The sequence below is a fragment of the Verticiella alkaliphila genome, assembly GCF_018904615.1.
GTDB classification, from domain to species: Bacteria; Pseudomonadota; Gammaproteobacteria; order Burkholderiales; family Burkholderiaceae_B; genus Verticiella; species Verticiella alkaliphila.
Map to the genome: position 1 here is coordinate 1 of NZ_JADCNH010000031.1, position 47,179 is coordinate 47,179.

Annotated in this window: 40 protein-coding genes and 2 pseudogenes; 21 read left to right on the forward strand and 21 right to left on the reverse strand. The window is 67.5% G+C overall.

The annotated features are described in order from the left end of the window. From IMZ29_RS16905 to IMZ29_RS16925, 5 genes are all read left to right on the forward strand, one after another. Positions 1 to 648 (forward strand): hypothetical protein (locus tag IMZ29_RS16905; protein ID WP_216186273.1); only part of this gene is annotated, 648 nt, incomplete at its 5' end. 3 nt (positions 649 to 651) lie between these two features. Continuing rightward, a complete protein-coding gene (locus IMZ29_RS16910; RefSeq protein ID WP_216186275.1) occupies positions 652 to 2,031 on the forward strand; it encodes a sigma 54-interacting transcriptional regulator in 1,380 nt (459 codons plus the stop codon). 64 nt (positions 2,032 to 2,095) lie between these two features. After that, entirely contained in the window at positions 2,096 to 2,839 is a 744-nt protein-coding gene (locus IMZ29_RS16915; RefSeq protein ID WP_216186277.1) for a DUF2968 domain-containing protein, read from the forward strand. Between the two features lie 136 nt (positions 2,840 to 2,975). Then, on the forward strand, positions 2,976 to 5,582 hold the full coding sequence (clpB, locus tag IMZ29_RS16920) for an ATP-dependent chaperone ClpB (protein WP_216186279.1): 2,607 nt from the start codon (positions 2,976 to 2,978) through the stop codon (positions 5,580 to 5,582). A 226-nt stretch (positions 5,583 to 5,808) separates the two neighbouring features. Continuing rightward, on the forward strand, positions 5,809 to 6,786 hold the full coding sequence (locus IMZ29_RS16925) for a formylglycine-generating enzyme family protein (RefSeq protein ID WP_216186281.1): 978 nt from the start codon (positions 5,809 to 5,811) through the stop codon (positions 6,784 to 6,786). A gap of 16 nt (positions 6,787 to 6,802) precedes the next feature. Here IMZ29_RS16925 and IMZ29_RS16930 read toward each other — a convergent pair whose 3' ends face one another. The 8 genes from IMZ29_RS16930 to IMZ29_RS16965 all read right to left on the reverse strand — a co-directional run bounded on the left by IMZ29_RS16930 (position 6,803) and on the right by IMZ29_RS16965 (position 16,390). Then, positions 6,803 to 7,486, reverse strand: a complete 684-nt coding sequence (locus tag IMZ29_RS16930; RefSeq protein WP_216186282.1) for a GNAT family N-acetyltransferase — start codon at positions 7,484 to 7,486, stop codon at positions 6,803 to 6,805. Between the two features lie 244 nt (positions 7,487 to 7,730). After that, on the reverse strand, positions 7,731 to 8,990 hold the full coding sequence (locus IMZ29_RS16935) for a hypothetical protein (protein ID WP_216186284.1): 1,260 nt from the start codon (positions 8,988 to 8,990) through the stop codon (positions 7,731 to 7,733). Beyond that, positions 8,987 to 11,785: a M16 family metallopeptidase gene (locus IMZ29_RS16940; protein WP_216186286.1), complete on the reverse strand. Its 2,799-nt coding sequence runs from the start codon at positions 11,783 to 11,785 to the stop codon at positions 8,987 to 8,989. The genes IMZ29_RS16935 and IMZ29_RS16940 overlap by 4 nt, the downstream gene beginning before the upstream one ends. Before the next feature lie 118 nt (positions 11,786 to 11,903). Continuing rightward, positions 11,904 to 13,073: a vWA domain-containing protein gene (locus IMZ29_RS16945; RefSeq protein WP_216186288.1), complete on the reverse strand. Its 1,170-nt coding sequence runs from the start codon at positions 13,071 to 13,073 to the stop codon at positions 11,904 to 11,906. 6 nt (positions 13,074 to 13,079) lie between these two features. Then, positions 13,080 to 13,949: an AAA family ATPase gene (locus IMZ29_RS16950; RefSeq protein WP_216186290.1), complete on the reverse strand. Its 870-nt coding sequence runs from the start codon at positions 13,947 to 13,949 to the stop codon at positions 13,080 to 13,082. 159 nt (positions 13,950 to 14,108) lie between these two features. Beyond that, positions 14,109 to 15,074, reverse strand: a complete 966-nt coding sequence (locus tag IMZ29_RS16955; RefSeq protein ID WP_216186292.1) for a Bug family tripartite tricarboxylate transporter substrate binding protein — start codon at positions 15,072 to 15,074, stop codon at positions 14,109 to 14,111. A gap of 15 nt (positions 15,075 to 15,089) precedes the next feature. Continuing rightward, positions 15,090 to 16,067 (reverse strand): alpha/beta hydrolase, encoded by a 978-nt coding sequence (locus IMZ29_RS16960; protein WP_216186294.1) that lies wholly within the window; start codon positions 16,065 to 16,067, stop codon positions 15,090 to 15,092. Then, positions 16,067 to 16,390 (reverse strand): hypothetical protein, encoded by a 324-nt coding sequence (locus IMZ29_RS16965; protein WP_216186296.1) that lies wholly within the window; start codon positions 16,388 to 16,390, stop codon positions 16,067 to 16,069. Before IMZ29_RS16965 ends, IMZ29_RS16960 begins: the two co-directional genes overlap by 1 nt. Before the next feature lie 86 nt (positions 16,391 to 16,476). Here IMZ29_RS16965 and IMZ29_RS16970 point away from each other — a divergent pair, with 86 nt between their 5' ends. Then, a complete protein-coding gene (locus tag IMZ29_RS16970) occupies positions 16,477 to 17,367 on the forward strand; it encodes a LysR family transcriptional regulator (protein ID WP_216186298.1) in 891 nt (296 codons plus the stop codon). 34 nt (positions 17,368 to 17,401) lie between these two features. Here IMZ29_RS16970 and IMZ29_RS16975 read toward each other — a convergent pair whose 3' ends face one another. Together IMZ29_RS16975 and IMZ29_RS16980 are read right to left on the reverse strand one after the other, a co-directional pair. Continuing rightward, positions 17,402 to 18,031, reverse strand: a complete 630-nt coding sequence (locus IMZ29_RS16975; RefSeq protein WP_371820327.1) for a GNAT family N-acetyltransferase — start codon at positions 18,029 to 18,031, stop codon at positions 17,402 to 17,404. Positions 18,032 to 18,230: 199 nt separating this feature from the next. After that, positions 18,231 to 19,253, reverse strand: coding sequence for a TerC family protein (locus IMZ29_RS16980; protein WP_216186300.1), 1,023 nt, complete (start codon positions 19,251 to 19,253; stop codon positions 18,231 to 18,233). A gap of 517 nt (positions 19,254 to 19,770) precedes the next feature. Here IMZ29_RS16980 and IMZ29_RS16985 point away from each other — a divergent pair. The 5 genes from IMZ29_RS16985 to rplI all read left to right on the forward strand — a co-directional run bounded on the left by IMZ29_RS16985 (position 19,771) and on the right by rplI (position 23,160). Continuing rightward, entirely contained in the window at positions 19,771 to 21,423 is a 1,653-nt protein-coding gene (locus IMZ29_RS16985; protein ID WP_216186302.1) for an isovaleryl-CoA dehydrogenase, read from the forward strand. Between the two features lie 237 nt (positions 21,424 to 21,660). Then, the gene (gene rpsF, locus IMZ29_RS16990; protein WP_216186304.1) at positions 21,661 to 22,050 is read left to right on the forward strand and encodes a 30S ribosomal protein S6; all 390 of its coding nucleotides are present in this window, start codon (positions 21,661 to 21,663) and stop codon (positions 22,048 to 22,050) included. Between the two features lie 35 nt (positions 22,051 to 22,085). After that, positions 22,086 to 22,379 (forward strand): primosomal replication protein N, encoded by a 294-nt coding sequence (gene priB, locus IMZ29_RS16995; RefSeq protein WP_216186306.1) that lies wholly within the window; start codon positions 22,086 to 22,088, stop codon positions 22,377 to 22,379. A gap of 24 nt (positions 22,380 to 22,403) precedes the next feature. Next, positions 22,404 to 22,688 (forward strand): 30S ribosomal protein S18, encoded by a 285-nt coding sequence (rpsR, locus tag IMZ29_RS17000; protein ID WP_216186308.1) that lies wholly within the window; start codon positions 22,404 to 22,406, stop codon positions 22,686 to 22,688. Between the two features lie 16 nt (positions 22,689 to 22,704). Beyond that, complete coding sequence (gene rplI / locus IMZ29_RS17005) at positions 22,705 to 23,160, forward strand: 50S ribosomal protein L9 (protein ID WP_216186310.1); 456 nt, start codon at positions 22,705 to 22,707, stop codon at positions 23,158 to 23,160. A 99-nt stretch (positions 23,161 to 23,259) separates the two neighbouring features. On the opposite strand, the gene IMZ29_RS17010 is transcribed toward rplI, so the two are convergent. From IMZ29_RS17010 to IMZ29_RS17020, 3 genes are read right to left on the reverse strand one after another with little or no spacing between them, the layout of a single operon-like run. Then, on the reverse strand, positions 23,260 to 24,237 hold the full coding sequence (locus tag IMZ29_RS17010) for a Bug family tripartite tricarboxylate transporter substrate binding protein (RefSeq protein WP_216186311.1): 978 nt from the start codon (positions 24,235 to 24,237) through the stop codon (positions 23,260 to 23,262). 58 nt (positions 24,238 to 24,295) lie between these two features. Then, a complete protein-coding gene (locus IMZ29_RS17015; protein ID WP_216186313.1) occupies positions 24,296 to 25,318 on the reverse strand; it encodes an NADPH:quinone oxidoreductase family protein in 1,023 nt (340 codons plus the stop codon). Then, positions 25,306 to 26,514: a CaiB/BaiF CoA transferase family protein gene (locus tag IMZ29_RS17020; RefSeq protein ID WP_216186315.1), complete on the reverse strand. Its 1,209-nt coding sequence runs from the start codon at positions 26,512 to 26,514 to the stop codon at positions 25,306 to 25,308. The genes IMZ29_RS17015 and IMZ29_RS17020 overlap by 13 nt, the downstream gene beginning before the upstream one ends. Before the next feature lie 87 nt (positions 26,515 to 26,601). Between IMZ29_RS17020 and IMZ29_RS17025 the strand changes: the two genes are divergently transcribed. The 3 genes from IMZ29_RS17025 (at position 26,602) to IMZ29_RS17035 (ending at position 30,291) form a co-directional block, all read left to right on the forward strand. Further along, entirely contained in the window at positions 26,602 to 27,549 is a 948-nt protein-coding gene (locus IMZ29_RS17025; RefSeq protein WP_216186317.1) for a LysR family transcriptional regulator, read from the forward strand. Positions 27,550 to 27,578: 29 nt separating this feature from the next. Then, entirely contained in the window at positions 27,579 to 28,952 is a 1,374-nt protein-coding gene (locus IMZ29_RS17030; protein WP_216186319.1) for a replicative DNA helicase, read from the forward strand. A gap of 193 nt (positions 28,953 to 29,145) precedes the next feature. Beyond that, entirely contained in the window at positions 29,146 to 30,291 is a 1,146-nt protein-coding gene (locus tag IMZ29_RS17035; protein WP_216186322.1) for an AI-2E family transporter, read from the forward strand. A gap of 62 nt (positions 30,292 to 30,353) precedes the next feature. Here the strand turns inward: IMZ29_RS17035 and IMZ29_RS17040 are convergent, their stop codons facing one another. From IMZ29_RS17040 to IMZ29_RS17060, 5 genes are all read right to left on the reverse strand, one after another. After that, entirely contained in the window at positions 30,354 to 31,280 is a 927-nt protein-coding gene (locus tag IMZ29_RS17040) for a GGDEF domain-containing protein (protein ID WP_216186324.1), read from the reverse strand. A 147-nt stretch (positions 31,281 to 31,427) separates the two neighbouring features. Then, positions 31,428 to 33,260 carry a PhoH family protein gene (locus IMZ29_RS17045; RefSeq protein ID WP_216186326.1) on the reverse strand — a complete coding sequence of 611 codons (1,833 nt, stop codon included), beginning with the start codon at positions 33,258 to 33,260 and terminating at the stop codon, positions 31,428 to 31,430. Between the two features lie 78 nt (positions 33,261 to 33,338). After that, complete coding sequence (locus tag IMZ29_RS17050; protein ID WP_216186328.1) at positions 33,339 to 33,803, reverse strand: peroxiredoxin; 465 nt, start codon at positions 33,801 to 33,803, stop codon at positions 33,339 to 33,341. 23 nt (positions 33,804 to 33,826) lie between these two features. Further along, positions 33,827 to 34,273, reverse strand: coding sequence for an Mth938-like domain-containing protein (locus IMZ29_RS17055; RefSeq protein WP_216186330.1), 447 nt, complete (start codon positions 34,271 to 34,273; stop codon positions 33,827 to 33,829). A gap of 60 nt (positions 34,274 to 34,333) precedes the next feature. After that, positions 34,334 to 34,867, reverse strand: coding sequence for a 2,4'-dihydroxyacetophenone dioxygenase family protein (locus tag IMZ29_RS17060; RefSeq protein ID WP_216186333.1), 534 nt, complete (start codon positions 34,865 to 34,867; stop codon positions 34,334 to 34,336). Between the two features lie 194 nt (positions 34,868 to 35,061). Here IMZ29_RS17060 and IMZ29_RS17065 point away from each other — a divergent pair, with 194 nt between their 5' ends. From IMZ29_RS17065 to IMZ29_RS17090, 6 genes are all read left to right on the forward strand, one after another. Then, positions 35,062 to 36,027, forward strand: coding sequence for an AraC family transcriptional regulator (locus tag IMZ29_RS17065; protein WP_216186335.1), 966 nt, complete (start codon positions 35,062 to 35,064; stop codon positions 36,025 to 36,027). Between the two features lie 214 nt (positions 36,028 to 36,241). Further along, positions 36,242 to 37,552, forward strand: coding sequence for a homoserine dehydrogenase (locus IMZ29_RS17070; RefSeq protein WP_216186353.1), 1,311 nt, complete (start codon positions 36,242 to 36,244; stop codon positions 37,550 to 37,552). Positions 37,553 to 37,554: 2 nt separating this feature from the next. Further along, complete coding sequence (thrC, locus tag IMZ29_RS17075; RefSeq protein WP_216186337.1) at positions 37,555 to 38,961, forward strand: threonine synthase; 1,407 nt, start codon at positions 37,555 to 37,557, stop codon at positions 38,959 to 38,961. A gap of 15 nt (positions 38,962 to 38,976) precedes the next feature. Continuing rightward, a complete protein-coding gene (gene crcB / locus IMZ29_RS17080) occupies positions 38,977 to 39,360 on the forward strand; it encodes a fluoride efflux transporter CrcB (RefSeq protein WP_216186339.1) in 384 nt (127 codons plus the stop codon). Between the two features lie 273 nt (positions 39,361 to 39,633). Then, complete coding sequence (mprF, locus tag IMZ29_RS17085; protein ID WP_253207209.1) at positions 39,634 to 42,159, forward strand: bifunctional lysylphosphatidylglycerol flippase/synthetase MprF; 2,526 nt, start codon at positions 39,634 to 39,636, stop codon at positions 42,157 to 42,159. After that, entirely contained in the window at positions 42,156 to 43,553 is a 1,398-nt protein-coding gene (locus tag IMZ29_RS17090) for a virulence factor family protein (protein WP_216186343.1), read from the forward strand. The genes mprF and IMZ29_RS17090 overlap by 4 nt, the downstream gene beginning before the upstream one ends. Here the strand turns inward: IMZ29_RS17090 and hpnE are convergent. The 3 genes and pseudogenes from hpnE to hpnC all read right to left on the reverse strand — a co-directional run. After that, positions 43,544 to 44,823, reverse strand: a pseudogene (hpnE, locus tag IMZ29_RS17095) (hydroxysqualene dehydroxylase HpnE); the annotation flags it as partial. The gene IMZ29_RS17090 and the pseudogene hpnE sit on opposite strands and share 10 nt — an antisense overlap. A 52-nt stretch (positions 44,824 to 44,875) precedes the next feature. Further along, positions 44,876 to 45,742: a presqualene diphosphate synthase HpnD gene (hpnD, locus tag IMZ29_RS17100; protein WP_216186345.1), complete on the reverse strand. Its 867-nt coding sequence runs from the start codon at positions 45,740 to 45,742 to the stop codon at positions 44,876 to 44,878. Beyond that, positions 45,739 to 46,593 carry a squalene synthase HpnC gene (hpnC, locus tag IMZ29_RS17105; RefSeq protein WP_216186347.1) on the reverse strand — a complete coding sequence of 285 codons (855 nt, stop codon included), beginning with the start codon at positions 46,591 to 46,593 and terminating at the stop codon, positions 45,739 to 45,741. Before hpnC ends, hpnD begins: the two co-directional genes overlap by 4 nt. Positions 46,594 to 46,703: 110 nt before the next feature. On the opposite strand from hpnC, the pseudogene IMZ29_RS17110 reads away from it, so the two are divergent. After that, positions 46,704 to 47,179, forward strand: a pseudogene (locus tag IMZ29_RS17110) (hypothetical protein); the annotation flags it as partial.

Consider the following 47,179-nt stretch of genomic DNA (forward strand, 5'->3'; position numbering starts at 1 on the left):
GATACGTCAGCCCCATCCAGTTCGAGGCGGCGGCTTGTTAGGTTAAACAACCTGTCCGGCGGGATGGGGCAAGCCCAAATTGATCTACCAGTACACCTAGATGTCACGACTGCCCGCGCACGTCTGGAGGCGCTATCTTGCGACGCGCCCGTCAAGGCGAGATTCAATGTCGTGACCTCGACAGCGCGACTCTGCGTCGGAAAGCTCGAGTCGCCATCTGGCGGATTTTCCACGGCAAGTTCCTGCGCGACCGATCTAAAGGACGAAACTTTGGTCAGCTTGCTAGCCATTCCACTCCTAAGAGGAAAGCTTCATCTGCCGATCAGTCAGTCTGAAGCTAAAGGCCCCGAATGGGTTCAAGCCGGGGAAACAGCGCGCTTCGAAGGCAAAGTCGAGCTTGAGCACACAACGGTTGCACTAGTCAGTGGAATCACAAGTCTGTTGCCAACGAAGGGTGGACTGTTGGAATGGCTCGTCATAGGTCCTGCCGTGGCAGCAGTCCAACCTGTCCTCGGGCCTCTGCTTCGTGGCGTCACCGACTTGCTAGTCAATGACGTTCTCCTCAAGACCCTCGGCATCACCTTGAACAGCGCTGACATTCATTTGTCCTCCATCGGCTGTCGCCACAACGCCCGTCTCGTCTACTGACCCATGACCCATCCTCTCGATTCCCTCGATATCTACGTCTGGGAGGCCAGCAGCGCGATTGCGCAGCGGGTGGAGAGCCTGCTGGCCGGGACGGAGGCCGTGGTGGTGCGGGCGGACGGCCTGACCGAAGCGCCGGCCACGGCGGTGTCGCGCTCGGCGGTGGCGGTGGTCTCGGTGACGGCGGTCAATGGTCAGCATGGCCGACCGCATGCGCACGAGTGGCTGACGGGGCGCGGGCTACCGCTGATCTGGGTGGCTGCGCACGCGCGCGAGACGGCGGCTGGCTACTTCCCACCGGAATATACCAACATTTTGCCGCCCGACTTCTCAGGGGCGGAGCTGCGCGCCTTGCTGAGCCGGGTGGCGGGTGCGGTGGAGGCGGATGAGCGGCGGCGGGCCAAGGCCACGCCCTTCATCGCCGAATCCGATTGCATGCGCGAGCTGCTGCGCGAGGCCACGGCCTTCGCCGATTGCCAGGCGAGCGTGATGGTCTACGGTGAGACGGGCGTGGGTAAGGAGCGCGTAGCCCGGCTGCTGCACGACGGCAACGCGCTCTACGGACGGGGCCCGTTCGTGGCGGTGAACTGCGGTGCGATTCCGGAAGGGCTCTTCGAATCGCACTTCTTCGGACACGCCAAGGGCGCCTTCACGGGCGCTGCGGGCCTGCACAAGGGCTACTTCGAGCAGGCGAACGGCGGCACGCTCTTCCTGGACGAGATCGGGGATCTCCCGCCGTACCAGCAGGTCAAGCTGCTGCGCGTGCTCGAGCAGAGCACCGTGACCCGCCTGGGCTCGACAGCGGAGGTGCGGGTGGATTTCCGCCTGGTGGCCGCCACCAACCGGGATCTGCGCTCGCTCGTGGATGCGGGCACCTTCCGCGCCGATCTCTATTACCGCCTGGCCGTGGTCGAGCTCACCGTGCCGAATCTGGAGGACCGCGGTGCTGCGGACAAGGTGGCGATCTTTCGGGCGCTGCTGGGCGAGCTTGCCGGGGCGGCCGCGGAGGACGTTCCGGGCTGGTTGCTGCAGCGGGTCGGGGCCGCGCGCTATCCGGGCAACGTGCGCGAACTGCGCAATGTGGCCGAGCGTCTGGCGATCGTGCGGCGCCAGTTCGACGGCTGGGACGAGACGCGCGTGTTGCGGGTGCTCTCGCGTCTGGACGGCGGCCCGTCGGCGGATGCGCCCCCCGCTCTGAGCGAGCGCGACACGCAGGAGCGCGAGCGCGTCATGGCGGCGCTGCAGGCCAATCAGTGGCGTCGGCAGGATACGGCGGCGCATCTGGGCATCAGCCGCAAAGTGCTCTGGGAGAAGATGCGCAAGCTGCGGATCGAATCCACGGACGCTGATGAAGAGCGCAACACGGATACCGGCGTTTTCTTTTAAACTCGTAACAGATGATGAACGGCCCTGGCATACCCGGCGGCCCCAGCATGGAGAAGGCAAGGACATGAGCGCGACGTACGGAAAGCTCGCCGCAGGGCGGATGGTGGCGGGTCTGGCCCTCGTGGTCGCAGCGGGTCACGCGGGGGCCCAGTCGTCGCAAGCCGTGCGACCCGTAGTGGCGAGCACGCCGGTCCAGGCAGGGCTGCAGGCTGAGTCGCCCCAGGCGGCCATCAATCCGCCGCAGGCCGTACCGCTGGAGCCTGCGGGCAACACGTTGCTGGCCGAACTGCGCCAACTCGTCGAGCAACGCGCCGTGCGCGAGCTGCGCACCACCTACAACGGTCAATACGGTGCGAGCCTGCTTTTCAAGGCCGACGATCTCACGTACTACGTGGCGCTCTTTCAGCAGCGGCAGTTCTGGCGCGCCATCAAGACGATGGATTACGCCCAGGCCGAGAAGCTCTACCGGGGTTTTGCCGAGCAGACAGAGTCGCTCGCGCGCGTGGACATCGACCGCATCCGCCTCGACGCCGAACGCACGTTCACGGAATCGCGCATCGCCACGCAGTCCGAAGAGCTCGCTTCCCTGCGCAACAATCTGGCGTACCAGCGCGAGCGCGAGCGTCAGGTGGTGGTGGCCCAGGAGCAGGCGCGTGAGCAGGCCCGCACCCTGGCGGCTCAGGAGCAGGCTGCACGTGAGCGCCTGCAAGCCTTGCAGCGCTCGATCGACGCGCTGGAAAAGCAGCAGTCGAGCATCCTGGAAGCGTCCATTGCTCCGTTGCCCGAGCAGCGCACCCGTCGCAACTGATCTGCGATCAAGCCCCTACGCATGTCGGGGTCTTGAAACACGAAGCGCCATCCCTATCTGTTCTGCATTCCCCGCCTCCCGGCACGCGGAATGCTGACTGCCGGGGCCGTGGCGGTAACACTTCGTGAGGGACCCCATGCGCTTCGACAAGCTCACTACCAAGTTCCAGCAGGCCCTGGCAGATGCCCAGAGCCTCGCTGCGCGTAACGATCATTCCTACATCGAGCCGCTGCACGTGCTGCTCGCCCTGCTGGGCGACGCCGAGAGCGGCACGGCCAGCCTGCTGTCTCGCGCCGGCGTGGCCGTCAACCGGCTCCAGCCCGCCTTGCAGCAGGCCCTGCAACGCCTGCCCCAGGTGCAGGGCGGCGACGGCAACGTCCAGGCGAGCCGCGATCTGCAGGCCGTGCTGCTGCGCACCGACAAGGAAGCCGGCAAGCGTGGCGACACCTACATTCCCACCGAACTCTTCCTGCTGGCGCTGGCCGATGACAAGGGCGAGGCTGGCCGTCTGCTGCGTGAATCCGGGCTGCAGAAGAAGGCGCTGGAAGCCGCCGTGGACGCCGTGCGCGGCAGCAACGCCGTCGATTCCCCCGAAGGCGAGGCCAATCGCGAGGCCCTGAAGAAGTACACCCTGGACCTCACCGAGCGCGCCCGCGAGGGCAAGCTCGATCCGGTCATCGGCCGCGACGACGAAATCCGCCGCACGATCCAGATCCTGCAACGCCGCACCAAGAACAACCCCGTGCTCATCGGCGAGCCGGGCGTGGGCAAGACGGCCATCATCGAGGGCCTGGCCCAGCGCATCGTCAATGGCGAAGTGCCCGAGACCCTGAAGGGCAAGCGCGTGCTCTCGCTGGACATGGCGGCGCTCCTTGCAGGGGCGAAGTTCCGCGGCGAGTTCGAGGAGCGCCTGAAGTCCGTGCTCAAGGAGATCGCGCTGGACGAGGGCAACACCATCGTCTTCATCGACGAGCTGCACACGATGGTGGGCGCGGGCAAGGCCGAAGGTGCGATGGACGCGGGCAATATGCTCAAGCCCGCGCTCGCCCGGGGCGAGCTGCACTGCGTGGGCGCCACCACGCTCGACGAGTATCGCAAGTACATCGAGAAGGATGCCGCGCTCGAGCGCCGGTTCCAAAAGGTGCTGGTGGACGAGCCCACGGTGGAGGCCACCATCGCGATCCTGCGCGGCCTGCAGGAGCGCTATGAGCTGCACCACGGCGTGGACATCACGGACCCGGCCATCGTCGCGGCGGCCGAACTCTCGCACCGCTACATCACCGACCGCTTCCTGCCGGACAAGGCCATCGACCTCATCGACGAGGCGGCCGCCCGCATCCGCATGGAGATCGATTCCAAGCCGGAAGTCATGGATCGGCTCGAGCGCCGCATCATCCAGTTGAAGATCGAGCGCGAGGCGATCAAGAAGGAGACCGACGAGGGCTCCAAGCGCCGCCTGCAGGCGCTGGAGACGGAACTGGAACAGCTGCAACGCGAGTACAACGACTACGAGGAAATCTGGAAGGCTGAGAAGGCCGCCGTGCAGGGCACTCAGTCGATCAAGGAAGAGATCGAGCAGGTGCGTGCCGAGATGGCCGAGCTCCAGCGTCGTGGACAGTTCGACAAGCTCGCCGAGCTCCAGTACGGCAAGCTGCCGCAGCTCGAGGCCCGCCTGAAGTCTGCGGAGACGCAGGCCGAAGACGCGGCCAAGGCCGAGACCGAGCCCCAACGTGCCCGCCTGCTGCGCACGCAAGTGGGCGCCGAGGAGATCGCCGAGGTGGTGTCGCGAGCCACAGGCATCCCGGTCTCCAAGATGATGCAGGGCGAACGCGCCAAGCTGCTCCAGATGGAGGATCGTCTGCACCAGCGCGTGATCGGCCAGGACGAGGCCGTGACGCTGGTGGCCGATGCCATTCGCCGCTCGCGTGCCGGGCTGGCGGATCCGTCGCGACCGTACGGCTCGTTCCTGTTCCTCGGGCCCACGGGCGTCGGCAAGACCGAGCTCACGCGCGCCCTGGCGGATTTCCTCTTCGACTCGGACGAGCACCTCATTCGCATCGACATGAGCGAATTCATGGAGAAGCACTCGGTGGCCCGCCTGATCGGGGCGCCCCCGGGGTATGTGGGCTACGAGGAGGGCGGCTACCTGACCGAAGCCGTGCGCCGCAAGCCCTACAGCGTGGTGCTGCTGGATGAGGTGGAGAAGGCGCACCCCGACGTCTTCAACGTGCTCCTGCAGGTGCTGGACGACGGCCGCCTGACGGACGGGCAAGGGCGCACCGTGGATTTCCGCAACACGGTCATCGTCATGACCTCCAACCTGGGCTCGCAGCACATCCAGGCCATGGTGGGCGAGCCGTACGACGCGATCAAGGCCGTGGTGTGGGACGACCTTCGCCAGCATTTCCGGCCCGAGTTCCTCAACCGGATCGACGAGGTGGTGGTGTTCCATGCGCTGGACAGCAAGCACATCGAGTCCATCGCCGGCATCCAGCTGAAGCGCCTGGCCTCGCGTCTGGCGCAGATGGACATGCAGCTTGACGTGTCCGAGACGGCACTGGCCCAGATCGCCCGGGTGGGCTTCGATCCGGTGTTCGGGGCGCGTCCGTTGAAGCGGGCGATCCAGCAGGAGATCGAGAATCCGGTCGCCAAGCTCATCCTCCAGGGCAAGTTTGGGCCGAAGGACGTGATTCCGGTGGACTACCGGGACGACGACTTCGTCTTCACGCGCACCTTGCAGTAACGCTCGGGGGCGCGACGCCCTCGCGGTGACAGGCCGGCCCTTCGGGGCCGGCTTTTTTGCGTGCGCTGCGCCGGCGCTGCTTCAACGGGGAGATTGCTCGCGGCCCGAGTTGGGGGCGTCGGCTGCCGGAAAAGCAGGATCTCAGGAACATTCCGCCTCGTCCGTGGCTCGTACACAGACCGCGCGTGGTCGCTGTGGCCGCGCCGTCCTGCTGGGAGTCTCGCGCATGCCCAAGATCCGTCCGAAGCGCACATCCCGATGGCCGTTCCTGTGGATGGTCGTGTCCGCATCCGCCGGTGCCGCTGTCCATGCCGCGCAGACCCCACCGCGCTTTGCCGAGTGGACAGCGCCGGCACCCACGGCCGCGCAGACGTCGATCTCGCACGCGGCCCAGGCTGGCATGATCGCCGTGCCCGCAGGGGACTATCCGATCGGGCGAGACGATGCGGCGGCGGATCAGCAGCCGGCGCATACCGTGCGGCTGGCCGCCTTTCGCATCGATCGCACCGAGGTCACCAATGGCGCATTCGCCGAGTATCTGAACGGTCTGGGGTTGCAGGTGAGGGGGCCGTTCGCTGCCGGCACGCTGGCCGCAGGGGCGGGAGCCGATGCCGAGTTGCTGCGCGAAGGCCCGTACGGCACGCACGTGCAGTACCCCATCATCGCGCTGAACGACGAGAACGCCCGGATAGGGCACGATGGCACACGCTTCGTCCCGACGGCCGGCTTTGCCGACCATCCCGTGGCAGAGACCACCTGGGCCGGTGCCCGGGCGTACTGCGCCTGGCGCGGTGCGCGTCTGCCCACCGAGGCTGAGTGGGAGGCTGCGGCGCGTGGGCCGGACGGCCGCCGCTACCCCTGGGGCGATGCCCCGCCCGACGCCACACGTGCCTACGTCAATCGGGATCCTGAGGCCACGGCAGCGGTCGGATCCCTGCCGGCCGGGGCCTCGCTCTTCGGCATCCTGGATATGTCGGGCTCGCTTGCCGAGTGGACATCGAGCCTGAAGCGGCCGTACCCGTACGACGCCACCGATGGTCGCGAGGACCCCGACACGCCCGGCGAGCGCGTCACGCGGGGCGGCGACTACCAGTGGGACAACCGACCCGGGACCCTGACGGCCTCCCATCGCAATGGCTTCTCGAACGAACCGTCGCAAGGTCATCGGCAGATTGGCATCCGCTGCGCGGCAGATGGGGGGTAGGCGCGCCGCCTGCCGCTCACCGATGCAGGCGCCACGCGGCCGGCGGCCGTGTCGGGGGCCGCTGTGAACAGGCATCCGTGGGCAGCAGTCCGCTGGCCTGGGCGAAATCGTCGACGTCCAAGCCCGCAGGCAGGAGCAAGAGCCGGGTCTGCAGGTCATCGAACGTGTCGCCATCCACCACCTGTCCCAGGTGGCGCCATTGCCGGCCACCCACCTGGACGTACGCCAGTGTGTGACGCCGCCCCAACGCCTGCCAGAGCGCATGCGCACCGGGGGATTGGCGGGCGCCGCTCACGAGTCCATAACCTCGCGCCAGTATCGCGCCGTAGAGGGCCGTGCCCAGTCCTTGCCGCTGATACGCCGGATGGAAGAGTGCGTGCGGGGAGCGCACGTGCTTTCGGGCACGCCGGCCAGCCTCCGGGATCTGCTGGAACGCCACGTATCCGACGAGGCGCTGTGTGTCCCGCGTGTAGACGTACATATAGACGTCGCCGCCCGCATGGCGCGCCTGCACCGTGAGCGTGGGTGGCAGGTCGGGGCCGCCGAGTTTCACCGGTTCGAGCGCGGCCGGCAGCACGCGTTGTGCGAGCTCGCGCAGCTCCCCGCGGACGTGATCCGGGGGGCGGCTGACATCGACGCGCAGATCCTGGACGGGAGAGAATAGACCCGGCCGTTGGCAGGCGGGCAGACAGAAGGACATGACGACACCAGACACAGATCGGCGCCGGCGGCACGGCACCGGCGCGAGCGGCCGGGCAACGGCGCGCGAACGGGGCGGGTGTGCGTGGGATGGGTGGTGTGGATCAGGCCGTGCGCCTGAATCCGCGTCCCCTCGCCAGCCTGTCACCCCCAGGCTGGCGGGGAATCACCGGGCGGCGACGATGCCGAGCCGGGCGTAGGACAGGCGCAGCGTGGCCGGCCGTCGGGATGCGCTCAGCTGCATGTCAGCGAGCCGTGGAGGGGGCGATCGCCGCCACGCCGGTGCTCTGGTTGGGGCCAGTGCCGATGCGCAGCAGCGGCAGATCCTGCTCTTGCAGACGCGCCAGCAAACCATCGAAGACCGGGTTGGTCACGCCATCCTGCGTGGCCGATCCCAGGCGGGCCAGCACCGCGCAGGCACCGGCGCTGCTCGGATGGGTGGTGACTTGCACGGTGGTCGTGGCCTGCGCTTGCGGCTGGCCGTCGGCACGTGGCGCGCTGCCTGCCGGATCGGCGGCTTGCCAGGCCCGGGCCAGCGTGTCGCCGGCTGCGGTGGCGGCAACGCAATCATCGTAGGTGAGCGCGATCCCGACGGCAGGCTGGCCGTTGGTCTGCACGTCCGCCACGATGGCGCCGGTATAGGCCGGCACTTGAACCTCGCTCACGGGTGCCGGCGCGTGTCCGCGCAGGGCCGCGCGTGCCGCCGGTGTCAGTGGTGCCGCGGCGGGCGGGGCCACCACCACGGCCTGAACGATCTGCGCCCCGTCCTGCACGGCCGATTGCAGCGCTTCGAGCGCCGGTCGGATGGCCTCGTGCTCAGCCAGGCTGCGCTCGGGCGCGATCTGCTGCAGCGTGGCCGCGGCCTGCGGCGCACCGGTCTGCACCACGGCCGTGGGCAGGGGCGCAGCGATCGAGGTCTGCCCGCGAGCGCCGAGCCACGGATTGGCGGCTTCGCGCCGGCTCAGGTCCAGCACCAGCGGCTGGCCGTTGGCCACGGCCCGCGACAGGCCGCTCGCCGCAATGGGCTCGAAGCCACGCGCGGGCAGATGCTGCATGAATTGCTCGACGCGATCCGACGAGCCCAGACCCCAGATCGTGGTCATCGTGGCCGGCTTGCCAAAGCCGGCGAGATATTGCACCGCGTTGGGCGGCAGGCCGGTGGCCTGCTGCCAGCGCGCGGCATCCCCGGCCTCCAGGGCAGCCACGGCGCGCAGGGGCAGTCCAGCCCGCATGCGGGTCGTGAGTGCCTTGGTCTGGCCCGACGCACGGCCGAGCGCCAGCGCCGCCTGCACGTTCACGAAGACGGCAAAGGGCGGGGTGGGGCTGTCGAGCATGCTCGCCGGCATGTAGGCCAGCGCCTCATGCAGCGTGAAGCCCTGACCGTCCTCGGCCTGGGCGGGCGCTGCGAACAGGCCCACCATGCCGAGGGCCAGCATAGTCGGGATCAACGCCCGGCGAAGCGGGCGCACGGCGCGGGGCGCAGCAAGGCGGGCAGGAGTCATCATCGTTTCTTCGCGAAGTCGCCCGCGAGCGAGGCGGTGAACTGGTCCGGCTTCAGGTACTTGCGTACGATCGCATTGACCTGGTCCGTCGTCAGCGCGGCGAGCTGCTCGTCGATCTTGGCCGACCACGCGAAGGTGCGGCCCGTGTCGAGATATCCCAGCCAGGCGTTGGCGAGTGCGCCATCCTGCGCGCGGGTGAGCCGGCGCTGATTGAGGAGGGCATCGACGCCCTCACGCACTTCTTCCTCGGTGAAACCCTCCTTCACGACACGGGCGAGCTCTTCGCGCAGCGCCGTCTCCAGACGTTCGCGGTTCTCGGGCGCATAGATGGCATACATCGTCCAGTCGCCGGATTTCTCGAACGACGAGGCGGTGAGCATGCTGCGCACGTCGTAGGAGAGACCTTCCTTCTCGCGGATGCGCGTCCACAGGCGCGAGGTCTCGGATTGGCCGAGCAGCGAATTGGCCAGGTAGAGCGCGACGAAGTCCGGATCGTCATCCTGCAGCGGCAGCGGCAGGCGGGCGATGTAGAAGGCATTGGCTTTGTCCGGCGTCTCGTTCACGAAGCGCGCGGGTTTGACGTCGCGATAGGGCGACGGAATGCGCTGCCAGGCGGGGGCCTGCTGCCAGCCCTCGACGCCCGCCACCAGCGCCTTCTGCACGGCGTCGGCATCGAAATCGCCCACTGCCGTGAAGTGGATGCGACCGGCGCCGTAGAACCAGCCATGGAACGCCACGAGCGGATCGCGCTGGATGCTCTCGACGTCCTTCAGCGATTCGTCGAACGAGGGCACGTAGCGCACGTCGTCCTTGGGCCACGGGTTGTCGTGGCGCGCCAGCGTGCGGGCGGCGATCTGGGTCGGGTCGGTCATGGCCGCGCGCAGGCCGGTCAGCAGGTTCCGGCGGTATTCCGTGACCTGCTCTTCCGGGAAATTGGCGTTGCGCAGGATCTGCAGCACGAGCGACACGACCTCGGGCAGGTTCTCGCGCGTGGTCGTGATCGCCACGCCCACGTTGGTGCCGCTGCCATCGAAGCCCACTTCGGCGTTCAGCTGATCGAAGCGGTCCTGGATCTGCTGACGGCTGAGCTCGGGCGTGCCGCGATCGAGCAGCTCGGCCACGGTATCGGCCACCAGACGCTGGCCCTTCAACGATTCCACGTCACCGAATGCCAGCTGCAGCCGCGCCTGCACGCGGGCGCCGCGCGTGGCCTTGGGCAGCAGCGCGAGCGAGATCTGCCCGTTGGACAGTTCGAGGGTGCGCAGATCCGTGCGGGCGTCGATGTTGGCAGGCGTGGGGTCGAAGGCCTCGACCTGCTGGAAGTCCGGATCGCCCTTGTAGTCCTTGAAGACGGCCTGCAAATCCACCGGCGTCGAGGCGGGGGCGCGCTGGGGCTGCTCGGTCGGAATGTAGCGGCCTTCGGTGCGGTTGCTGCGCACCAGCCACTGCTCGGCCACGCGCTGCACCTCAGGCAGCTTCAGGTCGCGGATGCGGTCGCGGCGCAGGAAGAAGAGGCGCCAGTCGCCCGCGGCGATGGCCTCGGAGAGCGCCACGCCCACGCGCTGCGGATCGCTGTAGGTCTGCTCCCAGTCGATCAGGAGCTTGGCCCGCGCGCGATCGAGCTCTTCCTGGGTCACCGGCGTCTGCACGGTGGTCTCCACCGTGTCGATCAGTGCCCAGAGCGCTTCGGATTGATCCATCGCGGCTTCGAGCTGGGCGCCGAACATGACCGTGCCCGGATCGTGCTGATCCAGCGAGAAGGCGAAGATGCTGCTCGCCTTACCCTCGGAGACGAGGTTGTGATAGAGCCTGCCCGAGGGCGTGTCGCCCATCACCACGGTCAGGGCTTCGGCCGCCACGGATTCGGGGCTGGCCGCCTGGGGCACGTGATAGAGCGCGGCCACGAGCGGCGTGCCGCCCGTGCGGCGCAGCGTGACGGTGCGCTCGCCATCCTGCACGGGCTCGACGGTGTAGAGGGGCGGCAGCACGCGCTCGGGGCGAGGAATGCGGCCAAAGTCGCGGGCGATGCCGGTGAGCGTCGTCTGCGGATCGAACTGGCCGGCCACGATCAGCACGGCGTTGTCCGGCTGGTAGTAGCGGCGGTAGAAGGCGCGCAGCTGCTCGATGTCCACGTTCTCCACGTCCGAACGCGCGCCGATCGTGCTCTTGCCGTAGTTGTGCCATTGGTAGGCGGCAGCCAGCATCTTCTGCAGCAGGATGCGGAACGGGTTGTTCTCGCCGCTTTCCATCTCGTTGCGCACCACCGTCATCTCGGTGTCGAGATCGCTGCGCAGGATCGTGGAATTGATCATCGCGTCGGCCTGCCAGCCCAGATACCACTGCAGGGTGTCAGGATTGGCGGCGAAGCTCGCGAAGTAGTTGGTGCGGTCCTGCGAGGTCGAGCCGTTCGCCCGCAGACCGCGGCGCGAGAACTCGCCCAGCGCATTGCGGGTGGTGAGCGTGCCCTTGAAGAGCATGTGCTCGAGCAGGTGCGCCATGCCCGTCTCGCCGTAGCTTTCGTGGCGCGAGCCCACGAGATACGTCATGTTGACGGTGGTGGTGGGCTTGGACTGATCCGGGACCAGCAGCACGCGCAGGCCGTTGGCGAGCACGTACTCCTGCACCCCTTCAACGGACGTGACCGACTTGACGCCTGAGGGCAGTCGCTGGGTGGCGGTACTGGCGGGGGCGGGATCGGCCGTGGGCGCTTCGCGCGCCTGGATCGACTGGGACACGAACGCCAGCGCGCTGAAGACGGTGGCGGCGGCGGCGGGGAAAAATCGGCGCAGATTCAGCATGAGGTGGGCACGGAAGACTGGCGACGAAAACCGGCCCAGTGTATCGCACGCTACCTGGGCGGGTACTGCCGGCGGGTGAGAGCATCCAGGCGCGCCGCGCGGGGCGCGCCTGTCCTGCCTACTTGGAGAGCTGCCGCATGGCCTGCTCGATGCCGGCCACGGTGACGGGGTACATCCGGTTCTGCAGGATCTCGCGGATCATGGCGATGGACTGCCGGTACTGCCATAGCCCTTCGGGCTCGGGGTTGAGCCAGGTGAAATGCGGAAAGGTCGTGACCAGGCGCTGCAGCCACACCGCGCCGGGCTCGGCGTTGTGGTATTCCACAGAGCCGCCCGGCTGCGTGATCTCGTAAGGGCTCATCGTGGCGTCGCCCACGAAGATGAGGCGCCAATCCGGGTTGTACTTGCGCAGCACCTCGGCGGTGGTGAACTTCTCCGTCTGGCGTCGCCGATTGCTCTTCCAGAGGAAGTCGTAGACGCAATTGTGGAAGTAGTACACCTCGAGATTCTTGAACTCGCTGCGCGAGGCCGAGAAGAGTTCCTCGACGCGGCTGATGTGGTCGTCCATGCTGCCGCCCGCATCGAGCAGCATCAGCACCTTCACGGCGTTGTGCCGCTCGGGCACCATGCGGATGTCCAGATGCCCGGCGTTGCGCGCCGTGTGCGTGATGGTGTCGTCCAGGTCGAGCTCGAGCTCGGCGCCTTCACGGGCGAAGCGGCGCAGGCGGCGCAAGGCCACCTTGATGTTGCGCGTGCCGAGCTCCAGCGTGTCGTCGTAATCCTTGAACTGGCGCTCGTCCCACACCTTCACCGCGCTGCGGTTGCCGCCCGCGCCGCCCACGCGGATGCCTTCCGGGTGATAGCCGCTGTTGCCAAAGGGCGACGTGCCGCCCGTGCCGATCCACTTGTTGCCCCCGGCATGGCGTTCCGTCTGCTCGGCGAGCCGCTTCTTGAATTCCTCCATGAGCTTGTCCCAGCCGAGCTTTTCGATCTCGGCCTTCTGCTCCGGGGTGAGATTGGCCTCGAAATTCTTCAGGAGCCAGTCGAGCGGAATCTCCTTGCCCGGGGGCAGGACGGTCTCGACGTTCTTGTAATAGCTCGCAAACGCCCGGTCGAAGCGATCGAAGTGGGCCTCGTTCTTGACCAGGATGAGCCGCGCGAGGTGGTAGAAATCATCGACGGAGGGCGGGATCACCTGGCGCTGCATGGCTTCGAGCAGCGTCAGGTACTCGCGCACCGAGACAGGTACCTGATGCGCGCGCACGTGGTTGAAGAAGTCGATGAGCATGGGCGATCACCCGCGACGGGAGCTGCGCGTCATGAAGAGGAGGCGCTCGAAGAGGTGCACGTCCTGCTCGTTCTTCAGGAGCGCGCCGTGCAGCGGCGGGATGGCCGCGTTGCTGTCCGTGTTGCGCAGCACCTCGGCCGGGATGTCTTCGGCCAAGAGCAGCTTGAGCCAGTCCAGCAGTTCGGAGGTGGACGGCTTCTTCTTCAGGCCGGGCACCTCGCGCATGCGCAGGAAGGCGTCGAGGGCGGCGGACACCAGATCACCCTTGAGATTCGGGTAGTGCACGGACACGATGTTCTGCAGCGTGTCGCGATCCGGGAACTTGATGTAGTGGAAGAAGCAGCGGCGCAGGAAGGCGTCTGGCAGATCCTTCTCGTTGTTGGACGTGATGATGACGAGCGGGCGCTGCGTGGCGCGGATCGTCTGGCGCGTCTCGTACACATGGAATTCCATGCGGTCGAGCTCGCGCAAGAGATCGTTCGGGAACTCGATGTCGGCCTTGTCGATCTCGTCGATCAGGAGGACGACCGGTTCCTTCGCCTCGAAGGCCTGCCAGAGCACGCCCTTGACGATGTAGTTCGCGATGTCGCGCACCTTCTCGTCGCCCAGCTGCGAATCGCGCAGGCGGGACACCGCATCGTATTCATAGAGGCCCTGATGGGCCTTCGTCGTGGACTTGATGTGCCACTGCAGCAGCGGGCGCCCCAGCGCGGCTGCCACTTCCTCGGCCAGCATGGTCTTGCCCGTGCCGGGCTCGCCCTTGATGAGGAGCGGCCGCTCCAGCGTCAACGCCGCATTCACGGCCAGGTTCAGGTCGTCGGTGGCAACGTAGCGGTCGGTACCGGAAAAGCGCGGTGCGGCGGAGGGGCTCGTCATGTCTCGGTTCGTTCTGGCAGTGTTTTGAAGGGATCTCACTAAGGATACTCCACAACAAAGCGCGCCCGCGTGCCACCCCCCCTCGCTGCCTTCGGGGCAGGTCTGGCTGACAAAAAAGCCCGCATCGCTGCGGGCTCGGGGGGGCGTGACGCCGTGGCGCTATTCGGGCTGGATGCCGGCGGCTTCGATGACCTGGCGCCACTTGGCCAGTTCGCTGCGGCCGAAGGCGTCGAGTTCCTGCGGGGTGCTGAAGGCCACTTCCAGGCCCAGACCGTCCAGGCGCTCACGCACCTGCGGGTCCACGCTGACCTTCTGCATCGCCGCATTGATGCGGGCGATCACGTCCTCCGGGGTGCCCGTGGGCGCGTAGAGCGCGTACCAGGCAAGCAACTCGAAACCGGGGAAGGTGGCAGCAATCGGCGGCACGTCGGGCAGGGTACGCCAGGGTGTCTGCGAACTGATGCCCAGCGCCCGTACGGAGCCTGCGCGCACCTGCTGCAGACCCGTCACGATGTCGGTGAACATCACGTCCACGTGGCCGCCCATGACGTCGGACAGCCCTTGCGGGATGCTCTTGTAGGGGATGTGCAGCATGTCCACGCCGCCCGCATGCGCGAGCATGGCACCCGGCACCAGCGTGCCCGCGCTGCCGGACGCGTACGAGATCTTGCCGGGCTTCTGCTTGGCGAGATCGATCAGTTCCTTCACGGACTTCACGGGCAGGGCGTTGTTGGCCACGAGCAGCGCTGGCGTGTAGGCCACGCGGGCGATGGGAGCGAAATCCTTGATGGGGTCGTAGGTCAGGTGCTTCATGAGCGCAGGATTCGCGGCCTGCGTGGTCTGCGTCGTGAAGAAGAGGCTGTAGCCGTCGGCCGGTGCGCGTGCAGCCGCCTGCGCGGCGATCGCACCCTGGGCGCCGGCCTTGTTCTCGATGACCAGCGCCTGGCCGAGTTCGCGGCCGAGCGCCTCACCGATGACGCGGGCGGTCGCATCCACACCGCTGCCCGGACCGAAGGGCACGATGATGTTGATGGGCCGCGTGGGATAGTCGACGGCCAGGGCCGTGCCGGCCAGTCCGAGGGACAGGCACAGGGCGGTGGCCGCGCGGCGCAGGGGGGCTTGCATGGGGTGTCTCCGTTTTTACTGTGAAGCGGCCGGCGCGGCGAGCGTCGCGTCCAGCCAGGTGAGAATGCGGGCGAGCACGTCGTCGCCGTTGCGGTCCATCATGAGAAAGTGCGTGTTGCCGCGCACGCCGCTGGCCGGCAGATCCAGGATGTCGGCCATGCCGCCGTGCGTGCGCAGTTCGGCCAGGTAGCTGTCCACATTGGCGCGATAGGCTCGCCAGACGGGGTGGGCCTCGATGTTGTCGCCCCAGACGGTCAGATGTGGCGGGCCAGGGTGCGCCGGTGCGTCGGGGCAGCCCGAGGGCTCCACGGCAACGACCGCGCGGATCGTGTCGGCGTGGCGCTGCGCCGCGCGCAGGGCGAAACCGCCGCCCTGGCTGTGCGCCATCAGGATGCAGGGGCCGACGTGCGCAAGCAGCGCGTCGTAGGCGTCGCTCGTCATGACCTCATGGCCGGCCCAGCGGGGCACCCACTGCATGGCAAAGGTATCGAAGCTCTCGAGCGGGAACTGCTGGCCTGCGAAGGCGCGACGCTGCGTGGGCTCGCTGTCGTAGCCGTCGGCGGGGCCGAGCCGGAACATGTCCCAGGCTTCATCGAGCGTGCGGAAAATGGGCGGCTCGGGATAGATGGCGGGGAACATGGCCCAGGACGAGCGGCCGCGCTCGGGGGCATCGCACACGTAGACGTCGAAGCCATCCTCGAGCAGGCGCCAGAGCCAGCCCGGGCGTCCGTCCGGGGTGGTCTCCCAGTTGGCGCCGGTCATGCCGCCGCCATGCCAGAGGACGACGGGCAGGGCGTGGCGCGGTGCGGCGAGCCGGTAGGCCTGCACGTACATCTGGCCCACCATGTGGTCGCCATTGGGGTCGACCGGGCGCGGTGCGCCATTCTGGGCGAGTCGGCGCAGCGGCACGGGCAGCCCGGTGACGCGGTGGCGACGGCCGCCGATGTGAAAGCTGTCGATGGCGCGCAGCGCGAGCGGAGAGGACGCGGGCATCAGTGACGCGCCCACAGGGTGGCGGGCTCGATCGCCATGCAGCGAATGCGCGGCGAGCAGCCGAAGGTGGTCTGCACGGCAGTGTCCAGCGCCTGCATGAAGCCCGCCATGGCCGTCGCGTCACGCGACTCGGCGGCGCGGTACAGCACTTCGACGTAGCTTGGGGCGCCTGTCACCACCTGGCTCGGCGTGACGTTGCATTGCACCTTGACGGGGTCGGCACCGAGCCAGTCCACACAGGCCTGGATGACCGCGGGCCCGAACTCGCCCTGGCGGGGCGCCGGGACCCGCTCGGCGGGGACGAAGACGTTGATCACAGGCATGCCGGCACCTCGAGGTAGACAAGGCCTGCATCATCCGTCCATGGCATTATGACGTCCAGTGCATTCTCTGCGATTATTGTTGAATCATGCGCATCAATTCCGACGTGGCCGAGCTCAAGGCCTTCTGTGAGGTGATGGCGTCCGGTAGCTTCACGAAGGCCGCCGATGTGCTCGCCTTGTCCCCCTCGGCGCTGAGCCGCCGGATTGGCCGGCTCGAGGAGGCACTCGGCGGCCGGCTGCTGGAGCGCACGACGCGAGTGGTGACACCGACGCCACTCGGACGCAATCTGTACGCGCGGCTGGCGCCTGGCCTGGCAGGGCTATCCGCGTGCCTCGAGGAAACGGCACGGGAGGCGCGCGGCGAGGGCGGTTGCCTCGCGGTTGGCTGCGTGACCACCTTCGCCTATGCCGGTTTTCCGCGCGTGCTGGCACGGTTTCGCGAAGCGTTCCCGGATCTGCGGGTGGATCTGCGGGACGATACGGGCGTGCGGGTGCTGGATGCCGTGCGCCTGCGCGAGGTGACCTTCGGTGTCACCGTGATGGGCGAAGATGACCCGGCTTTGCACGCCGTGTGCGTGCGCGATGATCCCTATGTGCTCGCCTGCACGCCGGATCACCCGCTGGCAGACTTGCCGCAGATGACATGGGCGGAGCTGCGCGCCCACCGCGTGTTGGGCCTGCGCCGCACCAGTGCGAACCGCCTGCAGATCGATGCCGTGCTTGCCCAGCATGGCATCGGCGTGCCCTGGCACGACGAAGTGGAGCACCTGTCCTCGATGATCGGCTTTCTGCAGCAGGGATCCTGGATCGGCGTGTTGCCCAGTCTTGCGCTGCAGGCAAGTCGCAATCTCGTGGCGATTCCGCTGGAGGCGCCGCGCATCGCCCGCCGTCTGTGCCTCGTGCGGCGCAACGACACGGCGCTGAGCTTCCCGGCCGCACGGCTATGGGAGGCGATCGCGCGGGAGGCCGCGGGCTAGGGCGTGTCGGTGGCGCGAGGCCGCGGCCTGGGTGTCACTGCGCCTCGGCCTGGGCCAGGCGCCACGTGAGCTGATCGCGCACGCCGGGCCACTCGCCGGCCAGCAGGCTGTACATCACGGTGTCGCGCACCGTGCCGTCCGGTCGCGTGGCGTGGTTGCGCAGCACGCCGTCACGCCGGGCACCCAGGCGTTCGATGGCGCGTTGCGAGGCATAGTTGAAGTTGTCCGTGCGCCAGCCCACGCAGCGGCACCCGAGCGTGTCGAAGGCGTGCGTGAGCAACAGCAGCTTGGCCGCCGTGTTGACGTGGCTGCGCTGGGCGGATCGGGCATACCAGGTGTAGCCGATCTCCACGCGGCGCACGGCCGGCAGGATGTCGTGATACCGGGTCGTGCCCACGACGGCGTCGCCGTGCAGGGTGTCGATCACCACGAAGGGCAGCATGTGGCCTTCGGCGGCGCCGACCAGGGCGCGGTCGATGTACTCGGCGGCCTTTCCAGGCCCGGGCACGCTGGTCACCCGCAACTGCCAGAGTTCACCATCGGCAGCACAGCGCTCCAGGGCGGGCGCATGCTCGGGCGCGAGCGGCGCCAGGCGCGCCCCATGGCCTTCCAGGGTGATGGGGTCGAGTCGGGGCAGGGCGGTGGGGCGGTCGAGCGTTGGCATGGGATCTCGGCGGGCAGCGTATCTGGCGGTAGACGACTATACCGTTCGCACGCGCCATCGTCAGAGGCGCGACTTGCCCGGCGCTGACAGCAAGAAGGCCGACGAGACGTTCCCGGAGGAACGCGTCGCCGGCCTTGGCCGCGCATCGGGAGCGGGCGGCGCACACCCATGCAGGGGTGCGCCGCCAGCGAGGACAGCCTTAGTGGCTGTCGCCCTTGTCCGACTTGGCGCCGAACGGGTAGGCGCCCGCGCCCGTGTGAGCACCCGCCTTAGGCGGGATTTTGAGGGACAGGATCATGGTGGCACCGAGGATCAGTGCGGTCCCGAGGAGCGACCACTGCACTGGGATGTGATAGATGTCGATGAGCAGCATCTTCGTACCGATCAGCACCAGCACCAGCGCGAGGCCGTAGGGCAGCAGGTGGAAGCGGTCCTGCAGGCCCGCCAGCAGGAAGTACATTGCGCGCAGGCCCAGGATCGCGAAGACGTTGGACGTCAGCACGATGAACGGGTCCGTCGTGATCGCGAAGATGGCCGGGATCGAATCCACCGCGAACACCACGTCGATGATGCCGATCAGGATGATGACCAGCAGCATCGGGGTCGCGACCTTCTTGCCGTCGATGCGGGTGAAGAAGCGCTCGCCGTCGTAGTTGGGCGAGATGTTCATCTTGCGGCGCAGCCAGTTGATCGCTTTGTTGTTCTCCAGATCCGGCTCGGCATCTGCGGCGAACCACATCTTGGCACCGGTGAAGATCAAGAAGGCACCGAAGACATACAGGATCCAGTGGAACTGGGCGATGAGCCAGGCACCGATCAGAATCAGGATGGCGCGCAGCACCAGTGCGCCCAGGATCCCCAACATCAGCACGCGCTTCTGGAATTCCGGCGGCACGGCAAAGAACGTGAAGATCATCAGGAAGACAAAGATGTTGTCGACCGCGAGCGCCTTCTCGATGAGGTAGCCCGTGATGAACTCGAAGGATTTGTCGTTGGCGAGCGCGCGGGCCGCGGGGTCATCGCTCATGCCGCCCAGCCACCACCAGAGAAAGCCCACGAAGACGAAGCTGGTGGCCACCCAGACGAGCGACCAGATGCCGGCTTCCTTGAGTGATACCTTGTGGGCGCCCTGCCGATTCATGGCAAAGAAATCGAGCAGCAGGGCAATGACGACGAAGGCCGCGAAGAGCGACCACAGCAACGGAGTGCCGGTAGAGATCATAGTGTTGTCCATCAGTCAGTCAAGGGTTGGAACGAGATCGCCTGACGGTCTCGCCACCCGCTGCTGCGGTCCACAACACCGGGAACCCGGCCGGTTTCCGTACTGACGGCGCTGCGGGAGCAAAAATGCCCCGGCTACTCCCCGTGGGTGTTGGCTGCTCCGCACGGCAGGGCTCGTCGCCTTGCCTTGCGGACCCGCCGACACGGGCCAGCTCGCTTCACGACAGACTCCGGTTTGCTGCCACCTCGTGAGTGGCGCCATCCGGCGTCGGCAGTGATGCGCGGCGCGAGCTCAGCAATTCCCGGGCCCGAGGCGGGGAAGTCTCGATTCCCCTGCCAGCGGCCCTTCGAGCCTTTCGGCTTTGAACGCACGCGGGGCATGGACCGTCGCGTTGTCGAAAAGGTTCCCGACCTTTGCACATTTGCTGTCGACGCCGTGCACGACCCTACAGGCTATCCCTATACTCGGTGAACGCCGGTCGTGCCCTCGGCTGGCGTCGTTGCAACGAGGAGGTGTCATGACCTGGGAAACGCATGCCGTCACCAACGTCGTCCCGGCGTTGACTGACTACAACGTCTATGCGCACGACACCGTGCTGCGCGAGGGGGTGCGCCGTGCCGCCGGCGCGCATGCCGACGCGCGGGAGGCCGACCTGCTGGCCTATGGCGGGCGGCTGGGCCAGGCGCAGACCCTGCGCGCCGCGGCAGACGCCAATCGCCATTCGCCGGTGCTCGAACGCTACGACGGCGTCGGCAACCGCATCGACGACGTGCGATTTCATCCTGCCTGGCATACGGTGTCGTCCCTGCTGCGCGAGCAGGGGCTGATCGCTCAGCCCTTTGCTGATCCGGAGCCTGGTGCGTGGGCCGCGTATGCGGCAGGCTTTTCGATGCACGGACAGATCGAGGCCGGCTCCCTGTGCCCCGCCTCGATGACCTTCGCATCCATTCCCGTGCTGCGCCAGCAACCGGCGCTGTTCGAGACCTTGCAAGCGGGGCTGTTGTCACGGACCTACGACACGCGCGACGTGCCCATACCTGAGCGCCGCTCACTGCTCATCGGCATGGGCATGACGGAAAAGCAGGGCGGCTCGGACGTGCGCAGCAACGAGACCTCGGCCTCGCCGCTGCGTGGCGAGGGCCCGGGCGAGGCCTACCGGTTGGTGGGGCACAAGTGGTTCTTCTCCGCGCCGCAGAGCGATGCGCATCTGGTCGTCGCGTGCACGCCTGCCGGGATGTCGTGCTTCTTCGTCCCGCGCTGGCGCCCGGACGGCACGCGCAACGCGGTGCGCATCCAGCGGCTGAAGGACAAGCTTGGCAATCGCTCCAACGCCAGCAGCGAGGTGGAGTTCGAGAATGCCTGGGGTGTGCTCGTGGGCGAGGAAGGCCGCGGCATTCCCACCATCCTCGAGATGGCCACGCACACGCGCCTCAATTGCGTCATGGGATCGACCGGGCTCATGCGCCAGGCACTGGTGCAGGCGATCCATTACGCCCGGCATCGCAGTGCCTTTGGCCGCACGCTCGTGACGCAACCGCTCATGCAGAACGTGCTGGCCGACATGGCGCTCGAGAGCGAAGCGGCCACCCTCCTGATGCTGCGCCTCACCCAGGCGTTCGCAGAGCCTGATGATCCCGTGCAGCGCGCCTATCGGCGCATCGTGACGCCCGCGGCCAAGCTCTGGGTGTGCAAACGCGCCGTCGAGCTCGCGGGCGAGGCGATGGAGGTGTGCGGGGGCAACGGCTATGTCGAAGACATGCCGCTTGCCCGCTTGCTGCGCGAAGCGCCGGTGAATTCCATCTGGGAAGGGTCGGGCAACGTGATGGCGCTGGATGTGTTGCGCGCGATGGCGCGCGAGCCGCAGGCGCTCACGGCGCTCCTGGGCGATCTCGCCCCGGTGAGTGCCACACAGCCTGTGCTGCGCTCGGCCCTGGGGGCGGTGCATACGGCGCTTTCCGGTCCGCCCGACGTCATCGAGCGCGAGGGCCGGCGCATCGCGCAGCGTCTCGTGTTGCTGGTGCAGGCCGATCTGCTGCGCCGGCATTCGCCGCCGGATCTGCTCGAAGCCTTCGTGGCGAGCCGGTTCGATGCGGAATCCGGGCGCGTCTTCGGCACGTTGCCGGGGCACATCGCGCTCGCTCCCATCATCGATCGCGCCTGGCCGGCGTGACGCCTCAGCCGGGCCCGCAACGCGTGCACGTGCACACGTTGCGCGCCTGGGCTTGCACGGCAGCGCAGGATCTCTTGACGTGTTTTGGGAAAACGCGCAATAATCGAGGGCTTTTCCCTTGCTCGATGGGCTTTCGTGGCGTCTATGGATGCCGCGCTAAGGTTCGCGGGCTGTGGGCGAAGGGCAGGGTGAAGTCCTACCCGCCTCTAGTCCCCATCCACAAGTCAGGAGTTCTCAATGCGTCACTACGAAGTGGTGTTCATCGTACACCCCGATCAAAGCGAGCAAGTGCCCGCCATGATCGACCGCTACAAGGCCGTCATCACCGGCCAGGGCGGCACCATCCACCGTCTGGAAGACTGGGGCCGTCGTCAGCTCGCCTACCCGATCCAGAAGCTCGTGAAGGCTCACTACGTGTGCCTGAACATCGAAGCCGGCCAGAGCACCCTGGACGAACTCGAGCACGCGTTCCGCTACAACGACGCCATTCTGCGCCACCTCATCGTCAAGACGAAGAAGGCTGAAACCGCCGCTTCGCCGATGATGAAGGTCGTCGAGCGCGAGGAAGCCCGCAAGGCTGCGAACGAAGCCGAGCAAGCCGCCGCTCAGAACGCCGCCGCCGCTTAAGGCAGAGCTGTCGCGATGCGCATCGGCAGGTTCGCGTGAACCGCCTGCAGTTAGTCGCCACCGTGGTCGAATGCCAACCACTGCGCTACACCCCCGCTGGGGTGCCCGTGCTGGATCTGGTGCTGGAACATGCTGGCGATGTCGTCGAAGCGGGTCAGACCCGCCACGTCGAGCTCACCCTGCCCACGATCGCCATTGGTGATCTGGCCCGGATGATGGCTCGAACCCCTCTGGGGACGACGCTGCGGATCGACGGTTTCCTTGCCCCGACGCGCAAAGGCGCGACGCGGTTGCGGCTGCATCTGCAGCAGGCTGCAACCCTGGATTGAACCCCTATTTTCGAGAGGCATTTCATGGCCGCATTTGGAAGACGCAACAACAAGGACAACAAGAAGAAGTTTGGACAGCAGAACCCGCTGTTCAAGCGTCGTCGCTTCTGCCGCTTCACCGCGGCGGGTGTTGAACAGATCGACTACAAGGATGTGGACACGCTGCGTGACTTCATCCAGGAAAACGGCAAGGTCATCCCGGCTCGTCTGACCGGTACGAAGGCCCACTACCAGCGCCAGCTGGACACCGCCATCAAGCGCGCGCGCTTCCTGGCGCTGCTGCCTTACACCGACAACCACCCCCACTGATTGGCGGAGCAAGAACATGCAAATCATTCTGCTTGAAAAAGTTGCCAACGTCGGCGCCCTGGGTGAAGTGGTTCGTGTGAAGGACGGCTTTGCCCGTAACTTCCTGATCCCGCAACGCAAGGCCAAGCGCGCCACCGCTGCTGCTCTGAAGGAATTCGAAGAGCGCCGCGCCGAGATCGAAAAGCAACAGGCCGAGCGCCTGGCTGCCGCCGAAGGCGTGGGCCAGAAGCTGGAAGGCCACACCGTGCACATCCGCCAACGTGCGGGCGTGGACGGCCGCCTGTTCGGCTCGGTCACCAACGCGGACATCGCTGCCCAGCTCAAGAACGCTGGCTTCGATACCGTAGAGAAGTCGATGGTGCGTCTGCCGGAAGGCCCGTTCAAGACGGTGGGCGAGTACGCGATCGAAGTGCAACTGCACACCGACGTGGCTGCCAACGTCAATGTCGTGGTGACCGGCGAAACCGTGTAATCACGGGGTTGCCTGCATCATGAGCCAACGGCCGGGGAAACCCGGCCGTTGGCTTTTTTGCGTTCAACAAGGCTGATGCGTCGTTGCCCGTTGCGCCGCTCAGCCGCCTGCCTTTGCGCCCGAGCGACGTACAATGTCGGCCCATTTGTCACGCTCGCTGGCGTTGTAGGCGGCAAAGTCGGCTGGCGACGAGCCCACCGGAATGGCGCCCATGCCGGCATAGCGCTCGCGCACTTGCGCATTGGCCAGTGCCTTGGCGGCGTGCTCGGCCAGTACGCTTACGACAGCCGTTGGCGTGCCCTTGGGCACCCACAGCCCATACCACGTGCTGATGTCGAACCCGGCAAAGCCTTGCTCAGCCACGGTGGGCACGTCGGGCAAGGCAGGTGCGCGTTCCGGGGTGGTCACGGCCACGGCGCGCAGCTGTCCCGACTGGATGAATGGCATGGCCGATGGCATGGAATCGAACATCATGTCCACCTGCCCGCCGATGAGATCGGCCAGGGCCGGCGCGCTGCCGCGATAGGGCACATGCAGCATGTCGATGCCCGCGGCGAGCTTGAATGACTCGCCCGCCAACTGCTGTGATGACGCGTTGCCTGCCGAGGCGAAGCTCGGCGGCTTGCTGCCCGCACGGGCCAGCTTGACGATATCGTTGACGTTGCGAATCGGCGAATCCGGTGCCACCACCAGCACGAGCGGCACGGCCGCCAGCTGCGTCACCGGCACGAAGTCGGCGATCGGGTCGTACCGCATGTCGGGATAGATGCTGGGGTTGATGACGTGCAATGAGGCATTGGCGAGCAGCGTGTAGCCATCCGGTGCGGAGCGCGCCACCTGCTCGGCCCCGATCATCCCGCTCGCGCCGGGGCGGTTGTCCACCACGATCTGTTCGCCGAGCGTCTGGGCCATCTGCATGGCTGCCACGCGGGCGAGGAGGTCGGTCGGCCCGCCGGGCGGGTAGGGCAGTACGAGCCGAATGGGCTTGTCCGGATAGGGGGCGGCGGCCGTGGCGGCGCCGCTGAGCGACAGGGCGGCCGCGCCCAGCAGGCAGGCCAGTCGAAAGGATGAGCGCATGGAGGTCTCCTCGTTGTTGTGGTGGCTCAATGGGATAGTGGCTCGATAGGCCCGACAGTCAAGCGGAGCGACTGTCCGGGCCGACGGCAAGGGCGACCTTGCCCACGACCTGTCGGCTCTCCAACGCCGTCAGCGCCGCCGGGAGATCGTGGAACGCGAAGATCTTCGAGACGGTGGGGCGCAGGTGTCCGTCGCGTGCCCAGCCGAGCAAGGTCTGCATCACCCGCTGCAGCGCCGGGGCATGGGCCTCCCGTTCGTCCTGGGGTGTCCAGCCGATGTAGCGGCCAAAGAACACGCCGTGCAGGGTCAGGTTCTTCACCAGCAGCAGATTCGCGGGCAGGGCCGGCAGTTGCCCGCTGGCAAAGCCGATGCTGAGCAGGTGCGCGTTGGCGGCCGCCGCGCGCACCGCGCGCTCGGCCAGGGCGCCACCGACGGGGTCGAGCACGATGTCGGCGCCACGACCCTGCGTGATCGTCTTCACCTGTGCGGCGAGCTCATCGTCCGGGGCGATGGCATGGCGGGCACCCCGGGCCAGCGCGGCCTCGCGCTTGGCGGATGTGCTGGCGCAGGCGATCACCTCGGCACCCAGCCGGCTCGCGATCTCGACGGCCGCCAGACCCACGCCCGCACCGGCGCCCAGGACGAGCACGGTATCGCCGGGCTGCAGCCGGGCGCGCCAGAGGAGCGCGGTATAGGCCGTGCCGTACGACAGGGGCACGGGCAAGGCCTGCAGCAGCGCCAGCCCCTCCGGCACCGGATAGACCGTGGCTTCACGCACGCAGACCTGCTCGGCGTGACACCCCCAGTCCGCGATCGCCACCACCGCCTGGCCCGGCCGCAGCCGGCGTACGCCGGGCCCGATCGCCCGGACGTGGCCCACGGCCTCCGTGCCGGGGGAGAACGGCCGGGGCGGACGGGTCTGGTAGCGGCCTTCGATCATGAGCCCCGTGGCATGGCTCACGCTGGCGTACGCCACGTCGATGAGGACCTCACCAGGGCCGGGGGCCTCGGGCGCGGGGCAGTCAGCCACCCGAATGGCATCGGGCAGGTGGCCGAATTCGTCGCAGATCAGGGCGCGCATGGCGTTGCCTCCGGGGTGCTTGCCTGACGGATCGTCTTGGCGTGCAGCAGCGCGGTGATGTCCTCGCTGGCGAAGCCCGCATCGACCAGCACGGCGCGCGTGTGCTCACCGATGGCCGGGGCGGGGGCCGCCTCGCGCGGCACACCCAGGGCCGGCACGGTCGCGAGCGGCAGCGGGGGCAAGCCGGGCTGCGTCAGCGGCGTGAAGAGGCCCTGATGCGCCGCCTGCGGATGGGCCAGGACGCCCGCGTAGTCCCGCACCGGCGCATGCAGCACGTCGTGCTCGCGAAAACGCGCCGTCCACACGGCCACGTCAGCCTCGCGCAGTTGCGCCGTGATCGCGGCGTCCAGTTCGGCGCGGTGCGCCATGCGGCCGGGGTTGTCGGCAAATCGGGCGTCTGTCAGCCAGTCTGGTCGGTCGAGCGCCCGGGACAGGCGGGCGAACTGGTCGTCGTTGAGTACCACGATGGAGAGCAGCCCGTCCGCGGCGCGGAAGACGCCATTGGGCGCGCTGACGGCACCCGAACGGCGCTCGCCGGCCAGCGCATACTCGACGAGGTTGCCGGACTGCAGTGCCAGGCACGCCTGCAGCAGACTGATCTGCACATGGCTGCCTCGGCCCGTCATGGCCCGTCGGTACAGCGCTGCCGAGGCGGCCTGTGCCGCATAGACGGCGGTGGCGATGTCGGCCAGTAGCATGCCCAGGCGGCGCGGCTCCCCCTCGGCATCCTGGTTGCCGAACATCAGGCCCGTCTCAGCCTGCATCACGGAGTCGGAAGCCGGTGCGTCGGCAAAGGGGCCGTCCGGGCCGTAACCGCTGATGGACACGTACACGAGCCCAGGGTGCGCCGCGCAGAGCGCCTCGGCGCCCATGCCCATGCGTTCAGCCACACCGGGCCGGAAGTTCTGCACCACCACGTCGGCCTGCGCCGCGAGGCGCCTCAGCACGACCTGGCCCTGCGGTGCCCGGGCATCGACGCACAGGCCACGCTTGCCGGCGTTGTAGGCCAGGGACAGCGCGCTGTGCTCACCTCGCACGGTGCCCACGCCGCGTCCCCAGTCACCGGCGGGCGGCTCCGCCTTGGTGACGTGGGCGCCCTGCTGCCACAGGATATGGGTGCAGTAGGGGCCGGCGATGCCCTGGCTCAAGTCCAGGATCCGCAGATCGGCGAAGGGAAGGGGGAGGTCGACTGACATGGGGTTCCGGTATTCACGTTGTCTGGGTATCCTAGATTCGTACCCCCGGCGAAACAATCACTCCACCTGTGCCTGGCGTGTTGACTCATGATCGACAATCGACTGGATCTGAACCTGCTGCGCCTCTTCGTCACCGTGGTCGAGGCGCGTACGCTCACGCAGGCCGCGCAGCGTCTTGGCATGACGCGGTCGAACGTGTCGCGCCGGCTGAAGCTGCTCGAGGCCGACATGGGCGCACAGCTCATGCGGCGCACCACGCGGCACGTCGAGCCCACGCAGGCAGGAATGCTGCTGTACCGGCATGGCGCTCGCATGCTCGAGGAGCTCACCACGGCCAAGGCCGCCATTGACAGCCTGGGCAGCACCGTGCGGGGCGACGTGCGCATCCGCATGCCGACCGGCCTGGGGCGTCTCTATCTGGCACCGCTGCTGGTGGAGTTCGCCCGTCTCTATCCAGACATCACCCTGCGCGTGCTCATCAACGACTACATCGGGGATCTGATCCCGGCGGAAGTCGATCTCGCCTTGAAGATCACTTCCGCGCCACCCGAAGATCACGTCGCGCGCAAGTTGTGTGATGTCGCCTGGTGCCTGTGTGCGTCGCCCGCGTTTCTCGCGCAGCGCGACGTGCCGCGATCGCTGGGCGATATCGCCGTCCTCGACCTCATCGCGCCCGCCTCGCTGGGGCGGCGCTTCGATCTGGTGTTCGACGCGAAGCGAGCGCCCCTGGCATTGCGCGTGACGCCGCGTATCCAGTCCGGGGATTACCCCTTCCTGCTGGACGCGGCGCTCGCGGGCCTGGGCGTGGCGCTCCTGCCTCGCTACGCCGTCTGGCGCGCCCTGCGCGAGGGGCATCTGCAGGAGGTCCTGCCGGCGCACGAGCCTCAGGGCGTGGGCGACAGTCTCTACCTGCTCACGGCACCGCAGCGCTATCCGACCCGGGCCACGCAGGTGCTCAAGGACTACCTGCATGCGCACATCCGTCAGCACGAGGCGGACTGGGCGCGCCCCGACCCAGCGGACGGCGCGCGGTAAAATCGCCGTCTTCTCCTTCAGGTCCCCCCATGAATACTCCCGCCGATCCTCAGGTCGAAGGCCTGCGCGTGCCCCCCCATTCCATCGAGGCGGAGCAGTCCGTCCTGGGCGGGTTGCTGCTGGACAACGCTGCCTGGGATCGCATCGCCGACGTGATCGGCGAGGGCGACTTCTACCGCTACGATCACCGGCTGATCTACCAGCACATCGCCCGTCTGATCGGGCTGTCGCGTCCGGCGGACGTGATCACGGTGTTCGAATCGCTGCAGACGGCGGGCAAGATCGATGACATGGGCGGGCTCGCGTATCTCAATTCGCTCGCCCAGAACACGCCGTCGGCCGCCAACATCCGGCGTTATGCGGAGATCGTTCGCGACCGGGGCGTGCTGCGCAAGCTCGTCACCGTGGCCGATGAGATCTCCGCCGGCGCCTTCAATCCGCAGGGCAAGGAAACCCGTCAGCTGCTGGACGAGGCCGAGTCGCGCATCTTCCAGATCGCCGAGGAAGGCTCGCGTGGCAACGCGGGCTTCCAGGAGATCCAGCCGCTGCTGGGCCAGGTGGTGGATCGCATCGACGAGCTGTATCACCGCGAAGGCGACACGGAAGTCACAGGCGTGCCGACGGGCTTCGTCGATCTGGACAAGATGACCTCCGGCCTGCAGGGCGGGGATCTGGTCATCGTGGCCGGGCGTCCCTCGATGGGCAAGACCTCGTTCTCCATGAACATCGGCGAGCACGTGGCGATCGAGCAGGGCCTGCCGGTGGCGGTGTTCTCCATGGAAATGGGCGCGGCCCAGCTTGCCATGCGGATGCTGGGCTCGGTGGGCCTCCTGGATCAGCACCGCCTGCGTACCGGCAAGCTCGAGGCCGATGACTGGCCGCGCGTGACGCACGCCATTCAGCGCATGCAGCAGGCCCAGCTCTACATCGATGAAACCCCGGCGCTGAGCGCGATGGAAGTGCGCGCCCGTGCGCGCCGGTTGGCGCGTCAGTGCGGCAAGCTTGGCCTCATCATCATCGACTACCTGCAGCTCATGGGCGGCTCGGGCAACGGCGAGAACCGCGCCACGGAAATCTCGGAAATCAGCCGCTCGATGAAAGGTCTGGCCAAGGAACTGGACTGCCCGCTGATCGCGCTCTCGCAGCTGAACCGAAGCCTGGAGCAGCGCCCCAATAAGCGCCCGGTGATGAGCGATCTGCGCGAATCCGGTGCTATCGAGCAGGATGCGGACTTGATCCTCTTCATCTACCGCGACGAGGTCTACAACCCGGATACTCCGGACAAGGGGACGGCCGAAATCATCATCGGCAAGCAGCGTAACGGCCCCATCGGGACCGTGCGCATGACCTTCCAGGGCTCGAGCACGCGCTTCCTGAACTTCTCGGGCTCGCCGTCGTACTGATCCGGGGCGGCTCGCCCGTATCGGTGGATGTTGCCTGGCCTTGACGCATGCCATGCCGCCTCGCGCGCGCGACGGCCGCAGCGATGTGTTGGGCCGCCGTCACACGGCACGTCGCGTAACAAGTGCCGCACAGCCCTGAGGGTAAGATATCTTCCCTCTCGCGCTGCCCGGAGCCTCACTGCGCAAAGTATCGATGGAACACAAGGCCTTCATTCTGCTGTTGGCCATTGTGACGGTCGCTTTCGGCTGGGTTCTCCTGCCGTTCTATGGCGCGGTGTTCTGGGCAGTCATTCTCGCCATCATCTTCAACCCGCTGCAGCGGGCCTTGCAACGGCGCATCCGCAATCGCAACCTGGCTTCCCTGGGCTCGTTGCTCGTGTGCGTGCTGATCGCCGTGCTCCCCGTGATCCTGATCGCGATGTCGCTCGTGCAGGAAGTCACCGGTCTCTATCAGCGCATCAACACGGGGCAGCAGGATTTCGGCGCCTACGCCGAGCAGATCCGGCAGGCCCTGCCGTCGTTCGCGCAGGATTGGCTCAATCGCATCGGCATGACGGATTTCGATTCGATCCGCAATCGTCTGTCCGAAGGCGCGCTGGCCGGCAGCCAGTTCATCGCCAATCGCGCGCTGAACATCGGACAGAACACCTTCCAGTTCGTCGTCAACTTCTTCGTGATGCTGTACCTGTTGTTCTTCTTCTTTCGGGATGGTGCGCAGCTCGCCCGGCGTATCCGCGACGCCGTACCGCTGGAAGAAAGCCGCAAGCGCCAGCTCTTTGCCAAGTTCACGACGGTGGTCCGTGCCACGGTGAAGGGCAACGTGATCGTAGCGATCACGCAAGGCGCCCTGGGCGGTCTCGCGTTCTGGTTCTTCGACATCCAGGGCGCCTTGCTCTGGGCCGTGCTCATGGCCGTCCTGTCGCTGCTGCCGGCCGTCGGCGCGGGCCTTGTCTGGGGGCCGGTGGCAATCTACTTCATCGTGACGGGGGCAGTGGTGCAGGGCATTGCGCTCACGGTGTACGGCATCCTCGTGATCGGCCTCGTGGACAACATCCTGCGTCCGATCCTGGTGGGCAAGGACACCAAGATGCCGGACTACGTCATCCTCATCTCCACCCTGGGCGGCATGGCGCTGCTGGGCCTGAACGGTTTCGTGATCGGCCCGTTGATCGCCGCGCTCTTCATGGCCGCCTGGGCGCTCTTCGCCAATTCGGACGATGACCAGTCGCGTCCCGCGCCGATCGCCGAGTCCCCATTGGCGGGGCGACGCGTGGAGAACACCGGACCGAAGATCAATACCACCACCGCGCCTGCGGTACCGCGGATCGATCGACCCTGAGCTGCCGGCGCGTAGGCGTAGCTTGCCGGCGCATTCCGAGGCAAGCCCCGTCCTTGCCCGCGTCAGTGTCCGATGCACACGCGGTTGCGCCCTGCGGTCTTGGCGGCATACAACGCGGTGTCAGCGGTGTGCAAGAGCATGCGTGTGAGTTCTGCCAGATCGCCATGCCAGGGCTCTGAACGATGCGCGAGCCCGATGCTCGCGCTGACGCACCCGTGAGGGCTAGCAGGATGGTCGATCGCCAGGGCGAGAATCGCCTGGCGAATGCTTTCGGCGAGTCGGGCTGCGGCTTCGACGCTGCGCTGGGGCAGGAGCACCACAAATTCCTCCCCACCGAAGCGCGCGGCACTGTCGGCTGGGCTCTCGAGCGACGCCTGCAGAACGCCAGCGATGCGACGCAGGCAGTCATCGCCCGCCAGGTGGCCATTGGCATCGTTGTACGCCTTGAAGCAGTCGACATCAATCATGAGCAGCGCGAAGCCTGGCGGCGCTGGCGTGTCGGTTGGCATGGCCTTTGCCAGGGCGAGATCCAGCGAGCGGCGATTGCCCAGGCCAGTCAGGGCGTCAGAATGCGCGAGTTGGGTGACCTCGGATTGTGCCTGCGCGAGCTCCCCGATGGTGCTGAGCAGCACGCGCTGCAGGCTCACGTGCTGCGTCACATTGGCAAGTGTCACCGAAAGCGCAAAGGCCGGTCGAGCGGCGCCGACGGCGCTGACCGACACCGAATACGCTCCATCCCAAAGGCGGATCTCGTGATCCGGCACCATGCCGTGCTGATCAAGCGTGCGGAAGTCTCGGCGCACGTTGTCGATGTGATCCTGCGGGTTCAGCCCGATCATCGTGCGTCCGATGATGCTTTCAAGTGGCGTGCGCAGCAGTGCCGCGTAGCGCTGACTCGCCGCGAGAAAGACGAGTGATCGGTCGATGACGCATGTTGCGACGGGGAGCGATTCATAGACACCGTGCAAAGCCTCGGCGGTCAACAGCATGGGTGAGTCCTTCTTGCCGGGGCGGGCCCGGCAAACGATCGGAAGAATCGGCCGCACATGCGACGCGGGGGCGTGCACAGCCGGGAATGCAGACAAAAAAGCGCGACCGTTGCCGGTCGCGCCTGTCTTGCCTTTGCGCAAAGAGAGTTACAGGATATCCGCCGCGTAATCTGCCAGGCGCGAGCGCTCGCCGCGCTGCAGAGTGACGTGGCCCGAGTGCGGCCAGCCCTTGAAGCGATCCACCACGTAGGTGAGGCCCGAGCTGCCCTCGGTGAGGTAGGGCGTGTCGATCTGCGCGATGTTGCCCAGGCACACCACCTTGGTACCAGGGCCGGCACGCGTGATGAGTGTCTTCATCTGCTTGGGCGTCAGGTTCTGCGCCTCGTCGATGATGAGGAACTTGTTGAGGAAGGTGCGCCCGCGCATGAAGTTGAGCGACTTCACCTTGATGCGCGAGCGGATGAGATCCATGGTGGCCGCGCGGCCCCACTCGCCGCCATGATTGCCGCCGCCGGGCTCGCCATCACCCATGTTGAGCACGTCGAGGTTGTCCTCGAGCGCGCCCATCCAGGGCAGCATCTTCTCTTCTTCCGTGCCGGGCAGAAAGCCGATGTCCTCGCCCACCGGCACCGTGACGCGGGTCATGATGATCTCGGTGAAGCGCTTGGTCTCGAGCACCTGCGTGAGGCCGGCCGCCAAGGCGAGCAGCGTCTTGCCGGTACCGGCCTGACCCAGGAGCGAGACAAAGTCGCAATCTGTGTTCATGAGCAGATTGAGCGCGAAATTCTGCTCGCGGTTGCGCGCCGTGATGCCCCACACGTTGTTCTTGTTGTGGGTGTAGTCGCGCAGCGTCTGCAGCACGGCCGTGCGGCCATTGAGCTCGCGTACCTGCGCGTACAGCGGCATGCTGCCTTCGAAGTACACGAACTGATTGATGTGGAACTTCTCGCACAGCGGCCCGTTGATGCGATAGAAGGTGCTGCCGCCCTGTTGCCAGGATTCGACGCCCTTGCCGTGGCGATTCCAGAAGTCCTCCGGCAGTGCCATGATGCCGGAGTAGAGCAGGTCGGCATCTTCCAGGACCTGGTCATTGAAGTAGTCCTCGGCGGCCATGCCCAGGGCGCGCGCCTTCAGGCGCATGTTGATGTCCTTGGACACCAGCACCACTTCCCGGTCGGTGTATTGGCCTTGCAGCGCATGCACCACGCCCAGGATCTGGTTGTCGGCCTTGCCCACCGGCAATTCGGCCGGCAGGCCGTTGGCCATCGCCCTGGTCTGCAGGAGCAGCTTGCCCTTGGCCTCGCGGTTGCCGAGCGACGACAACGGCACGCCTTCGGCGATCGAACGCTCGTCGGTGATGAGCGTGTCGAGCGTGCGGCTCACCTGGCGCGCGTTGCGCGCCACTTCGGACATGCCCTTCTTGTTGTGATCGAGCTCCTCCAGCGTCATCATCGGCAGGAAGACGTCGTGCTCCTCGAAGCGAAAGAGCGAGCTCGGATCGTGCATGAGCACGTTCGTGTCGAGCACGAAGAGCTTGCGCGCCGTGCTCGCGGTGGCAGCGTTGTTGGCGCGGGAGCTCTGGCGGGTGCGCGCCGCAGGCGTGGGCTTGACCGCACGCGGGCTGTCCAGGGCATCGCTCTGACGGGCGGTGGGCACGGCGGGCTGGGCCGGTGCCCGGCTCTCGATGGCCGGCGGGCTGGCAGGCATGTCCGTCACGTCCGCGACTGGCGTGGCGGCAGCGGACGGGGCCGGCTGCAGCAGAACACCCGCGGCGGAGGATTTGCGCGCGGACTTGCGCGCCGGCTTGGCCGGCGTGAGATCACTGGGGGGCAGGCCGGCCAGCTCAGGTTGCAGCGGCTCTGCGGGTTCAGGGGTGGCGACAGCGGCCAACTTGGCCGTGCGCCGGGTGGTCAACGCCGGTGCCTTCTCGGGTGCGGGAAGAATCGTTGCGGGCCGAGTCGGCATCTTGGGAAGCGGCATATGCCAGGTCTCCAGGGGGTTCTCTAGGGACAATAGCGCAATTTGATGACGGAAAGCGCGAGGCGTGGCCGCGGGGCGTCACTGGGCCTGAACGGCCTCCAGAACCGCTTGAACATGGCCAGGCACCTTGACACCTCGCCATTCGCGTGCCAGCCGGCCTTCGCGGTCGATGATGAACGTGCTGCGCTCGATGCCACGCACCTGTTTGCCATACATGTTCTTCATCTTCATGACGCCGAAGGCCTCGCACAGCGTCTCGTCCGGATCGCTCGCGAGCGTGAAGGGCAGGGCCTGCTTGGTGCAGAAATTCTCGTGCGATTTGAGGCTGTCGCGCGAGACGCCGATCACCTTGGCGCCTGCCGCCTCGAACTCGGCATGCAGGTCGCGAAAGCCCTGGGCCTGCGTCGTGCAGCCGGGCGTGTTGTCCTTGGGGTAGAAGTACAGCACGACGGTCTGCCCGCGCAGATCCGACAGCGTGAGCGGCCCCTGCGTGGTGTTCAGGGCGAGATCGGGCACGGGCGTGCCGACGGCGATGGCAGTCATGGGGATTCCTTCGGACAAGACGGTCAAGCGGGCAGGAGGACAGCGACGACGTGCCGGCCCTCGGCCATGAGGATGTTGTAGGTGCGCGCGGCGGCCAGGGTGTCCATCACCTCGACCCCGATGCCGGCACGCGCGAGCGGGCGCAGCACCTCGGGCCTGGGGAACTGTTGGCGTGGGCCCGTGCCCAGCAGCACCACCTCCACGCCGCCCTTGCGGGGCACGGGCGGCGGTGCGTTGTCCTCTTCCAGGAGCGCGAGCGGGTCGGTGGCAGCGGCGTTGGCGATGCCGGCGGCCTCGCTCAGCATGGTGCCCGTGAGCTCGGCGAGTTCACGAATTGCCCAGGTGGTGACCGCGCCCTGAGGAGCGAAGGCCACGGTCGTCTCGTGGCGCTGGCGGTTCACTTCGATGTAGCCCGCCCCGTAGGCGGTGACGGTGTTCAGACCGGAATATGCGTCGGCGTGCAGTTTCAAGGCCGGCTCCCTTCGTTTCAGGGAAAAATGATAGCAGCCGGCCACGGAGCGCGGGCGGGCTCAGCGAAAGAGCGCGTCCACTGCCGCCGCGCCCAGGCCGACCTTCTCGTAATGATCGCGACAGAGCGCGATGTAATCGTGCACATCGAAGGCGCCATCGGCCTTGCCGTCCTCGTCCAGCCAGATGAGCGGGCCCTTGACGATGAAGAAGACCCGCATCGGTTCCTCGTGCTCGTAGGCCACCAGCGTATGGCCTTCACCCGGCGTTTCGTAGACGAAGTCGCCACGGGTGGCGATCCAGTCATGCTCCAGGTAGCCCCACTTGCCTGAGAGCGTGAAGGCAAACACTTCATGCGGGTGGTAATGGCGGTTCACGAGGCCGGCGCTTTTGGCCATGAGAATGTCGCACCACTTGTTCTGCTGCGGCGAGATCCACAGCGGCCGCGAGGAGACGGTCTCCGAAAACGGCACATAGTAGCGGTCATCCTCGATGGGAGCATTGGGCAGATACACCTCGGGCAGCGCGTCGGGCTTGAACGATTCCGCGATGGGCTTCAAGCCGCGCCAGAATTCGTTGCCGGGGGTCGCGGGCATGGCAGTCTCCTTTGTTGGGGTAGGCCGCGCCGTGATAGGCTCGGCGCAGACCAGTGTAGGCAGGCTTGTCACGCTGATGTGGCCTCTGGCGGACGCGCGAATGGCCTCAGACGGACACGAGGCCGGCCCGGCCGTGCGTGCTTCGCACTGCCACGACAGCAGCGCCCGACGCCGGCAGCTGCAGGGAGACGCTCATGCAGACCTGTTCGCGCCAGCGGATTTCGACCGATGCCGTTGCGCCCGCCGAGCGCGTGGCCTTCTGGGAGGCTCGCAGCGTCGAGACCACGGTGAGGTTGCGCTGTGCCACCTTCGATGGCGATGTGCTCGCCGCCACCCAGACGCTCGTGCGCCTGGGCGACGTGCGCATGACGGACATCGTGGGCAATGCGCATGTGATCGAGCGCACCGTCGACTGTGTCCGTGCCACACCCAAAGCCTCAGTCTTCGCCTCCCTGGTGCTCCAGAGCGACGCTTTTTTCTACCATCCTGGCGGCTGTTCGCGGGCGGGCCCGGGCGACATCATCGTGTATGACACCGACCGCCCTTATGTATTCGGGTTTCCCGGTCCGATGCGGCAATGTCTCTTCGATGTGCCGATCACGGCCCTGGATGGCGCCGGTGTGCGCGCACCGGTGCAGCCGACGCGGATCGCCGCGGACTCCACGGGCGGACGCTTCCACGGCGCCGCGCTGCGACAGCTCGCACAGCGTCTCTTGCGGGCGCCCGATGCGCACGCTCTGGCGGCATGCCGGGATTCGGTACGCGAGGTGGTGATCGGATTGCTCGATAAGGACGCCGGCGCGCACGCGGGCGGGCCCGCAGCGACGCACCTGCTGGCGGCCGAGGCTTTCGTGGAGCGCCACCTGGGCGAGCCCGAGCTCGACAGTGTGCAGGTGGCTGCCGCGTGCGGCGTATCCGTGCGCCACCTCGCGCGCCTTTTCGCCCAGCGTGGGGTGCCACTGATGCAGTACCTCATGGAGCGGCGCCTGCAGAGCGCGCGGGCTGCGCTCATCGCGCAACCGGCGCGGTCGATCGCCCAGGTGGCGTACCGAACCGGGTTCGTGAGCGCATCGCACTTCTCTCGGGTCTTTCGGGCCCGGTTCGGGGCGACGCCCCGTGAATACCGGCGCCTGGCTTCGACAGGCCAGGATTTGCCCTGATCCACCCGTTAGGCTAGATTAACGGGTTCACCGTCTCACTCGCCTTCACCGGACACGTTCGAGCTGCGTGCCGGCCCATGCCGATTGTCCTATCCAGGCAGTCCGAGCGCACGCAGGGCGATGACGCCGGCTATCCGCCGGGCGCCATGAGGGCGACGGGGTCACGCACAGCTTTCGCAAAATCGGTTCATTGAGTAAAAGCATGACGGAATTCATGGAGCCCATCCGGGTCGGCCTTCTCGGCCTCGGCATCGTGGGCGGCGGTACGTTCAAAGTCCTCGAGCGCAACGTCGAAGAGATTGCGCGCCGCGCAGGGCGACGCATCGTCGTCACGAAAGTGGGCGAGCGCGACGTGGCGCGTGCCCGTGCCCGCGTGGGCCAGAACACCGCAGTCGAGCCGGATGCCTTTGCCGTCGTGCGCGATCCCGAGATCGACATCGTGGTCGAGCTGATCGGTGGGGTGAGCATCGCCCGCCAGCTCGTGCTCGAGGCCATCGACAACGGCAAGCACGTGGTCACCGCCAACAAGGCGCTGCTCGCCAACCACGGCAACGAGATCTTCGCCCGTGCCCGCGAGCGCGGCGTGATGGTGGCTTTCGAAGCCGCCGTGGCCGGTGGCATCCCCATCATCAAGGCGATTCGTGAAGGCCTCACGGCCAACCACATCGAGTGGGTGGCCGGCATCATCAACGGCACCACGAACTTCATCCTCTCCGAGATGCGCACGCGCGGGCTGCCGTTCGCCGACGTGCTGGCGGAGGCGCAACGCCTGGGCTACGCCGAAGCCGACCCGACCTTCGACATCGAAGGCGTGGACGCCGCGCACAAGCTCACGCTGCTCGCCTCCATGGCCTTCGGCATCCCGGTGCAGTTCTCGCGCGCCTACATCGAAGGCATCACGACGCTGTCGGCCACCGACATCCGCCATGCCGAAGCGCTCGGCTACCGCATCAAGCTGCTCGGCATCACCAAGCGCCGCCCGGAAGGCATCGAGCTGCGCGTGCATCCCACGCTCGTGCCGGCCGCTCGCCTGATCGCCAACGTCGAAGGTGCGATGAATGCCGTGCTGGTGCACGGCGACGCCGTCGGCCCGACGCTGTACTACGGCCAGGGCGCGGGTGAGGAGCCCACCGCCTCGGCCGTCGTGGCCGATCTGGTCGACGTCACCCGCCTGCTGACCGCCGATCCTGGCCACCGCGTGCCGCACCTGGCCTTCCAGCCAGAAGCCATGGCCGATCTGCCCATTCTCGACATCGGCGACGTGCGCAGCGGCTATTACCTGCGCCTGCGCGTGCGCGACCAGCCCGGCGTGATGGCCGAGCTTGCCCGTATCCTCGCGGACAACGAGATCTCGATCAATTCGATGATTCAGCAAAAGCCGGATGGCGACGCCGAAGGCGCGGACATCATCTTCCTCACGCATGAATCCGTCGAACGCAACGTGGATAACGCCATCGGCCAGATGCAGTCGCTGGACGTGGTGACGGCCGACGTGGTGCGCCTGCGCATGGAGCAACTGGCCTGATCATGCGCTACGTCTCGACCCGCGGTGGCATGGCCCCGCAAGCGTTCACCGACATCCTGCTCGAGGGCCTGGCCCCGGACGGCGGCCTTGCCGTGCCCGAGACCATCCCGCAGATCGACGCAGCCACGCTCGAATCGTGGCGCACGCTGTCGTATGCGGAACTCGCCTTCGAGATCCTGCAGTGCTTCATCACGGACATCCCGGCCGACGATCTGCGCCGCCTGACCCAGGCCGCATACCGGCCCGAGGTGTTCGGCAGCGAGGCCATCGTGCCGTTGAAGCCGCTGTCGGGCGGGCTCACGCTGCTCGGTCTGTCAGAAGGCCCGACGCTCGCCTTCAAGGACATGGCCATGCAGCTGCTCGGCCACCTCTTCGAATACGTGCTCGAGCAGCGCGACAGCACCCTGAACATCCTGGGCGCCACGTCGGGCGATACGGGGTCGGCGGCCGAGTACGCCATGCTGGGCAAGCAGCGCGTGTCGGTCTTCATGCTCTCGCCGCAAGGCCGCATGAGTGCCTTTCAGCGCGCCCAGATGTATTCGCTGGACGAGCCCAACATTCACAACATTGCGGTCTCGGGCGTGTTCGACGATTGTCAGGACATTGTCAAGGCCGTGTCCGGCGACCTGGCCTTCAAGCAGGCCAACCGCATCGGCGCCGTGAACTCCATCAACTGGGCGCGCATCGCCGCTCAGGTGGTGTATTACTTCCACGGCTGGCTGCGCGTCACCACGGGCCCGGGCGAGGAAGTCTCCTTCACTGTGCCTTCGGGTAATTTCGGCAACATCCTGGCCGGGCACATCGCCCGTTCGATGGGCCTGCCCGTACGCAAGCTCGTGCTCGCCACCAACGAGAACAACGTGCTGGAAGAATTCTTCCGCACGGGCGTCTATCGCCCCCGCTCGGCGGCCGAGACGCACGCCACGTCCAGCCCCTCAATGGACATCTCGCGCGCCTCGAATTTCGAGCGCTTCGTCTTCGATCTGCTCGGGCGGGATGGCGCGCGCGTGGCCGCGCTCTGGAAGTCGCTGGGCCAGGATGGCTACTTCGATCTGTCTGACCACCGCGAGGCCTTCTCGTCGCAGTACGGCTTCGTCGGCGGCACGAGCAGCCACGCGGATCGCCTGGCCACCATCCGCGCCGTGTTCGAGCAGCATGGCGTGTACATCGATCCGCACACCGCCGATGGCGTGAAGGTGGCGCGCGATCACGTCGAGCCAGGCATCCCGATGCTGGTGCTCGAAACAGCGCTGCCGATCAAATTCGCCGACACGATCGAAGAGGCCGTGGGCCGGCGCGTGCCGTGCCCGCCGTCGTTCGAGCATCTGGAAGCGCTGCCGCAGCACGTGGCATCCCTGCCGTGCGACGTGCAGGCGGTGAAGGACTTCATCGTCGCCAAGGCGCAGTAAGCCAGGCCCGCCACCATGCCCACGCCTGCCGGGTTTCTTGCCGTGGCGCTGGGCGCGGTGCTGGGGGCGTGGCTGCGCTGGGGCCTGGCGCTCTGGCTGAACGCCCGCCAGGCAGCCTACCCCTGGGGCACGCTCGCCGCCAATCTGGCTGGCGGCTATCTGGTCGGACTCGCGCTCGGCATTCTGGCCGTGAACGGCCACTGGCCCGCCTGGGTCCGACTCGCCCTGGTTACGGGCTTCCTGGGCGCGCTCACCACCTTCTCCACCTTCTCCGCGGAGGTGGTGGGCATGCTGGAGACGGGCCGCCATGCCGCTGCCCTGGGTTACGCCGCCATGAGCCTGGCTGGCTCCCTCCTGCTCACCGCCCTGGGGCTGTGTACCGTCCAGCTGCTGCGCTGAGGGTTTCACCGGCCGGCGGGTGCCGGGATGCTGTGCCCAGAGCCACGCTGACGTCATCGGGCGAGGACTCTCGGAAACCCCTTCTTGCCGCTGCGGTGCTGTCTCAGTAGACTAGCCGCGCGTGGTGCGACGCTTGTCTCTTTCTCGCACCGTTGATTCCTGCGGCCCCGTAGCGCCCTCATGAAGCCTGATTCCCTGCCGGCCCCTGCGCCCGCTGTTGTACCGCGACTGGTGCGCTTGAGGACGCTTTGGCCACGGTGGCGTCCGTGGCTGATGGTCGCGCTGGCTGTCGTGCTGGGCGTGTTCATCCTCGAAGGGCTGCAGCGCGTGCTGGCCGAGGTGTCTTATGACGACATCCTGGGCGCCGCCGCCGACACACCGATATCGTCCCTGCTGCTCGCCCTGCTCGCCACTGCGGCGAGCTACGTGACGCTGGCCGGCTACGATTTTTCCAGCCTGCGCTATGCGGGTGCGCGGCTGCCACGGCCCACCGTCTTTCTCACGTCCTTCATCGCCTATGCGCTGGGCAACAGCGTCGGCCTGGGCGTGCTCACCGGGGGCGGGGTACGCATGCGGCTGTTCGCCGCGGCTGGGCTGGAACCCTCGGCCATCGCCAAGGCTGCGGTCTTCAATGCGCTGGCGTTCGGCCTGGGCATGGTCGCGTTCGGCGCGCTGGGCGTGCTGTGGGGGGCGGCCGAGGTCGCACCGCTCCTGCGCGTGCCGGAGTCGTTGCTGCAGGTGCTGGCCTTCGCCTGCCTGGGCGCGGTCGCCGCCTTCATCGCCGTCTGCGGCTGGCGTCGGCATCTCGTCCTGGGCAAGTGGCGCATGCCGCTGCCCACCGCGGGTCTGGCGCTGCGGCAGTTGCTGATCAGCGGGGTCGAGCTGGCCGCTGCCGCTGCCGCCCTCTGGTTCCTGCTGCCGTCGGGCACGGTGGGCCTGCCCGAGTTTGCCGCGTTCTACGTGATGGCCATCGCGCTGGGCGTGATCAGTCACGTGCCGGGCGGCCTGGGCGTGTTCGAGGCGGTGATCCTCCTGGGCCTGGCCGGCACGGCGCCGGCCGGCGAGATCGCGGCGGCACTGGCCCTGTACCGGTGCCTGTACTTCCTGCTGCCGCTCGCCCTGGCCACGGTGCTTCTCGCCGTGCTCGAAGCCCGCGCGAGCCGTGCGGCCGCGCCGATCGCCCGCGCCGCCCGCCGTCTTGCGCCGCGCCTCGTGTCAGCGCTCACGCTGGTCACCGGGATCACGCTGCTCATCTCGGGCATCACGCCCACCAGCGAGACCGCGGTCGAATCCCTGGCGGGGCACCTGCCGTTGGCGATGGTGGAGGCCTCTCACCTGGTGGGCAGTGTGGCGGGCTTCGTCCTGCTCCTGCTCGCCCGCGGTCTGGTCCACCGGCTGAAGGCCGCCTGGTGGGGCACGGTGTTCGCCATGGGGCTGGCCACGCTCGTGGCGCTGCCCAAGGGCATGGCGCTGCCGGAACTCGCGCTGCTGGTCGGATTCTTCGCGCTCTTGCTCCTCACGCGTCGGCAGTTCGACCGCCCCTCGTCGCTCCTGTCGCAGACGTTCGAGGCCGGCTGGCTGATTGCCGTGGCCTGCGTGCTGGGCGGCTGCGCCTGGCTGCTCTTCTTCGTCTATCGCGACGTGGAATACAGCCGCCAGCTGTGGTGGGAATTCGCGTTCGACGGCCACGCCCCGCGCGCATTGCGCGCTTTGATGGCCGTGTCGCTCCTGGCCCTTGGCGCAGGTCTCTGGCAGCTCATGCGGCGTCCGTCGGGCAAGGTGGTGCGGCCCGACGCCGCCGCTCTGGACGCCGCGCATGCCGTGGTTCGCACGCAGCCGGTGGCAGATGCCGCTCTGGCGCTGATGGGCGACAAGAGCCTGCTCTTTTCGCCCTCCGGCAAGGCCTTTCTCATGTTCGCCAAACAGGGCCGCTCCTGGATCGCGCTGTCCGATCCGGTGGGCTTGCGCAGCGAGTGGCAGGAGCTCGTGTGGCGCTTCATCGAGATGGCGGATGCCCATGGTGGGCGGGCGGTGTTCTACAAGACCCGGCCACACACCTTGCCGCTGTACCTGGACGCCGGGCTGCGCGCCTGGAAGCTGGGCGAGGAGGCCTACGTGCCGCTGCCGGAATTCAGCCTGCAAGGCCCGCGCCGCGCGAAGCTGCGCCAGAGTCTGAGCCGTGGCGAGCGTGACGGCCTCGTATTCGAGATCCTGCCGTCCGAGGCCGTGCCGCAGGCGCTGCCTGAGTTGAAGCGGGTCTCGGACGCCTGGCTTGCCATGCACCGTGCGCAGGAGAAGGGCTTCTCGCTCGGCGGCTTCGATCGGACCTACCTGCAACGCCAACCCGTGGCCGTGGTGCGTCACGTGCAGCCCGATGGCAGCCAGCCGATCGTGGCCTTCGCCTCGCTCATGGGCCCGCAGAGCGAGCGCATCGAGATGGCCGTCGACCTGATGCGGCATGTGCCCGAGGCGCCCGCCGTCACGATGGAGTATCTCTTCGTGCGGCTGCTCACGCATTTCCAGGCCGAGGGGTATCAGCGCTTCAATCTCGGCATGGCGCCGATGTCCGGCATGGCTGAACACGAGCTCGCCTCTGCCTGGCATCGTGCCGCGCGGCTGCTCTTCAATCATGGGGGGCGCTTCTACAACTTCCGCGGCTTGCGTGCGTTCAAGGAAAAGTTCGACCCCACCTGGGAAGCGCGCTACATGATCTGCCCGCGCGGGCTTGCGCCCATCTTCGCCCTGGCCGATACCACCACCCTGATTGGTGGCGGCCTGAAGGGCGTGGTGGCCAAATGAAAGCACGACTCGTCCTGGCGATGCTCGTGGGCACGCTGCTCGCAGGCGCTGGCAGCCGCATGCACATTGGCCCTACCGTGGTGCGCTTCTCGCACGGCATCTTCGACGACATTCCGCTGTATTTGCCCCATGGGCCCGCACAAAACGTCGTGCTGCTGCTGTCGGATCGCGACGAGCGTGACCGCGACGCCGAGGCCCTGGCGCTGCCGCTGGTGGCCGCGGGTGCATTAGTGGCCGTCATCGACACCGACGACCTCTACGAGGCCCGCAAGGACGAGGACTGCTTCTCCGTGGAGGGCGACCTGGACAACTTCGCGCGCAACGTCCAGGGATTCCTGCGGCTGCCGTCGCCCCACACGCCCATCGTGGCCGGGGAGGGCGAGGGCGCTTCACTGGCCTATGCGATGAGTGCTGAGGCGCCCGAGGGTGCCTTCCTCGGCACGCTCACGCTGGATTTCTGTCCGTCGCTGCGCCCACCCGTGCCCTTGTGCGAGTCGAAGTACGCCCGCGAAGGCAAGCGTGGCGAGCCAATCGCGCTGATGCCACCGCCAGGCCTGCCTGGCCCGTGGCAAGCCGTGCAGACGCCGCAGGCATGCGCGGGCGTGGATCCCGCGGGTTTCGTCCGCGCGTTGCCGCAGGCCACGCTGCATGAGGCCGTTGCGACACCGCCGTCATCCGGGCGCGGGCCGGACGTCACCCAGACCTGGCGTGCCGGCTACGCCGCGCTGGCAGCGCTGGCGCCGCCTGTGGTGGCGCCGCCCGCCGCCGTGGCGGATCTGCCGCTCATCGAAGTGCCGCTGCCACCCGGCGCGCCAGCTGCACACACGCTGGCATTGCTCGTCAGCGGCGATGGCGGCTGGGCGGACATCGACCGCGAACTGGCCGCGCGGCTGTCCCGGCAGGGCATGCGCGTGCTGGGGATGGATGCCTTGCGCTACTTCTGGGGTGCGCGCACGCCGGACGGCCTGGCCGCCGACGTGGATCGTGCGCTCACCTTCTATCTCGAACGCTGGAAACTCGACGACGTCGTGCTGATCGGCTTCTCGCAGGGGGCCGACGTGCTGCCGTTCGCGGTGAACCGGTTGCCCGAGGCCACGCGCGAGCGCGTGCGGCGCACGGTGCTGCTCAGCCCTGGCCAGCTCGCGGCGTTCGAGTTCCGCGTGTCGAACTGGCTGTCGGCATCCGACGACGGCCTGCCGGTGCCTGCCGAGATCGAACGCATGCCGGCCGGCATGGCCTGGTGCGTCTATGGGGTCGAGGACGAAGGCAGTGCGTGCCCGACGTTGCCTGAGGGCAATCCCCCGCGCACGCAGTTGCCGGGCGGGCATCACTTCGATGAAGCCTATGACGCCGTGGCCGACGTCATCCTGAAAGCCGTTCGCGCTCAGCCCTGAGCGAAGGATTGCACGAGCGCCTGTGCGGCGGCCTGACCGCTGCGCACGGCGCCTTCGAGCACACCGGGATAGCCAGTGTCCGTCCAGTCGCCCGCGAGGACGAGCCGTGGCCACGGCGTGCGCACGTCGGGCCGCGCAAGGCCGGGTACGGCCGCGAACGTGGCGTGCTTGTCGATGACGAGCTTGCTCGCCAGCACCTCGGGCAGGTGGACCTCTGCTCGCAATTGCGCCGTCAACGCCTGGGCTGCCTCGCCCCGGGGCAGGGCGGCCAGGGCCGTGGCGTCACTCACTACCACCGTGATCTCCGGGTCCGCACTGCGCAGGCCCAGGAGCCGGGTGCGGTCAAAGAGCCACTGGCCATGCCGCCCCTGGGCGGGATCGTCCTGCAGCATCACCATCGGGGCGGGCCAATGCGCAAGCGGGCGGGCCAGGCGCAGCGTGAAGGTGCCGATCGGCAGGAAGCTGAAGGCGTCCAGGGTGTGTTGCAGCGCCGACGCATCGGGCAACGGCGCCAGCAGGCGTGCGGCACGGGGCGGCGGCACCGCGAGCACCACGGCGTCGAAGGTCTCGTCGTCGACGTCGACCGCGTCCGGACGCACCGCGAGCTGGCGCACCGGATGGCCGTAGCGCATGTCGCACAGCGCGGCGGCGGCATCCGGCCACAGGGCGGAGAGATCTGTGCGTGGCAAAAGCAGATCGCTGGCTTCGCGCGGCGCATCGAGCGTGTCCCGCAGCACGGCGCAAAAGAGCGCGGCACTGGCGGCGTCGGTCGTCGTATTGAGCGCGGCCAGGCACAGCGGGCGCCACAGCCGCTGCACCAGGGCATCGGGCTGCCGATGCTCGCGCATCAGATCCGTCACGGTGGCAGCATCCGGTCGCCACGCGCGGCGCTGCAGGCTGCGCACCAGCCGTACGGCAGCCAGTCGTTCCGCCCAGGAGAGCCCGCGGGCGCCGAGCAGGGCAGCAGCCGTGTGCAGCGGCGCGGGCAGGCGGGGGGCGCGCAGGTGGAAGCTGCCGTTCGGCGTGGCAAGCGTGAGCGGCAGGCGCCAGAGGTGCTCCGCGGGATTCCGGTGCAGGCGACGCATCAGTGCAAGGGTGGCGCTGTAGGCACCCAGCAGGATGTGCTGGCCATTGTCCAGCGGTGCGCCAAAGCCCGCGTGGGCCGACAAGCGCTGCGCCCGTCCCCCCGGCGTGTGGCCGGCTTCGAACACGGTGACCGCGTGGCCGGCGTCGTGCAGGGCCACGGCCGCGGCGAGCCGGCCCAGCCGGCACGATCACGGCGGCGCGCCGTGCGGGCATGGCGCCGCCCGACAGCCGGGACGTCATGGGCGCGAGAGCGGCGGCAGCGTCACGCGGCCGCCGCGCACCCAGGTCTTCCAGGCGATCCAGAGCTTGCGCAGCGGCGTGAGGCTGATGCGCTGCTGCAGCACCGGATAGCCATCGCGATCGATCTCCACCAGCACGGCATGGTAGATGGCTGCCATGATGAGACCGGGGCGCTGCGCGCGCCGATCCGCCTCGGGCAGCAGCGAGATCGCATGGCGATAGACGCCGTCCGCGCGCTCGGCCTGAAAGCGCATCAGACGCGTGAAGTTCTCCGTGTGCTGGGCATTCAGGATCTCGGATGCCTTCACGTTGAACTGCTGCAGATCGTTGATCGGCAGGTAGATGCGGCCGCGCCGGGCATCGTCGCCCACGTCGCGGATGATGTTGGTGAGCTGCAGGGCCAGCCCCAGCTGCCGGGCATACTCGAGCGTGGCCTCGTCGGTGTGACCGAAGATGCTCGCCGAGAGCTCGCCCACCACGCCGGCCACGTGCCAGCAATACTTGGTGAGGCCCGCGTAGTCCAGATAGCGGTTCTGCGTCAGGTCCATCTCCATGCCATCGATGATGGCCAGGAGCTGTGGCTTCCCGATATGGCAGGTCGTGAGGTGCGGCTGGAGCGCGCGCGTGACGGGGTGGTCCGGCTTGCCCTCGTAGAGCGCTTCGATCTGGGTGCGCCACCACGCGAGCTTGATGCGCGCAATCGAGGGGTCACTCACCTCGTCGACCACGTCGTCCACCTCGCGGCAGAACGCATAGAGCGCCGTGATGGCGCGCCGGCGCTCGGGTGGCAGGAAGAGAAAGCTGTAGTAGAAGCTCGAGCCGCTCTTCGCGGCCTTGTCCTGGCAGTACTGGTCGGGAGTCATGGCAAGGCCGGCTGCGCAAGCACCGCGCGGCGGTAGGTCAGTGCCTGCCGGGCGATGGCCAGCCAATCGGGCCGGGCCAGCGTCGGGCGGGCGTTGAAAACGTCGTAATCCGCAGCATCGATGCGGTGCAGGATGCGCAGGCCGCCGCATACTACCAAACGCAGCTCCCAGCCGATGCGCCCCGGTACATGCAGGGCCAGCGGCGCGCCGCGCAACAGAAAGGTTCGGGCGCGCGCCACCTGCTGTCGCATGAGGGCGCGCCAAGCGGGCGAGCCCTGGGCTGCGGCCACGTCGCTGGCATCGATGCCGGCGGCGTGCAGATCGGTCAGCGGCAGGTAGAGTCGGGGCTTGCGCAGGTCGATGGCCACGTCCTGACAGAAGTTCGTGAGCTGCAACCCCGTACAGATCGCGTCGGATTCGGCCAGATTGCGCGCATCGACATGCCCATACAGGTGCAGCATGATCTCCCCCACCGGATTGGCCGAGCGCGTGCAGTAATCCAGGAGCTCGGCCTCGTCGGCGTATTCGGTCTTGGTGACGTCCTGGATGAAGGCCAGCAGCAGCCGATGCAGCGGGCAAACAGGCAAGGCATGTCGGGCGAGCGTCTGCGCAAGGGGGCCAAAAACGGCCTGCGGCGCGTCTGCGGGCAGCGCCACGCCTTGATCGATCGCGTCGAGCGCCTGCTGATAGGTGCGCAAGGCCGCCAGGCGCGCTGGCGCGGCAGCATCGCCCTCGTCCGCGATGTCGTCGGCCGTGCGGGCGAAGCGGTAGATGTCGGTGACGGCCGGGCGTAGGCGGCGGGGCAGCAGGATCGACGCCACCGGAAAATTTTCGTAATGATCAACGGCCATGGGCGCCATTGTGGCATGAGTGTTGTCCCGGGGTTGCGAGGGGCTCAGCCCTGCGTGATATAGTCGTTTTTTACAGTGTTAAGTTTAATTTTGTTGCGGATGGGCCGGCCATGGCGGTTGCAGTCCAGCAGTCGAAATTCCGGGCGCCGGGCCGCGTGTCCCTGGCATTACTGGCCGGCTTGGCACTGTTGATCGGATTGTCGGGATGCCGGCCAGAGGCCGCCCATGCGCCGGAAGTCATCCGCCCCGTCCGCACCCAGCTGGTCTCCCCCGAAACCCTCGACGTCGTGGGTGTGTTTCCCGGCGACGTCCGCCCTCGCGTCGAGTCCCGGCTCGGCTTTCAGATCAGCGGCCGCCTCGCGGAACGCCAGGTGCAGCTGGGCGACACCGTCACCGCAGGTCAGTCGCTCGCGCGGGTCGATCCCCAGGATCTCGAACTCGCCGAAGCCGGTGCGCGGGCCGAGCTCGCGGCGGCACAGGTGGAGGCCGGCCGCACCGACGCCGATCTGCAACGCTACGCGCGGCTGCGCGAGACGGGGCTTCATCAGCCAGGCCGAGTTCGATCAGCGCCGGGCCGCGCGCGACG

What these genes read in the sequence shown, in the direction of transcription:
- IMZ29_RS16910 (WP_216186275.1), top strand. Translation starts at nt 652, where the DNA reads ATGACCCATCCTCTCGATTCCCTCGATATCTACGTCTGGGAGGCCAGC.
- IMZ29_RS16915 (WP_216186277.1), top strand. Translation starts at nt 2,096, where the DNA reads ATGAGCGCGACGTACGGAAAGCTCGCCGCAGGGCGGATGGTGGCGGGT.
- clpB (WP_216186279.1), top strand. Translation starts at nt 2,976, where the DNA reads ATGCGCTTCGACAAGCTCACTACCAAGTTCCAGCAGGCCCTGGCAGAT.
- IMZ29_RS16925 (WP_216186281.1), top strand. Translation starts at nt 5,809, where the DNA reads ATGCCCAAGATCCGTCCGAAGCGCACATCCCGATGGCCGTTCCTGTGG.
- IMZ29_RS16930 (WP_216186282.1), bottom strand. Translation starts at nt 7,486, where the DNA reads ATGTCCTTCTGTCTGCCCGCCTGCCAACGGCCGGGTCTATTCTCTCCC.
- IMZ29_RS16935 (WP_216186284.1), bottom strand. Translation starts at nt 8,990, where the DNA reads ATGATGACTCCTGCCCGCCTTGCTGCGCCCCGCGCCGTGCGCCCGCTT.
- IMZ29_RS16940 (WP_216186286.1), bottom strand. Translation starts at nt 11,785, where the DNA reads ATGCTGAATCTGCGCCGATTTTTCCCCGCCGCCGCCGCCACCGTCTTC.
- IMZ29_RS16945 (WP_216186288.1), bottom strand. Translation starts at nt 13,073, where the DNA reads ATGCTCATCGACTTCTTCAACCACGTGCGCGCGCATCAGGTACCTGTC.
- IMZ29_RS16950 (WP_216186290.1), bottom strand. Translation starts at nt 13,949, where the DNA reads ATGACGAGCCCCTCCGCCGCACCGCGCTTTTCCGGTACCGACCGCTAC.
- IMZ29_RS16955 (WP_216186292.1), bottom strand. Translation starts at nt 15,074, where the DNA reads ATGCAAGCCCCCCTGCGCCGCGCGGCCACCGCCCTGTGCCTGTCCCTC.
- IMZ29_RS16960 (WP_216186294.1), bottom strand. Translation starts at nt 16,067, where the DNA reads ATGCCCGCGTCCTCTCCGCTCGCGCTGCGCGCCATCGACAGCTTTCAC.
- IMZ29_RS16965 (WP_216186296.1), bottom strand. Translation starts at nt 16,390, where the DNA reads ATGCCTGTGATCAACGTCTTCGTCCCCGCCGAGCGGGTCCCGGCGCCC.
- IMZ29_RS16970 (WP_216186298.1), top strand. Translation starts at nt 16,477, where the DNA reads ATGCGCATCAATTCCGACGTGGCCGAGCTCAAGGCCTTCTGTGAGGTG.
- IMZ29_RS16975 (WP_371820327.1), bottom strand. Translation starts at nt 18,031, where the DNA reads ATGCCAACGCTCGACCGCCCCACCGCCCTGCCCCGACTCGACCCCATC.
- IMZ29_RS16980 (WP_216186300.1), bottom strand. Translation starts at nt 19,253, where the DNA reads ATGATCTCTACCGGCACTCCGTTGCTGTGGTCGCTCTTCGCGGCCTTC.
- IMZ29_RS16985 (WP_216186302.1), top strand. Translation starts at nt 19,771, where the DNA reads ATGACCTGGGAAACGCATGCCGTCACCAACGTCGTCCCGGCGTTGACT.
- rpsF (WP_216186304.1), top strand. Translation starts at nt 21,661, where the DNA reads ATGCGTCACTACGAAGTGGTGTTCATCGTACACCCCGATCAAAGCGAG.
- rpsR (WP_216186308.1), top strand. Translation starts at nt 22,404, where the DNA reads ATGGCCGCATTTGGAAGACGCAACAACAAGGACAACAAGAAGAAGTTT.
- rplI (WP_216186310.1), top strand. Translation starts at nt 22,705, where the DNA reads ATGCAAATCATTCTGCTTGAAAAAGTTGCCAACGTCGGCGCCCTGGGT.
- IMZ29_RS17010 (WP_216186311.1), bottom strand. Translation starts at nt 24,237, where the DNA reads ATGCGCTCATCCTTTCGACTGGCCTGCCTGCTGGGCGCGGCCGCCCTG.
- IMZ29_RS17015 (WP_216186313.1), bottom strand. Translation starts at nt 25,318, where the DNA reads ATGCGCGCCCTGATCTGCGACGAATTCGGCCACCTGCCCGATGCCATT.
- IMZ29_RS17020 (WP_216186315.1), bottom strand. Translation starts at nt 26,514, where the DNA reads ATGTCAGTCGACCTCCCCCTTCCCTTCGCCGATCTGCGGATCCTGGAC.
- IMZ29_RS17025 (WP_216186317.1), top strand. Translation starts at nt 26,602, where the DNA reads ATGATCGACAATCGACTGGATCTGAACCTGCTGCGCCTCTTCGTCACC.
- IMZ29_RS17030 (WP_216186319.1), top strand. Translation starts at nt 27,579, where the DNA reads ATGAATACTCCCGCCGATCCTCAGGTCGAAGGCCTGCGCGTGCCCCCC.
- IMZ29_RS17035 (WP_216186322.1), top strand. Translation starts at nt 29,146, where the DNA reads ATGGAACACAAGGCCTTCATTCTGCTGTTGGCCATTGTGACGGTCGCT.
- IMZ29_RS17040 (WP_216186324.1), bottom strand. Translation starts at nt 31,280, where the DNA reads ATGCTGTTGACCGCCGAGGCTTTGCACGGTGTCTATGAATCGCTCCCC.
- IMZ29_RS17045 (WP_216186326.1), bottom strand. Translation starts at nt 33,260, where the DNA reads ATGCCGCTTCCCAAGATGCCGACTCGGCCCGCAACGATTCTTCCCGCA.
- IMZ29_RS17050 (WP_216186328.1), bottom strand. Translation starts at nt 33,803, where the DNA reads ATGACTGCCATCGCCGTCGGCACGCCCGTGCCCGATCTCGCCCTGAAC.
- IMZ29_RS17060 (WP_216186333.1), bottom strand. Translation starts at nt 34,867, where the DNA reads ATGCCCGCGACCCCCGGCAACGAATTCTGGCGCGGCTTGAAGCCCATC.
- IMZ29_RS17065 (WP_216186335.1), top strand. Translation starts at nt 35,062, where the DNA reads ATGCAGACCTGTTCGCGCCAGCGGATTTCGACCGATGCCGTTGCGCCC.
- IMZ29_RS17070 (WP_216186353.1), top strand. Translation starts at nt 36,242, where the DNA reads ATGGAGCCCATCCGGGTCGGCCTTCTCGGCCTCGGCATCGTGGGCGGC.
- thrC (WP_216186337.1), top strand. Translation starts at nt 37,555, where the DNA reads ATGCGCTACGTCTCGACCCGCGGTGGCATGGCCCCGCAAGCGTTCACC.
- crcB (WP_216186339.1), top strand. Translation starts at nt 38,977, where the DNA reads ATGCCCACGCCTGCCGGGTTTCTTGCCGTGGCGCTGGGCGCGGTGCTG.
- mprF (WP_253207209.1), top strand. Translation starts at nt 39,634, where the DNA reads ATGGTCGCGCTGGCTGTCGTGCTGGGCGTGTTCATCCTCGAAGGGCTG.
- IMZ29_RS17090 (WP_216186343.1), top strand. Translation starts at nt 42,156, where the DNA reads ATGAAAGCACGACTCGTCCTGGCGATGCTCGTGGGCACGCTGCTCGCA.
- hpnD (WP_216186345.1), bottom strand. Translation starts at nt 45,742, where the DNA reads ATGACTCCCGACCAGTACTGCCAGGACAAGGCCGCGAAGAGCGGCTCG.
- hpnC (WP_216186347.1), bottom strand. Translation starts at nt 46,593, where the DNA reads ATGGCCGTTGATCATTACGAAAATTTTCCGGTGGCGTCGATCCTGCTG.